This window comes from Rathayibacter sp. AY1D5, assembly GCF_002932515.1.
Lineage (GTDB): Bacteria > Actinomycetota > Actinomycetes > Actinomycetales > Microbacteriaceae > Rathayibacter.
This window is the reverse complement of the sequence record NZ_PSVU01000028.1, coordinates 1-50,555: the sequence shown is the minus strand read 5'-3', so window position 1 is coordinate 50,555 and position 50,555 is coordinate 1. Positions and strand designations below refer to the sequence as shown.

The following is a 50,555-nucleotide window of genomic DNA, read 5'->3' as shown; positions in this document are numbered from 1 at the left end:
CGCCGCCGTCATGTTCAACTTCGGCGTCGTCAACGTGTTCTTCAAGGGACTCCACGCCTACTCCGGCCTCGACACCGGCATGTGATCGGCGGGGCCTGGCGGGGTCCCTCGCGGCGTTGTCGGCGACGAACGTAGCGCCGCTACGCCCGACGCCTCCGCCTTGCGATCGACCCCACCAGGCCCCGCCGACCGCCCACCAGGACACGCTTTGAGGACGGCTCCGCTTCGCGGTCGCCGCGGGTGGGCTCCGCTTCGCGGTCGGGTCCGGGTGGGCTCCGCTTCGCGGTCGGGTCCGGGTGGGCTCCGCTTCGCAGTCGGGTCTGATGAGCTGGGCTTCGCGGGAGGGCCGGGGTAGACGGCGGTCGACGGAACATGCTGATCGGGTAGCGCGCGCAGCGCGCGTATCGAGATCGCTTGGCACGAACGCGGGGAGCGGGCCGATCGAGTTCCCGCAGATGGACGCGCAGGGGGCGGTGCCTGCTGGTCGAGTAGTGCGCGGAGCGGGCGTGTCGCGCACAGGGGGCATGGACGGGCTGCGGGCGGATCCGTGCCTGTCGAGTGGCGATGGTGGACGCCGGGGGCGACGGCGGAAGGGTCAGACGGCGGTGACGACGTCGATGAGGTGGGGGGCGAACGGAGCGTCGAGGGCGAGGACGACGCGGGTGCGGGCGTCGGAGGGATGGACGCCGCGGTAGATGCCGCGGAGGTCGGCGACGGTCTGGCCGCGGCCGGGGCCGTGGGTGGCGTCGACAGTGACGTGGACGCGCGGGGCGGAGGTGAGGGCGACGGCGTCGACGGCGATCGCGGCGGCCATGGGGTCGTGCATGGCAGCGGTGCGCTCGCCGAAGTGGCCGACGTAGAAGTCGAAGTAGAAGTCGAGCGCCTGCCCGATGGCCTGCGCGAGGGGATCGGGCGACGCGAGCAGGACGGCGCGGTCCTCCTCCGTCAGCAGGTGCCGCATGGTCACGTCCAGGGGCACGAGCGTCAGATCCCAGTCGGCCGCGACGACCTCGGCGGCGGCCGCCGGGTCGTGCCAGATGTTGGCCTCCGCCACGGCGGTCACGTTGCCGGGGACCAGCGCGGCTCCGCCCATCACCGTCACCGAGTGGACGAGGGACGCGATCTCCGGGTGCGCACGGAGGGCGAGCGCGAGATTCGTCAGCGGGCCGATCGCGACCAGCCGCAGCTCGCCCTCGTGCTCGCGGGCGAGACGGAGGAGGAGGTCGGCCGGATCCTCGTCGACCGGCTCGCCGCCCTCGGGCAGCGCGACCCCGCCGATGCCGTCGTCGCCGTGCACGTGCGGGGATCCGCCGGCGTAGTCCTCCTCGAGGAAGTGGTGCGCCCCCACGGCGACCGGCACGTCGTCGCGGCCGGCCAGCGCGAGCAGGCCGAGGCTGTTGACGGCGGCCCGGCGGGCGTCGGTGTTGCCGCTGACCGTGCTGATCCCGACGAGGCGGGCCCGGTGCGAGCGGAGGAGGTACGCCAGAGCGAGCGAGTCGTCGATGCCGGTGTCGCAGTCGAGGAAGACGGGGACGGTCGATGCGCTCACGGGGCTCCGATGCTCGAGGGTGGGGGACGCGTCGGGCACCGGCGGCCGACGCTCCCATTCTGCCGCCCCTCCGACACGGCGCCCGCCGCCGACGATCAGAGCAGCGCGTAGGAGTCGCGGAGCCGCGCCCGCCACCAGGCGAGCCGCTCCGGCGACACGGCGTGACGGGAGAGGAGCTCCTCCGAGACCTCCACGCGGCCGACGGGGATCCCGCCGTCCACCGGCCGCAGCGGCCACTCCGTGACGTCCGCGGCGAGGAGGGACGCGGTGCCGAGTCCGCAGTCGAAGGGCAGCTCGGGGAGCGCCGCGGCCAGGGCGGCGCCCATGGCGAGTCCGACCGAGCTGTCGATCGCGCTCGAGACCACCGCCGGCAGCCCCGCCTCGGCGACGAGGGCCAGCGCCCGGCGCGTCCCCCCGAGCGGCTGGGCCTTCACGACCAGCAGGTCCGCGGCTCCGGCCCGGGCGACGGCGAGTGGATCGGCGGCCTTGCGGACGCTCTCGTCGGCGGCGATCGGGATGCCCATGTACTTCACCCGGTAGCGCAGCTCCGCCAGCTCGTCGACGCTCGCGCACGGCTGCTCGACGTACTCGAGGTCGGACTCCGCGAGGGCGTGGACGGCGTGCTCGGCCTCGTCGAGGTTCCAGCCGCCGTTCGCGTCCACGCGGATCCGGCCCTCCGGACCGAGCAGGCGGCGGACCTCGACGACCCGGGCCACGTCGTCGGCCAGCGTCTGGCCGCGCTCGGCGACCTTCACCTTCGCCGTGCGGCAGCCGTGGTAGCTCGCGAGCACGGCGGCGACCTCGTGCGGTGCGACGGCCGGGATGGTCGCGTTCACCGGGATGCGGTCGCGCAGCGGTGCCGGCTGCTCGCTCCAGCCGTAGTCGATCGCCGCCCGGAGCCACGCCGCCGACTCCTCCGCGCCGTACTCGAGGAAGGGCGAGAACTCGGTCCAGCCCTCGGGGCCGCGCACGAGCGCGATCTCGCGGTTGTCGACGCCGCGGAAGCGGGTGCGGAGCGGCAGAGCGACGACGCGGAGTCCCGCGTCGATCTCGCCGAGGGAGGGGAGCGGGGAGGCGGGCACGACGTCGTCCATCCGGCCATTGTCCACCGGCCGGGGCCACGCGGCGGCCACCCGCGCGCGGGAGGTCGGCGACGCGCGCGCAAGCCCCTGGGGTCCCTCCTCCGAGCGCTCGCCGAGGTGCCAGACTGACGAGGCTGCCGTTGGAGTCCGGAGGAGTGCGATGAGCCAGATGCCGATGAGCCCGCCGCCCGCGCCCGCCCCGGGCCCGACGCAGGGCTCCGTCCCCTCCCACCGCCCGCTCGGCAGGGGCGCCTGGATCGCGCTGGGCACGAGCCTCCTCGTGGGCGTCGTCTATACCGGCGTGCTCGGCACGCTCGTCGCCGTCGGAGTGGGCGGCGCGCTCGACTCCGCCGCCGGCAGCGCGTCGACGAGCGCTCCGTCCGAGCCGTTCGGCGACCCGACGGACGACCCGTTCGGCAGCGGGGACCCGTCCGATCCGCTCTACGACTACCCCGGCTACCAGGACGGCGACGCCGTGACGATCCTCGGCCAGCCGTCCGCGGAGGACGTGCGCGCGAGTGCCGAGCAGGCCGTCGCGGCCGTCGAGGGCGCCGTCCCCGAGGAGTGGACCTCGGCCGACGACGAGTACTACGAGCAGTCGCAGAACGCCTACGGCGGGCCCTCCCTCCTCTACGACTACATCTCGGCGACCGAGTACGCCGCCGCCGACGTCTCGACCGACGCCGACAGGCAGGCGGCGGTCGACCGCTTCACTGCAGCGCTCGCGCCCCTCGGCTTCGACGACGTCGAGGTGGCCGACACCCCCGAGGAGTGGTCGGAGGCGGGCTACGAGCTCGACGGCGACCTCGCGGACGAGGAGGCCTCGGCCGCGCTCTGGATCGTCACCGCGCGCTCCTCCACCGACCTCGTGCCCGCGATCGAGCTGGGCCTCGTGGACCTCGACGCCGATCCGACCGGCCTGGTCGCCGACATGCTCGACGGAGTCGGCCTCTCGCCGGACCCGCAGGGCGCGTTCCTCGCCGGGTACGCGAACGGGGTCCTCCAGGATGAGGACCGCGGCGAGTTCACCGACCGCCTCGAGGAGTACGGCGGAGTCGCGACGACCTGACCGGGCGCTACAAGCAAGCCCGTCCGCCCGCAAGCCCGAATCGGCAAACCGCCCGCGCCCTACGGTGAGGGGATGGCTGCACCCCGCTCGACCAGGCCCCTGCGCGACTACGCCGCGATCGGAGACGGTCGCACGGTCGCCCTGATCGCGAAGGACGGCAGCGTCGACTGGATGCCCGTCCCGGACCTCGGCTCCACCCCCGCCTTCGCCGCCCTGATCGACGCCGAGTCCGGCGGCTGCGTCGAGCTCGCCCCCGAGGAGCCCGCCGAGGTCTCGCGCGCCTACATCCGCGACACGAACGTCCTCGAGACCACCTTCACCACCGAGTCGGGCACCGTCCGCGTGACGGACGCGCTCGTCACCGGGATCGCGGGCCGCCTCCCGTGGGCCGAGCTCGCGCGCCGCGTGGACGGTGTCGACGGCGAGGTGCGGATGCGGTGGGCCGTGCGTCCCGGAACGGGACTCGGCCGGTTCTCCCCGTGGATCCAGAACGCCGACGGCCGCTCGCTCATCCGCGCCGGCGACATCACCATCGGCGTCACCGGCCAGGAGCACGGGCCCGACGGCGACGACGCGCCCTCCGGCGCCGGCGACGAGCTGACGGGCTCCTTCGTCGTGACCGCGGGCAAGGACGCCGTGCGGCACGTCCTGGTCGTGTCGGCCACGCACGACGAGCCGCTGCACTTCCCGGTCGCGAAGAACGTCGACCGCGGCATCGACCGCACCATCCGCAGCTGGCAGGACTGGTCGGAGGAGTTCTCCTACGACGGCCCGTGGTCCGAGGCCGTCCAGCGCAGCGCCCTCGCGCTCAAGCTGCTGATCTACTCGCCCACAGGAGCCATCGCCGCGGCCGCGACCACGTCGCTCCCGGAGTCGCCCAACGGCGGCAAGAACTGGGACTACCGCTTCGCCTGGGTGCGCGACGCCGCGTACACGATGCACGCGCTGGTGCGCTTCGGCCTGCGCGAGGAGACGCACGCCGCGCTGTCCTGGCTCCTCCGCACGATCAAGGAGCACGGGCCGGATCTGCACATCTTCTACGGACTCGACGGCTCCATGCCGACCGTCCTGGAGGAGTTCGACGTCCCGGGCTACGCCGGCATCGGCCCGGTCGTCGCCGGCAACGCAGCGCAGAGCCAGCTGCAGCTGGGCGTCTTCGGCGACCTCTTCGACATCTGCCGCATCTACGTCGACGAGGGCAACGTCCTCGACATCCAGACCGGTCGGCTCCTCGCCCGCGTCGCCGACACCACCTGCGACCTGTGGCGGAACCGCGATGCGGGCATGTGGGAGCTGGAGGAGGAGCAGCACTACACCTCCTCGAAGATGGGCTGCTGGCAGGCGCTCGACTCGGCCGTGCACCTGGCGGAGCTCGGCCAGGTCGCGGGCAGCCCCGACCGCTGGCGCTTCGAGCGCGACCGCATCCGCGAGTGGATCGAGGAGCACTGCTGGTCCGAGGAGCTCGGCTCCTACGTGATGTACCCGGGCAGCGAGGAGCTGGACGCCTCGGTGCTCCTGCACGCGCCCAGCGGCTACGAGCGCGGCGAGCGGATGATCTCCACCATCGACGCCCTGGTGAAGGAGCTCGGCCGCGGCGCGCTGCTGTTCCGCTACTCCGGCATGGAGGGCGAGGAGCACCCGTTCGTGGCCTGCTCGTTCTGGCTCGCGTCCGCCCTGGCCTGCGTCGGTCGGCACGACGAGTCGGTCGCCCTGATGGACGAGCTCGTCGCCACGGTCCCGAACGACGTCGGGATCATGTCCGAGATGATCGCGGTCGACGACCTGGCCTTCTGGGGCAACCTGCCGCAGGGGCTCAGCCACCTCGCGCTGATCAACGCGGCCATCACCATCGAGGAGCTGGCGCCGGAGAAGGTCGGCCGCGCGTAACCCCGCCGACGGCGTCCGCGCAACCCGTTGAGGGCCGGCTCCGAGGGGCGTAGACCAGTACCACCCCCTCGCACCGCACCCACAAGGAGCACCTCAGCATGGATCTCGGCATCAGCGGCCGCATCGCCCTCGTCACCGGAGGCGACTCCGGCATCGGCCTGGCCACGGCGCAGCTCCTCCTCGCGTAGGGCGCGACCGTCGTGATCACCGACAAGGACCAGGCGGAGCTCGGCCGGGCGGCGGCCGGGCTCGACGCTCCGGAGGGCCGCCTGCACGCCTTCGCCGCCGACGTCACCAGCACGGAGCAGCTCGCCGAGCTGCACCGCCGCGTGGCCGGAGCGGTCGGCGCGATCGACATCCTCGTGCAGTGCGCCGGAGTCACGGGGGCGCAGGGCCTCTTCCACGAGATCGACGACGAGGGCTGGACCAGCACCCTCGAGGTCGACCTGCTCGGTCCCGTGCGGCTCGTGCGCGAGTTCCTCCCCGACCTCCGCACCGGAGGCTGGGGCCGGCTCGTGCTCACCGCCTCCGAGGACGCCGTGCAGCCCTACGACGACGAACTGCCCTACTGCGCCGCGAAGGCGGGGGTCCTCGCCTTCGCCAAGGGCCTCTCGCGCTCCTACGCGCAGGAGGGCCTCCTCGTGAACACGGTCTCGCCCGCGTTCATCCGCACTCCGATGACCGACGCGATGATGTCGAAGCGCGCCGAGCAGAGGGGCACCTCGGTCGACGAGGCGATCTCGTCCTTCCTCGACGAGGAGCGGCCGTACATGGAGCTGAAGCGCCGGGGCGAGGCCGAGGAGGTCGCAGCCGTGATCGCCTTCCTCTGCTCCGACCGCGCCTCGTTCGTGAACGGCTCGAACTACCGCGTCGACTCCGGATCCGTCGCCACGATCTGATCCCCGCAACCACGGGCCCCGCCCAGCGCGCGCACCCCGCGCGTGCGGGCGCCGTCCAGGCCGAAGAAGCCAGACTCGGGGCGGGACACCGCACCCGGCACTGCAAGAGAAAGGAACGGTCCATGACCACCACCCTCGATCGCCACGTCGAAGCCCCCGCGGGCTCCGGTGCCAAGACCAGCCGCCGTCAGAACGCCGAAAAGGGCTTCAAGGCCTCCAAGGAGCTGCTCGACAGCCTCCAGATCGTCCTCGTCGACCTGATCGAGCTCCACGTCCAGGGCAAGCAGGCCCACTGGAACGTCGTCGGCAAGAACTTCCGCGACCTCCACCTGCAGCTCGACGAGATCATCGAGGCCGCGCGCGAGTTCAGCGACGACATCGCCGAGCGCATGCGCGCCCTCCACGGGATCCCGGACGGCCGCAGCGACACCGTCGCCGCGACCACCACCCTCCCCGAGTACCCGCACGGCGAGATCGACACGGCCGAGACCGTCGACCTGGTCACGATCCGCCTCGAGAACACCGCCGCCACCATGCGCGAGGTCCACGACCAGGTGGACGAGGAGGACCCGACCAGCGCGGACCTCCTCCACGCGATCATCCAGAGCCTCGAGCAGTACGCCTGGATGGTGTCGGCCGAGAACCGCACCACCTCCGCCGCCAAGTAGGGGCGAGCACCGGCAGGGGGACTCCGCGTCAGCGGGGTCCCCTTCCGTCTGCCCGAGCGGTGTCGGGTCGCCGTTCAGTGCGAAGCAGTAGAGTCGTGACATGAGGACGCAGGTCTCCGAACTGTTCGACGCGCACCGCTGGGCGGCCGTCGACGGCTTCGACGCACTCGAGGACATCACCTACCACCACGACCGCTCCGGCCGCATCGCGCGGGTCGCGTTCGACCGGCCCGAGGTCCGCAACGCGTTCCGGCCGCGCACGGTCGACGAGCTGTTCCGCGCCCTCGAGGACGCCCGGACGAACCCGCGCATCGGCGTCGTCATCCTCACCGGCAACGGCCCGAGCCCGCGCGACGGAGGCTGGGCGTTCTGCTCCGGGGGAGACCAGCGGATCCGCGGCCGCGACGGCTACCGGTACTCCGACGGCGAGACCGCCGAGGGCATCGACTCCGCGCGGAACGGCCGCCTGCACATCCTCGAGGTGCAGCGCCTCATCCGCTTCATGCCGAAGGTCGTCATCGCGGCCGTCCCCGGCTGGGCCGCGGGAGGCGGGCACTCGCTGCACGTGGTCTGCGACCTCACCCTCGCCTCCGCCGAGCACGGGCGCTTCAAGCAGACGGACGCCGACGTCGGCTCCTTCGACGCGGGCTACGGCTCGGCGTACTTCGCCCGCCAGATCGGGCAGAAGGCCGCGCGCGAGGTGTTCTTCCTCGCGCGGGAGTACTCCGCGCAGCGCGCCTACGAGATGGGTGCCGTGAACGCGGTCGTCCCGCACGCCGAGCTCGAGACGACCGCGGTGGAGTGGGCCGAGACGATCCTCACCAAGTCGCCCACGGCCATCCGGATGCTGAAGTACGCGTTCAACGCCGTGGACGACGGCCTCGTGGGCCAGCAGCTCTTCGCGGGCGAGACCACGCGCCTCGCCTACGGCACCGACGAGGCCGTCGAGGGACGAGACTCCTTCCTCGAGAAGCGCGAGCCCGACTGGTCGCCGTTCCCGTGGCAGTTCTGAGCCGGAGGGCACGCAGGTGACCCGCCCGCTCGCGGGTGTCGACGCGACGGTCGAGTCCGTCCTCCTCGCTCTGCGCGCGGCCCTGGACGGCAGCGGCCCGGCGATCCGCGTCTCCGCCCCCGGCGCTGCGACCGCCTCCGAGGATGCCGTCGTGCCGCAGCGCGTCGCCGTCGTCGTCGAGACCTCGGGCTCGTCGGGGCCGCCCAAGCGGGTCGCGCTCTCGACAGCGGCACTGCTCACCAGCGCCTCCGCGACCCTCGCCGAGCTGGGCGGGCCGGGACGCTGGCTGCTCTGCCTGCCGACCCACTACGTCGCGGGACTGCAGGTGCTCGTCCGCTCGCTGACGGCGGAGGCCGACCCGGTCGTCCTCCTGGCCGGCGGCTTCGACGCGGCGGCCTTCCTCGCTCTCGCTCGGACGATGCCGGCGGGGGAGCGGAGGTACTCCTCGCTGGTCCCCGTGCAGCTCGCGAGGCTGCTGGATCTCGCCGAGCGCGATCCGGCCGCGGCCGAGGCGCTCCGCTCGTTCGACGCGCTCCTGATCGGCGGCCAGGCGACGCCGCAGCCGTTGCGGGACCGCGCCGCCGCCCTCGGTGCGCGCATCCGCCTGACCTACGGATCGAGCGAGACGTCCGGCGGCTGCGTCTACGACGGCGTCCCGCTCCACGACGTGCGGATGCGCGTCGAGGACGGGCAGGTGCTGCTCGGCGGGCCGACCCTCGCGGAGGGCTACCTCGACGCCGACGGCGCGATCGACCACGAGCGCAGCGCCTCCGCCTTCCTCGAGCTCGACGGGAAGCGCTGGTACCGCACGGGCGACGCGGGCTCGATCGTCGACGGGCGCCTCCGGGTGACCGGCCGGCTCGACCGCGTGATCGTGTCAGGCGGGGAGAAGGTCTCGCTCGACGCCGTCGAGGCCGTGCTCCGCGAGGGGCCCGTCCCCGACGCGGTCGTCGTGCGGCGGGCGGACGAGCAGTGGGGCGAGGTCCCGGTCGTCGTGACGGCGGAGGAGGCTCCCGCGCTCACCGACCTGCGCGCCCTGATCGCCGACCGCCTCGGGCGCGCCGCCGCTCCCGCGGCCGTGCTGCCGGTCGGCCGCATCCCCCTCCTCGCCGCCGGGAAGCCCGACCGCCGCGCCCTCGAGGTGCTCGCCGAGCAGGCCTGACCGGCTCTGAGCGTCGACGGGCCGGTGGGTAGGATTCCCTCCGTGTCGAGTACGAGTCGCAAGAAGAAGTCCTCCAGCGGCCGCCCCGGGGGCAGCCCGCGAACGGTCGTCGTGAAGCCCGCCGGTCCCCGCGAGTGGATCGCCGGCGCCCGCCTCCGCACCCTCCCGCTGGCCGTCGCCCCCGTGCTCATCGGCACCGGAGCGACCCAGGTCGTCGACGAGGGCTGGCACTGGGTGCGCGCCCTGCTCTGCCTGGCCGTCTCGCTCGCCCTGCAGATCGCCGTCAACTACGCCAACGACTACTCCGACGGCGTGCGCGGCACCGACGCCAACCGCGTCGGACCCTCGCGGCTGACCGGCTCCGGAGCCGCGAAGCCCCGCCAGGTGCTTACCGTCGCCCTGGTCTTCTTCGGGATCGCGGCCGTCGCCGGCCTCGTGCTCACCGCCCTCTCGGGGCAGTGGTGGTTCCTGATCGTCGGCGCGGCGGCGATCGCGGCCGGCTGGTTCTACACCGGCGGACGCCGCCCCTACGGCTACCTCGGGCTCGGCGAGCTCTTCGTCTTCGTGTTCTTCGGCCTGGTCGCCACCGTCGGCACCACGTTCGTGCAGATCGGCCGCACCAACCAGGAGTCGTGGCTCGGCGCCGTGGCGGCGGGCCTGTTCGCCTGCGCCGTGCTCATGGTCAACAACATCCGCGACATCCCGACCGACCGCCTCTCGGGCAAGCGGACCCTCGCGGTCCTCGCGGGACCGGCCGTGTCCCGCGCGATCTACACGGGCTTCGTGCTGATCCCGTTCGGCATCGCGGTGATCCTCGCGCTGTTCTACCCGCTGGCATGGCTGACGCTCTTCGTGCTGCTGATGATCCTGCCGGCCATCCTGATCACCCTGACGGCGAAGACGGCGAAGGAGCTCATCCTGGCGCTGCAGCTGACCAGCCTGGGCGGGCTCGCCTACGCGGTCATCCTCGGGGCGGCGCTGGCGTTCTAGAGCGGCGGCTCGCACGAGGCGGGCTCGGGTGGGCCGGATTCGGGTGATATCGGCTGTTGCGTGCCGGGCCTGGTGCGAGCGTGGTCAGCGCGTCCGAGGGGAGCCCTCGCCGGCGGGATCGCCCGGCTCAGCGGTCGTCGCGGGTCGCGTCGACCGCGGCGTCCTCGACGTCGTCGTCGGTCGGGGCGCGCGGGACGTCCTTGCGGCGCTCGTAGATCGCCTCCGCGATGCGCTCGCGGGGCTTCCTCAGCAGGATGTAGGAGAGGGACAGGCTCGCGATCGCGGCGACGAAGCCCGCTGTGACCGCTGCCGTCAGCTCCGAGTCGACGAAGGTGCGCGCCGGCAGGTACACCAGCACGAAGACGCCGGCGAACATCGCCAGGCGCAGGAGCGAGTAGACGACGACCGCGCGGCTCAGTTTCACCGGGACAGTGTACGTCGGCCCCTGCACGCGCTTCCGTGAGCACCGTGGGAGCCTCCTGTCCAGCGTCCGTGCGGACCCTCCCCGACGGGGGTGCCGGACGTAGACTCGTGTCCATGATCCGCCTCGTCATCGGCCTGCTCGTGGCCCTCGCCGTCTTCACGGTCTACACCGTGATCGACGTCGCGATGAGCAACCGTCACGCCGTGCGGGCGATCCCGAAGTGGTCCTGGCTCCTGGTGGTGCTGATCCTCCCGGTCATCGGTGCGGGACTGTGGTTCTGGATCGGCCGTCCCCGCAAGCAGCGCGCCGCCGGCCGCCGCTACACCGCTCCGGACGACGACCCCGACTTCCTCGGCACCCTCCGCACCGAGCGCGACCCCGAGGAGGAGCGCCTGCAGGCCGAGCGCATCGCCCAGCTCGAGCGCGACCTCGCCGACATGGACGAGCAGGGCGAGGCCGACGGCCCCGGCCGCCGGGATGCCTGAGCACCGGCCGGTCGCCCCCTCCACCCGATTCGCGGTCGACCTCCTCACCCGCTTCGTCGCGCTCGGCGTCCGCGACGTCGTCGTCGCTCCGGGCTCCCGCTCGCAGGCGCTCGCCCTGGTGGCGGCCGAGCTCGAGACCCGCGGCGACGTCCGGCTGCACGTGCGGATCGACGAGCGCTCCGCGGGGTTCCTGGCGCTGGGCCTGGCCCTCGAATCCGGGATGCCGGCGCTCGTGATCACGACCTCCGGCACGGCGACCGCGAACCTGCACCCGGCCGTGCTCGAGGCGGACGCCTCGGACGTGCCGATGATCGTCCTGACCGCCGACCGGCCCGACGAGCTGCGCGGCATCCGCTCGAACCAGACGGCCGAGCAGCGCGAGCTGTACGGGCGAGCCGTGCGGCTGTTCGAGGACGTCGCTGCTCCGGGCGACGCCTCCCTGCCCGAGGACGCGAGGGCGCTCGCCGACCGTGCCGTCACCGCGGCGCGCCGCGGGCCGGTCCACCTGAACCTCTCCTTCCGCGATCCGCTCTCCTCCGCTCTGCCGGACATCGAGCGGATCGAACCGGTCTCGTCGCCCGCCGTCGGATCCGGAATCCCGCGTGCCGTCGTGACCGCCGGCCCTGGTGAGCCGCTCACGGTCGTCATCGCCGGGGACAAGGCGGGCGCCGCGGCCGAGGAGATCGCTCGCGCCGGCGACTGGCCGCTGCTCGCCGAGGTCTCCTCCGGCGCCCGCTTCGGACCGCAGCTCGTCGTCGCCTGGCGTCGCCTGCTCGGCGAGCCCGACTTCGGCGGACGCATCCGCCGGGCGATCGTGCTCGGACACCCGACGCTCTCCCGCGAGGTCCCCGAGCTGCTGCGGCGCGAGGACGTCGAGGTGATCGTCGTGGACGCCGTGCGCGAGCAGTTCTACAACCCCGGCCGGCGCGCCCGCCGCGTCGGAGGCGTCGACGTGGTCCGCCCCGAGGGGTCGCCGCGTCCCGAGCGCGGCGAGCGCGCCTGGGCCGGATCCTGGGTGTCCGCGAGCCGCGCCCTGACGGTCGACCCCGACGAGCTGGACGAGGTCCCCGACGCGGGGTCGATGTCGGTCGAGGACCGCCGCGGCTACGCGCGCAACGCCCTCGCCGCGATCAGGGCACCGCTCACCCGCGACTTCGTCGTCGCCGCGGTCTGGAAGGTCACCTGGCCGCACGACCGGCTGCTGTTCGGAGCGTCACGGCTGATCCGCGTCGCCGACGGGACCCTGCCGGGCAAGCGGATATCCGTCCTGGCGAACCGCGGCCTCGCCGGCATCGACGGCACGATCTCGACGGCTCTCGGGATCGCGGTGGCTTCGCAGGCGACCGAGCAGGGAGCCGGCGGAGTCACCCGCGCGGTCCTCGGCGATCTCACTCTGCTCCACGAGGCCGGCGGCCTCCTCCTCCCGCCCGGAGAGCGACGCCCGCGCGTGCAGCTCGTCGTTGTGAACGACGGGGGCGGCACGATCTTCGACGGACTCGAGGTCGCATCGAGCTCGCATCCCGATGCGTTCGACCGCGTGCAGTTCACCCCGCAGAACGCCGATCTGGAGGCTCTCGCGCGCGCCTACGGGTGGGGCCACCGTCGTGCGGCGACCCGCGGAGCGCTGGAGCCGGCGCTGACCTCGCCGGGTCCCCGGGCGGGCATCCTGGAGATCCGGCTCGCGCGCTGAGTCCGCGCGGGTCCGGTCGGATGGTCCTCCACAGGTCGTCGTCGGACGCTGATCTCCCGGGGACGCCTCGTTCGAGCTCCGCAGCTCGTCAGCTGCTGCTTCGCTGGAGGAATGGCTGATGCGGAGACCGTGCGAGGAGAGGTTCTCGCCCTCGGCGACCGGGCGGCGGCGCTCGCGAGGAGCGCCTCCCCGGTGCTCCTGTCCGCGGCGGAGGCGCTGCACGCGGGACACTGCGCGGCGCTGACCTGTCCCGACGCGTTCGCCCGAGGCTCCTCGGCGGACAGCAAGGATGCGACGGACCTCGTCGAACGGTCGGTCCGAGCGGAGTTCGCCGTCGCCCTCGGGGTCTCCGAGCGCACCGCCGCCAGTGAGCTGCTGCACGCCTCGCTGCTGATGGAGGAGCTGCCGCGGACCCGCTCCGCGCTCGCCTACGCCAGAATGCGCTGGGAGGCCGGCCAGCTCATCTGCTCCGTCGCGGCGACCCTCCCCGCAGCGGCGCGCGCGGCCTACGACGACCGGGCCGTCGACCTCGCGGAGACGCTGACCCCGGGGCAGCTGCGCCACGCCCTCGCGCGGGTGCGGGAGGAGCTGCACGACGAGCCCCTCGCCGAGCGGCACGCTCGCGCCCGCGAGGACCGCCGGGTGTGGATGACAGCCGGGATCGACGGCATGGCGACGGTCTGCGCGCACGTCCCCGCGCCCGAGGCCGTCGGAGCGCTCGCCCGACTCGACCGCATCGCGAGGGACCTGCGGGACGGCGCCGAAGGGGACCGCGATCTGCGGACGCTGGCGCAGCTCCGCGCCGACGCGTGGGCCGACCTGCTCTGCCACGGGGACGTGGCGGGGACCACTCCGGAGGGCGCCGCGGCGCTCTCGACCGGGCTGCGGGCCGAGGTGAGAGTCACTGTGGCGGCGAACACCGCCGCAGGTGACGACGAGGCGGCCGCCGAGCTCGACGGCTACGGGCCGATCCCCGCCGAGGCGGTGCGAGCGCTCATCGACGACGACGCCGCCTTCACTCCCGTGCTGACCGACGAGGAGACCGGCGCGGTCGTCTCCGTCGGGCGCCGCCACCGCCTCCCGCCGCCGAGGATGAGGCTGCTGGTCCGCCTCCGCGACCAGACCTGCCGCTTCCCGGGCTGCACCCGGCCGGCGTCCTCGACGGAGACCGACCACAGCGTCGAATGGCGGAACGGGGGAGAGACGACTCCCGACAACCTCGCCTCCCTGTGCGTCGCCCACCACCATGTGCGCCACTGCGACCGGTGGACGTATCTGCTCCATCCGGACGGCACAGCGGACTGGACCACACCGACCGGCCGCCGCGTGACGACCCGGCCGCCGGCGCTGCCCGGGCGACCGCCGGTGGGTGCAGGACGACGGCCGGGGGTTCCCCGGCTCGAGAGCGACCCGGCGGGGTAGCCGACGGCTTCAGCGACTCCCGACGTGCGTCAGGCCAGCGCGTCGGTGATCGGGCGGAACTTCATGCGGGTCTCGGCGAGCTCGGACTCGGGAACGCTGTCGGCCACGATGCCGGCGCCCGCCCAGGCCGTGACCGCGCCCTCGGCCGTGACCTCGGCGCTGCGGAGTCCGACGGCCCACTCGCCGTCGCCGTTGCCGTCGATCCAGCCGACGGGTCCTGCGTACCGACCGCGGTCGGAGGGCTCCAGGTGCTCGATGCGCGCACGGGCGTCGGCTGTCCGAGTGACGGCCTCGGCCGTGGTCGGGTGAAGAGCATCGACGAGATCGAGCGCGCTGGAGGAGTCGTCCAGAATTCCTCGCACGTCCGTCGCGAGGTGCCAGAGGTTCGGCAGGCGGAGCGTGAACGGGGCGGCGCCGGCCGTCAGCTCCCGCGTGTGGGGCTCGAGCTCCCGGACCAGACTGGCGAGAGCGAAAGCGTGCTCCGAGCGGTCCTTCGGACTCTCGAGCAGAGCAGCCTCCACGTCCGCGTCGGCGAGGGGATCCTCGCCTCGTGCGGCCGTGCCGGCCAACACCCTCGCCGAGATCTCGCCCCGATCGACCGCGACCAGCGTCTCCGGACTGGCGCCGAGGAATCCGTCCACGGCGAAGCCCCAGCAGTCCGGGTACCGCTCGGTGAGCGCACCCAGCATCCGACGCAGGTCCGCCCCCGGCGGGAGCCGTCCCTTCAGATCGCGCGCGATCACGACCTTGGACAGCTCGCCCGCCCGGATCGTCTCCACCGCGGCAGCGACCGCCGCGCGGTACCCGTCGGGCGGCAGCGCACCCGGCGAGAGCGGCACGTGGTACTCCGCCCCCAGCGGCTCCTCGCTCGGCGTATACGGTCTCTCCGCCTCGCCGATCGTGATCCGCGTCAGCCATGACCGGCCGTCGCGCGTCCCGATCACGGTGCGCGGCACGATCAGCACGCTCGTCGCCTCGGATCGGCTCGAGAAAGCGAAGGTCCCGAACGCGACCAGCCCCGTCCCGGGCAGTCCGACCCGGTTCTCCACCGTCGCCGCGTCGCAGAGCCGACGCCAGGTTGCCGCCGCCTCCCGCAGCCGTTCCGGGCCCGAGAACTCGAGGCGCAGAGCCTCGCCGCGTCCGCTGAGCCCGGCGCCGTCGCGCTGCCAGAGGAGGGGCCGCCTCGGGTCGGAGTGGGAGAGGAGCGACGGCGGAGAGTCCAGTGGAGTCGTCTCCGCACGCAGCAGGGGGGTTCCAGCGCCGATGAGCGTCACCTCAGCAGGGTACGCCCGCGCCAGAGGATGGGACGTCCCATGCCGCGGGGCTCGGGGCGCAGGGCTCCGTTGCTACCGTGATCCGGTCCGGGGCCGCCGCGCGAGGCGGAGCGGGGCGGTCCCGGCGCTTCCCCAGGGGGGAGCGCGCCGACCGGGCGCGGGACGGCGGATGCACAGCCGCCGTCCCTCGTCTCGCCGTAGACTTGCGGATCGTGACGAAGGCAGACCTCACCAAACGGCCCGACGAGGTCGCCTCGATGTTCGACACCGTGGCTCCCGCCTACGACCTGGTGAACGGACTCCTCTCGGTGGGGAACGACCGGCTCTGGCGGATCGCGACGACTCGCGCCGTCAACCCTGCTCCCGGTGAGCGCATCCTCGACATCGCGGCCGGCACCGGAACGTCGAGCGCGTCGCTGGCGCGGTCGGGCGCCCAGGTCGTCGCAGCCGACTTCTCCCCGGGGATGATCGCCGTCGGCCGTCGCCGTCAGGCGGGCAACGACCGGATCGAGTTCGTCCAGGCCGACGCGATGGACCTCCCGTTCGAGGACGAGTCGTTCGACGCCGTGACCATCTCGTTCGGTCTGCGCAACGTGGCCGAGCCGAGGACGGCGCTCGCCGAGTTCCTGCGTGTGCTGAAGCCCGGCGGCCGGGTCGTGATCTGCGAGTTCTCGACTCCGCCGATCGCTCCGCTGGCCGCCGCGTACGACTTCTACCTGTCGACGGTCATGCCCGCCGTCGTGCGCCTCGCGTCGTCGAACAATCCCGCGTACGACTATCTCGGCGATTCCATCCGGGCCTGGCCGGAGCAGAGCGTCGTCGCCGCCTGGCTCCGCGCGGCGGGCTTCGAGCGCGTGGCCTACCGCGATCTGACCGCGGGCATCGTGGCGCTGCACCGCGGCGTCAAGCCGATCGCGGCGACCCGATGACGACCGGGGTCCGCACAGGCCGAGACGTTAGGGTTTCCCTGTGAACGCCACTGCGCCCGTCGCCCGTCGCAGCCCGTCTCTGACGGCGCAGCTCGGCCTCTCCGAGCGCATCTTCTCCTCCTCGTCGGACCGGGCTCTCGCCCGCACGATCGACGCGGGTCTGGAGCAGGTCGAGGAGGGTCTCGTCCGGCAGCTGTCCTTCGCGGACGCTGTGGCCGACGTCTCCACCCGGTACCTCCTCGAGGCGGGCGGCAAGCGTGTGCGCCCGATGCTCACCCTCCTGGCCGCGTCGCTGGGCCGTGGCAACACGCCGCAGGTCCTGCTCGGCGCGCAGGCGATCGAGATCACGCATCTCGCATCGCTCTACCACGACGACGTCATGGACGAGGCGGAGAAGCGCCGCGGCGTCCCGTCGGCGCAGACCGTGTGGGGCAACAACGTGGCCATCCTGACGGGCGATCTGCTCTTCGCCCGCGCGAACCAGCTGATGGTCGAGCTCGGCGACAAGGCGATCCGGCTGCAAGCCGACACGTTCGAGCGGCTCGTCCTCGGGCAGCTGCACGAGACGGTCGGCCCGACCGACGGCGAGGACCCGGTCGAGCACTACCTGTCCGTCCTGGCCGACAAGACCGGGTCCCTGATCGCCGCGGCGGGCCGCACGGGAGTCGCGTTCTCGGAGGCTCCGGAGGAGTACGAGGAGGCCATGCGCGTCTTCGGCGAGAAGATCGGCGTCGCCTTCCAGATCGTCGACGACGTCATCGACCTCTCTCCCCAGCCGGAGGAGACCGGCAAGAACCCCGGCACGGACATCCGCGCCGGCGTGTCGACGCTGCCGATCCTGCGCCTGCGCGAGCGCGCCTCCTCCGATAGGGAGGCCGCGGCTCTCCTCGCCCGCATCGAGAGCTATGTGAGCCGCTCGAACGACGCCATCGCGCACTCGGAGGAGCACACCGCCGACATCTCCGACGCCATCTCTCAGCTGCGCGATCACGACGTCACCGCGCAGACCCTCGCCGAGGCCCACCGGTGGGCCGACGAGGCCGTCGCCGCCCTCGCTCCGCTGCCCGACGGCTCCGTCCGCAAGGCGCTGACGCGCTTCGCCGACACCGTCGTCGAGCGCAACGGCTGACCCCGATCGTCGCGGCGCGCCCTGCGCCGCAGGAATGAGACCGGTTGTGCGCTGCGGCGCCCCGGCAGGAGGAACGCAATGACCAAGCTCAGGCTGGCCATCGTCGGCGCGGGTCCCGCGGGCATCTACGCCGCCGACCTCATGATCAAGGCCGAGAAGAAGTACGACGTCTCGATCGATCTGTTCGAGCACCTGCCCGCGCCCTACGGCCTGGTCCGCTACGGCGTGGCGCCCGATCACCCGCGCATCAAGGGGATCATCACCGCGCTGCGGGAGGTGCTCGACCGGGGCGACATCCGCATCTTCGGCAACGTGCACTTCGGGACCGACATCACGCTCGAGGATCTCAAGCGGCACTACCACGCCGTGATCTTCGCGACCGGCGCCGTCCGGGACGCTCCGCTCGACGTCCCGGGTGTCGAGCTCGAGGGCTCCTACGGTGCGGCCGACTTCGTCAGCTGGTTCGACGGCCACCCCGACGTGTCGCGCACCTGGCCGCTGGAGGCGTCCTCCGTCGCCGTCATCGGCAACGGCAACGTGGCGCTCGACGTCTCGCGGATGCTGGCGAAGCACGCCGAGGACCTCCTGCCCACCGAGGTCCCGCCGAACGTCTACGAGGGGCTGAAGGCTTCTCCCGTCACCGACGTGCACGTCTTCGGGCGCCGCGGTCCCGCTCAGGTGAAGTTCACGCCGCTGGAGCTGCGCGAGCTGGGCGAGCTGCGCGACGTCGACATGATCGTCGCCGACGAGGACTTCGACCTCGATCCCGCTTCGGAGGCCGCCATCGCGACCAACAAGCAGGTCATGGTCATCAACCGGGTGCTCAACCAGTGGCGCACCCGCGAGGTCGGGAGCGCCTCGCGTCGTCTCCACCTGCACTTCTGGGCGAAGCCGCTCGAGTTCGTGGACGACGGATCGGGTCGGGTCGGCGCGATCCGGTACGAGCGCACCGAGCCGGACGGCGAGGGCGGAGTGCGCGGCACGGGTGAGATCCGCGAGGTCCCCGTGCAGGCCGTGTACCGCGCGGTCGGCTACTTCGGCTCGCCGCTCGACGGCCTCCCGTTCGACGAGATGCGCGGCGTGATCCCGAACCGCGAGGGCCAGGTCCTGGACGACGAGGACCAGCAGGTCCACGGCGTCTACGCGACCGGCTGGATCAAGCGCGGACCGGTGGGCCTCATCGGGCACACCAAGTCCGACGCCATGGAGACCGTCGCGCACGTGCTCAACGACCAGGCGTCCTGGTGGACGCCCGAGCACCCCGAGGAGGCAGCCGTGGTCGCCCTGCTCGAGGAGCGGGAGATCGCCTACACGGATCTCGACGGCTGGCACCGGCTGGACGAGCACGAGATGGCGCTCGGCGAGCCCGAGGGCCGTGCGCGGGTGAAGGTCGTTCCCCGCGAGGACATGATCGCGATCTCGCGGGCGGAGCCGGTAGCGCTCTGACGCGTGGTCTCCGAACGGCCCTCCGGTGCAGTCCGGAGGGCCGTTCGTCGTTCCGGCGTGGACGCCTTGCGCCTCCTCTAGGATTCGGGCACCGCTCTGGACGGAGACAGCATGACCACGGCCGCGCCCCACGACGTCATCCGGGTGCGCGGTGCGCGCCAGAACAACCTCCGGGGGATCGACGTCGATATCCCGAAGCGGAGGATCACCGTGTTCACCGGGGTCTCGGGCTCCGGCAAGTCGTCGCTGGTCTTCGGCACCATCGCGGCCGAGTCCCAGCGCCTCATCAACGAGACCTACTCCGCCTTCGTGCAGCAGTTCATGGGGTCGCCGGCTCGCCCGGACGTGGAGTCGCTCGACGGACTGTCGGCCACGATCGTCGTCGATCAGGAGCGGATGGGGTCGAACGGCCGGTCCACGGTCGGCACGGCGACCGACGCGTACACGATGCTGCGGATCCTCTTCAGCCGGATCGGCGATCCGCACGCGGGCACGAGCGGTGCGTTCTCCTTCAACCTGCCGGAGGGGATGTGCCCGCGGTGCGAGGGGACGGGCCGGGTGTCGAGCATCGACCTCGACGCGCTGATCGACCGCTCGAAGTCGCTCGAGGGCGGCGCTCTCGACGCGATCCCGAACTTCGTCGTCGGCGGCTGGTACTGGAAGGGCCTCGCCGAGTCGGGCCTCTATCCGGCCGATGTGCCGATCGCCGATTTCACGCCCGAGCAGATGGACGCGTTCCTCCACCGTCCGGCCACGAAGATGGCCATCGCCGGGATGACGATGACCTACGAGGGCCTCCTGGTGAAGGTCACCCGCCTCTACCTGGCCAAGGAGGCGGCGCAGCCGCACATCCGCGCCTTCGCCGAGCGGGTGGCCACCTTCGCCGCCTGTCCCGAGTGCGGAGGCGGCCGGCTCACCCGGGCGGCGCTGGAGTCGCGCATCGGGGGCCGGAACATCGCCGAGTGCGCCGCGCTGCAGGCGACCGACCTCGCCGCGTGGCTCCGCGGACTGCAGGCGCCGTCCGTCGCTCCGATCGTCGAGACCCTCCTCGGGACGCTCGACGCCCTCGTCCAGGTCGGCCTCGGCTACCTGTCGCTCGATCGGGAGTCGGGCACGCTCTCGGGCGGTGAGGCGCAGCGGGTCAAGATGGTGCGGCATCTGGGGTCGAGCCTCACGGACGTCACCTACGTCTTCGACGAGCCGACGGCGGGTCTGCATCCGCACGACGTCTCGCGGATGATCGAGCTGCTGCGCCGCCTGCGGGACAAGGGCAACACCGTCCTGGTGGTCGAGCACAAGCCGGAGATCATCGAGATCGCCGATCACGTGGTCGACCTCGGTCCGAGGGCCGGCGCGCACGGCGGCGAGCTGCGGTTCGAGGGGACGGTGGCGCAGCTGCGCACGTCGGACACCCTGACGGGCCGTCATCTCGGTCACCGCGTCCCGCTGAAGGAGGCCGTGCGCCGTCCGACCGGGGCGGTGGAGATCCGCGGGGCCTCCACGCACAACCTCCGCGGCGTCGACGTGGACGTCCCGCTGGGCGTGCTGACCGTCGTCACCGGAGTCGCCGGCTCGGGCAAGTCGTCGCTTCTGCACGGCTCGCTCGCGGGTCGGCCGGGCGTGGTGGTGGCCGACCAGTCGCCGATCCGCGGCTCGCGGCGCAGCAATCCGGCGACCTACACCGGGGTCCTCGACGCGATCCGGGCGGCCTTCGCGAAGGCGAACGGTGTGAGACCGGCGCTCTTCAGCGCGAACTCGGCAGGCGCCTGCCCCGTCTGCAAGGGGGCCGGGATGATCTTCACCGAGCTGGGCCCCGCCGCGGCGGTCTCGTCGGTCTGCGAGGAGTGCGACGGCAAGCGGTTCACCGCTGAGGTGCTCGAGTACCGCCTGCGCGGGAGGAACATCCACGAGGTGCTCTCGATGCCGATCGTCGACGCCGCGGAGTTCTTCGCGAGCGGACCGGCGCACACGGTGCTCGCCCGTCTCGTCGACGTCGGTCTCGGCTACCTCACGCTCGGACAGCCGTTGAACACGCTGTCCGGGGGCGAGCGCCAGCGCCTCAAGCTCGCGATCAACATGGCCTCGTCCGGATCCGTCTACCTGCTCGACGAGCCGACCACGGGCCTGCACCTCGCGGACGTCGACACACTGCTCGGACTGCTCGACCGGCTGGTCGACTCCGGGAACTCGGTCGTGGTGATCGAGCACCACCGCGCCCTGATGGCGCACGCGGACTGGATCATCGACGTGGGGCCCGGAGCCGGGCACGACGGAGGGACGATCGTCTTCGAGGGGACTCCGGTCGGGCTCGCGGCGGCGGACACGCTGACCGGACGCGCCCTCGCCGAGTACGCGCGCTGAGGCGCACGGAGCCGCGACGTCCGCGGGTCAGCGCGAGAACGGGCCGGACAGGGCCGCCCACTGCAGGAGCATGATCGTCTTCGCGTCGACGATCTGCACGCCGATCTGGGTCAGCGCCTCGTCGAACGAGAGCTCGAGGACCTCGATGTCCTCGCCCTCGTCGGCGAGTCCCGCGAACGCTCCGCTGCGGGTCCCCGCGCGGTAGCGCCCGGCGTAGAAGTGCAGCTTCTCGGTGACCGAGCCGGGGCTCATGAACGCGTCGAACACGTGCTCGAGCCGGCCGACCTCGAGTCCGGTCTCCTCGGACGCCTCGCGGCGGGCGCCCTCCTCGGGCCCGTCCTCGTCCAGGAGACCGGCGGGCACTTCGAGGAGCATCCCGTCGAGGTCGCCGTTCACGTACGCGGGGTAGCGGAACTGCCGGATCAGGACGACGGTGCGCGCGTCGGCGTCGTAGAGCAGGACCGCCGCGCCGTTCCCCCGGTCGTAGGTCTCGCGCTGCTCGCTCGTCCAGCTGCCGTCGCGGTGCCGGTAGTCGAAGCGGGTGGTGCGGAGGACGTACCAGTCGCTCGAGAGGAGGGTGACCTCCTTCACGACCACGTCGGGGTTCCCGACGAGGTCGAGCCCGTCCCTGTCGAGTCCGGTGCGGCCCCGCCGGTCGGGGTCGTCGATTCCGGCGGTCACGCGCGTGCTCCCGTGTGCGTCATTCCTCAGCGGAAGTTGACGAACTGGAGGTCGAGCTCGAGGTCGGCTCCGCGCAGGAGCGCCATGGTCGCCTGGAGGTCGTCGCGGCTCTTCGAGGAGACGCGGAGCTCGTCGCCCTGGATCTGCGACTTGACCGACTTCGGCGCCTCGTCGCGGATGAGCTTGTTGATCTTCTTCGCGTGCTCCTGGTCGATGCCCTCCTTGAGGGTGGCCTCGATCCGGTACTCCTTGCCGGACGCGAAGGGCTCGCCCGCGTCGAGGCTCTTGAGGCTGATGCCGCGCTTGATCAGCTTCGACTGGAAGACGTCGAGGATGGCGTTCGCCCGCTCCTCGGTGTTGGCCTTGATCAGGATCTTCTCGCCGCTCCAGGCGATCGAGGCGCCGACGTTCTTGAAGTCGTAGCGCTGCTCGACCTCCTTGTGGGCCTGGTTCAGGGCGTTGTCCGCCTCCATCTTGTCGATCTTGCTGACGACGTCGAACGTTGAATCTGCCATGGCTCCGAGTTTAGCTTTCAGGCGTGGCGGAGCCCGGCCCCAGGCGCGGCTGGTACTTCTGAGGAGTGCGCCGCGTCCCCGTTCTCGTCCTCGTCCCGCTCGCCGGGCTCCTCCTGGCCGGCTGCGGCCAGCGGCCGCCCGCGCTGACGGTCGAGGAGGGCCTGTCCACCGTCCCTCCCGCGGCGACCGCTCCCGTCGCGGCCGACCTCGTCGTGCTGGAGGATCCCGAGCAGGCCGCGGCGACGCCGGTGCGACTGCTCGCCGACGAGGCGTGGCTGGGCACGGCGTCCGAGGGGAGCGGCATCCCGCTGCGTGCGCTCACCGCCTACGCGGGCACGGCCCTCCTCACGGCGTCGGTCGACCCCGACTGCCGGTTGGACTGGGCGACCCTGGCCGGCATCGGCTACGTCGAGAGCAGGCACGGCACGATCGACGGCGGCGAGCTGGGCGAGGACGGGCGGCCGACGGAGCCGATCTACGGTCCGCGCCTGGACGGAACGCGCTTCGACCGGGTCCCCGACAACGACGGCGGGGCTCTGGACGGCGACGCCGAGGTCGACCGGGCGATGGGTCCGCTGCAGATCATCCCGGCCACGTGTATGACGTGGGCGGCGAGCGGATGGGATCCGCAACACGTGGAACAGCAGGCGGTGACCGCCGCCCGGTACCTCTGCCACGCCGGCGGCGACCTCTCGACGGAGTCGGGATGGCGGGCGGCGATCGCGGCCTACAACCCGGCCGGGAGCTACGCGGGGAAGGTCGCGGAGGCGGCGTCCCGCTACGCGGCGGAGGCGGACTGAGGCCTCGCGGCACCGATTTCCGATCCGCCGGTCGCGTGGGTATCCTTGCTGAGCGCCTCCGGTTGTGAACACGCGGTCGGGTGCGTCACGGCGAGTTACCCTAGCGGCCAAAGGGATCTGACTGTAAATCAGACGGCGTAGCCTTCGGGGGTTCGAATCCCTCACTCGCCACCGAGCAGGAACACCCAGCAGACGCCCCGGCATCATGAGATGCGCGGGGCGTTCCGCATGTCGGGATATCGCCGTTCCGGCGGAGTGCCTTTCCGGGGGAGCACAGGTCCGGCGGATCGCCGGGCCCGGCGTCTTCGTCCCGTCGCACCCCGCACGCCGTCGGCCCGGCCTCCGCGGTCGCCCGGCCCGCGCTGTCGGCCCGGCCCGCGCCGTCGCCTCAGCCCCGCGCCTCCTGCTCCAGGAACCCCGCGAGGGAGAGCGGCGGCCGTCCGGTCAGCCGCTCGACGTCGCCCGAGACGTGCGCCAGCTGTCCGGCGGCGATCGCGGAGTAGGTGCTGACCCAGGGGTCCAGCTGCCAGTCCGGTGCGTTCCAGCGGCGGCGTGACGCGTACGCCTCCTCGAGGGTCTCGTCGACGTACACGGCGGGGCGGCCCGCCGCCGTCAGGGTCGCCGCGACCTCGTCGAGGGTGAGGGCCTCTGGCCCGGTCAGCTCGTAGGCGGCTCCGCGGTGCTCGGAGGGGGAGCGGAGGACCGCGGCGGCGGCGCGGGCCACGTCCTCGCGCGCGACGACGGCGGCACGGCCCGATCCCGCGGGTCCGCGGATCGCGCCGTCGTCGCCGAGCATCGCGGGCAGGAAGTCGAGGTAGAGGTTGTCGCGGAGGAACGTCCAGCCCATGCCGGAGCGGCGGATCGCGTCCTCGGTGGCCGCGTGGTCTCGGGCGAGGGTGAAGACCGCGTCGGGTGCGGCTCCGGCGAAGGAGGTGTAGACGACGTGCTCGACACCCGCGGCGGCGGCTGCGTCGACGAACGCGAGGTGCTCGGCGCGGCGCTCCTCGTTCTCGGAGGCGGAGACCATCAGGAGGAGGCGCACGCCCTCGAGCGAGTCGCCCGCGTCGGCGAAGGAGGAGCGCACCACCTCGGCCCCGGGGAGCTCGGGCGCGCGGGACGGGTCGCGGACCAGCAGGCGGAGGGCGTGACCGGCGTCGGCGAGCTCGCGCGCGACGCGACCGCCCACGGCTCCGGTGGCTCCCGTGAGGGCGATAGGGGTGCTCATCCCCCCATGATGGGCCCGATCCCTAGGCTGGGGCCATGAGCGACAACGCCCCCCTCCTCGCCATCGCCCGCTCGATCGCCGTCGAGGCGGCGCACCTCGCCCGCCAGCGGCGGCAGGACGGTGTCGAGATCGCCGCGTCGAAGTCGTCCCCGGAGGACGTGGTGACGGCCGCGGACCGGGAGGTCGAGGAGCTGATCCGCCGGCGCCTGGCCGAGGCGCGTCCGGACGACGGCTTCCTCGGCGAGGAGTCGGGGTCGGGGGGCGGCACGAGCGGGCTGACCTGGGTCGTCGATCCGATCGACGGGACCGTCAACTACCTCTACGGCATCCCCTCCTACGCGGTCAGCATCGCTGTGGTGGAGGGGGAGCCGGATCCCGCGACCTGGACCGCGCTCGCCGGCGCGGTCGTGAACGGAGCGACGGGCGAGGTGACCACGGCCAGCCGAGGCGGGGGAGCCGAGCGGGACGGAGTCGTGCTGCAGGTCTCGGCTCCCTCCTCCCTCTCGCTCGCGCTGGTGGGCACCGAGCACAGGTCGAGCGCCGCCGAGCCGATGCGGCGGATGTCGCGGACCGAGCCCAGGAGCTCCTGCACCACGGCGCCCTGACGCATCCGGCGGCCCGCGTCGTAGCCGAAGCCGGTGCCCACCAGCGCGAGCGAGAGGGAGGAGGGAGCCGAGACCTGCAGCACGACTCCGTCCCGCTCGGCTCCCCCGCCTCGGCTGGCCGTGGTCACCTCGCCCGTCGCTCCGTTCACGACCGCGCCGGCGAGCGCGGTCCAGGTCGCGGGATCCGGCTCCCCCTCCACCACAGCGATGCTGACCGCGTAGGAGGGGATGCCGTAGAGGTAGTTGACGGTCCCGTCGATCGGATCGACGACCCAGGTCAGCCCGCTCGTGCCGCCCCCCGACCCCGACTCCTCGCCGAGGAAGCCGTCGTCCGGACGCGCCTCGGCCAGGCGCCGGCGGATCAGCTCCTCGACCTCCCGGTCCGCGGCCGTCACCACGTCCTCCGGGGACGACTTCGACGCGGCGATCTCGACACCGTCCTGCCGCCGCTGGCGGGCGAGGTGCGCCGCCTCGACGGCGATCGAGCGGGCGATGGCGAGGAGGGGGGCGTTGTCGCTCATGGCCCCAGCCTAGGGATCGGGCCCATCATGGGGGGATGAGCACCCCTATCGCCCTCACGGGAGCCACCGGAGCCGTGGGCGGTCGCGTCGCGCGCGAGCTCGCCGACGCCGGTCACGCCCTCCGCCTGCTGGTCCGCGACCCGTCCCGCGCGCCCGAGCTCCCCGGGGCCGAGGTGGTGCGCTCCTCCTTCGCCGACGCGGGCGACTCGCTCGAGGGCGTGCGCCTCCTCCTGATGGTCTCCGCCTCCGAGAACGAGGAGCGCCGCGCCGAGCACCTCGCGTTCGTCGACGCAGCCGCCGCCGCGGGTGTCGAGCACGTCGTCTACACCTCCTTCGCCGGAGCCGCACCCGACGCGGTCTTCACCCTCGCCCGAGACCACGCGGCCACCGAGGACGCGATCCGCCGCTCCGGCATGGGCTGGACGTTCCTCCGCGACAACCTCTACCTCGACTTCCTGCCCGCGATGCTCGGCGACGACGGCGCGATCCGCGGACCCGCGGGATCGGCGCGGGCCGCCGTCGTCGCGCGCGAGGACGTGGCCCGCGCCGCCGCCGCGGTCCTCCGCTCCCCCTCCGAGCACCGCGGAGCCGCCTACGAGCTGACCGGGCCAGAGGCCCTCACCCTCGACGAGGTCGCGGCGACCCTGACGGCGGCGGGCCGCCCCGCCGTGTACGTCGACGAGACCCTCGAGGAGGCGTACGCGTCACGCCGCCGCTGGAACGCACCGGACTGGCAGCTGGACGCCTGGGTCAGCACCTACTCCGCGATCGCCGCCGGACAGCTGGCGCACGTCTCGGGCGACGTCGAGCGGCTGACCGGACGGCCGCCGCTCTCCCTCGCGGGGTTCCTGGAGCAGGAGGCGCGGGGCTGAGGCGACGGCGCGGGCCGGGCCGACAGCGCGGGCCGGGCGACCGCGGAGGCCGGGCCGACGGCGTGCGGGGTGCGACGGGACGAAGACGCCGGGCCCGGCGATCCGCCGGACCTGTGCTCCCCCGGAAAGGCACTCCGCCGGAACGGCGATATCCCGACATGCGGAACGCCCCGCGCATCTCATGATGCCGGGGCGTCTGCTGGGTGTTCCTGCTCGGTGGCGAGTGAGGGATTCGAACCCCCGAAGGCTACGCCGTCTGATTTACAGTCAGATCCCTTTGGCCGCTAGGGTAACTCGCCGTGACGCACCCGACCGCGTGTTCACAACCGGAGGCGCTCAGCAAGGATACCCACGCGACCGGCGGATCGGAAATCGGTGCCGCGAGGCCTCAGTCCGCCTCCGCCGCGTAGCGGGACGCCGCCTCCGCGACCTTCCCCGCGTAGCTCCCGGCCGGGTTGTAGGCCGCGATCGCCGCCCGCCATCCCGACTCCGTCGAGAGGTCGCCGCCGGCGTCGCAGAGGTACCGGGCGGCGGTCACCGCCTGCTGGTCCACGTTCTGCGGATCCCATCCGCTCGACGCCCACGCCATCCACGTCGCCGGGATGATCTGCAGCGGACCCATCGCCCGGTCGACCTCGGCGTCGCCGTCCAGAGCCCCGCCGTCGTTGTCGGGGACCCGGTCGAAGCGCGTTCCGTCCAGGCGCGGACCGTAGATCGGCTCCGTCGGTCGCCCGTCCTCGCCCAGCTCGCCGCCGTCGATCGTGCCGTGCCTGCTCTCGACGGAGCCGATGCCGGCCAGGGTCGCCCAGTCCAACCGGCAGTCGGGGTCGACCGACGCCGTGAGGAGGGCCGTGCCCGCGTAGGCGGTGAGCGCACGCAGCGGGATGCCGCTCCCCTCGGACGCCGTGCCCAGCCACGCCTCGTCGGCGAGCAGTCGCACCGGCGTCGCCGCGGCCTGCTCGGGATCCTCCAGCACGACGAGGTCGGCCGCGACGGGAGCGGTCGCCGCGGGAGGGACGGTGGACAGGCCCTCCTCGACCGTCAGCGCGGGCGGCCGCTGGCCGCAGCCGGCCAGGAGGAGCCCGGCGAGCGGGACGAGGACGAGAACGGGGACGCGGCGCACTCCTCAGAAGTACCAGCCGCGCCTGGGGCCGGGCTCCGCCACGCCTGAAAGCTAAACTCGGAGCCATGGCAGATTCAACGTTCGACGTCGTCAGCAAGATCGACAAGATGGAGGCGGACAACGCCCTGAACCAGGCCCACAAGGAGGTCGAGCAGCGCTACGACTTCAAGAACGTCGGCGCCTCGATCGCCTGGAGCGGCGAGAAGATCCTGATCAAGGCCAACACCGAGGAGCGGGCGAACGCCATCCTCGACGTCTTCCAGTCGAAGCTGATCAAGCGCGGCATCAGCCTCAAGAGCCTCGACGCGGGCGAGCCCTTCGCGTCCGGCAAGGAGTACCGGATCGAGGCCACCCTCAAGGAGGGCATCGACCAGGAGCACGCGAAGAAGATCAACAAGCTCATCCGCGACGAGGCGCCGAAGTCGGTCAAGTCGCAGATCCAGGGCGACGAGCTCCGCGTCTCCTCGAAGAGCCGCGACGACCTCCAGGCGACCATGGCGCTCCTGCGCGGAGCCGACCTCGAGCTCGACCTCCAGTTCGTCAACTTCCGCTGAGGAATGACGCACACGGGAGCACGCGCGTGACCGCCGGAATCGACGACCCCGACCGGCGGGGCCGCACCGGACTCGACAGGGACGGGCTCGACCTCGTCGGGAACCCCGACGTGGTCGTGAAGGAGGTCACCCTCCTCTCGAGCGACTGGTACGTCCTCCGCACCACCCGCTTCGACTACCGGCACCGCGACGGCAGCTGGACGAGCGAGCAGCGCGAGACCTACGACCGGGGGAACGGCGCGGCGGTCCTGCTCTACGACGCCGACGCGCGCACCGTCGTCCTGATCCGGCAGTTCCGCTACCCCGCGTACGTGAACGGCGACCTCGACGGGATGCTCCTCGAAGTGCCCGCCGGTCTCCTGGACGAGGACGGGCCCGAGGAGGGCGCCCGCCGCGAGGCGTCCGAGGAGACCGGACTCGAGGTCGGCCGGCTCGAGCACGTGTTCGACGCGTTCATGAGCCCCGGCTCGGTCACCGAGAAGCTGCACTTCTACGCCGGGCGCTACCGCGCGGGGACCCGCAGCGGAGCGTTCGCGGGACTCGCCGACGAGGGCGAGGACATCGAGGTCCTCGAGCTCTCGTTCGACGAGGCGCTGACCCAGATCGGCGTGCAGATCGTCGACGCGAAGACGATCATGCTCCTGCAGTGGGCGGCCCTGTCCGGCCCGTTCTCGCGCTGACCCGCGGACGTCGCGGCTCCGTGCGCCTCAGCGCGCGTACTCGGCGAGGGCGCGTCCGGTCAGCGTGTCCGCCGCCGCGAGCCCGACCGGAGTCCCCTCGAAGACGATCGTCCCTCCGTCGTGCCCGGCTCCGGGCCCCACGTCGATGATCCAGTCCGCGTGCGCCATCAGGGCGCGGTGGTGCTCGATCACCACGACCGAGTTCCCGGAGTCGACCAGCCGGTCGAGCAGTCCGAGCAGTGTGTCGACGTCCGCGAGGTGCAGGCCCGTGGTCGGCTCGTCGAGCAGGTAGACGGATCCGGACGAGGCCATGTTGATCGCGAGCTTGAGGCGCTGGCGCTCGCCCCCGGACAGCGTGTTCAACGGCTGTCCGAGCGTGAGGTAGCCGAGACCGACGTCGACGAGACGGGCGAGCACCGTGTGCGCCGGTCCGCTCGCGAAGAACTCCGCGGCGTCGACGATCGGCATCGAGAGCACCTCGTGGATGTTCCTCCCGCGCAGGCGGTACTCGAGCACCTCAGCGGTGAACCGCTTGCCGTCGCACTCCTCGCAGACCGACGAGACCGCCGCGGCGGGGCCCAGCTCGGTGAAGATCATCCCGGCCCCCTTGCAGACGGGGCAGGCGCCTGCCGAGTTCGCGCTGAAGAGCGCCGGTCTCACACCGTTCGCCTTCGCGAAGGCCGCCCGGATCGCGTCGAGGACCCCGGTGTAGGTCGCCGGATTGCTGCGCCGCGAGCCGCGGATCGGCGACTGGTCGGCCACCACCACGCCCGGCCGACCCGCGAGCGAGCCGTGCAGAAGCGACGACTTGCCCGAGCCGGCGACTCCGGTGACGACGGTCAGCACGCCCAGCGGGACGTCCACGTCGACGCCGCGGAGGTTGTGCGTGGAGGCCCCGCGGATCTCCACCGCCCCGGTCGGACGGCGCACGGCCTCCTTCAGCGGGACGCGGTGACCGAGATGACGGCCCGTCAGGGTGTCCGACGTGCGCAGCTGCGCCACCGTCCCCTCGAACCGCAGCTCGCCGCCGTGCGCGCCGGCCCTCGGACCGAGGTCGACCACGTGATCGGCGATCTCGATGATCTCCGGCTTGTGCTCGACCACCAGGACGGTGTTGCCCTTGTCCCGCAGGCGGCGCAGCAGCTCGATCATCCGCGAGACGTCGTGCGGATGCAGACCCGCCGTCGGCTCGTCGAAGACGTAGGTGACGTCCGTGAGGCTCGACCCCAGATGCCGCACCATCTTGACCCGCTGCGCCTCACCGCCCGAGAGCGTGCCCGACTCCCGATCGAGCGACAGGTAGCCGAGGCCGACCTGGACGAGGGCGTCGAGCGTCCCGAGGAGGGTCTCGACGATCGGAGCGACGGACGGCGCCTGCAGTCCGCGGAGCCACGCGGCGAGGTCGGTCGCCTGCAGCGCGGCGCACTCGGCGATGTTCCGGCCCCCGATGCGCGACTCCAGCGCCGCCCGGGTGAGCCGGCCGCCTCCGCACTCGGGACAGGCGGCGAAGGTGGCCACCCGCTCGGCGAAGGCGCGGATGTGCGGCTGCGCCGCCTCCTTGGCCAGGTAGAGGCGGGTGACCTTCACCAGGAGGCCCTCGTAGGTCATCGTCATCCCGGCGATGGCCATCTTCGTGGCCGGACGGTGGAGGAACGCGTCCATCTGCTCGGGCGTGAAATCGGCGATCGGCACATCGGCCGGATAGAGGCCCGACTCGGCGAGGCCCTTCCAGTACCAGCCGCCGACGACGAAGTTCGGGATCGCGTCGAGAGCGCCGCCCTCGAGCGACTTCGAGCGGTCGATCAGCGCGTCGAGGTCGATGCTCGACACCCGGCCCGTCCCCTCGCACCGCGGGCACATCCCCTCCGGCAGGTTGAAGGAGAACGCACCGCTCGTGCCCGCGTGCGGATCGCCGATCCGGCTGAAGAGGATCCGCAGCATCGTGTACGCGTCGGTCGCCGTGCCGACCGTGGACCGGCCGTTCGACCCCATCCGCTCCTGATCGACGACGATCGTGGCCGACAGTCCGTCGAGCGACTCCACGTCCGGGCGAGCCGGCGACCCCATGAACTGCTGCACGAAGGCGGAGTAGGTCTCGTTGATGAGGCGCTGGGACTCGGCCGCGATGGTGCCGAAGACCAGCGACGACTTGCCGGAGCCCGAGACCCCGGTGAACACGGTGATCCTCCGCTTCGGGATATCGACGTCGATCCCCCGGAGGTTGTTCTGGCGCGCACCGCGCACCCGGATGACGTCGTGGGGCGCGGCCGTGGTCATGCTGTCTCCGTCCAGAGCGGTGCCCGAATCCTAGAGGAGGCGCAAGGCGTCCACGCCGGAACGACGAACGGCCCTCCGGACTGCACCGGAGGGCCGTTCGGAGACCACGCGTCAGAGCGCTACCGGCTCCGCCCGCGAGATCGCGATCATGTCCTCGCGGGGAACGACCTTCACCCGCGCACGGCCCTCGGGCTCGCCGAGCGCCATCTCGTGCTCGTCCAGCCGGTGCCAGCCGTCGAGATCCGTGTAGGCGATCTCCCGCTCCTCGAGCAGGGCGACCACGGCTGCCTCCTCGGGGTGCTCGGGCGTCCACCAGGACGCCTGGTCGTTGAGCACGTGCGCGACGGTCTCCATGGCGTCGGACTTGGTGTGCCCGATGAGGCCCACCGGTCCGCGCTTGATCCAGCCGGTCGCGTAGACGCCGTGGACCTGCTGGTCCTCGTCGTCCAGGACCTGGCCCTCGCGGTTCGGGATCACGCCGCGCATCTCGTCGAACGGGAGGCCGTCGAGCGGCGAGCCGAAGTAGCCGACCGCGCGGTACACGGCCTGCACGGGGACCTCGCGGATCTCACCCGTGCCGCGCACTCCGCCCTCGCCGTCCGGCTCGGTGCGCTCGTACCGGATCGCGCCGACCCGACCCGATCCGTCGTCCACGAACTCGAGCGGCTTCGCCCAGAAGTGCAGGTGGAGACGACGCGAGGCGCTCCCGACCTCGCGGGTGCGCCACTGGTTGAGCACCCGGTTGATGACCATGACCTGCTTGTTGGTCGCGATGGCGGCCTCCGAAGCGGGATCGAGGTCGAAGTCCTCGTCGGCGACGATCATGTCGACGTCGCGCAGCTCGCCCAGCTCGCGCAGCTCCAGCGGCGTGAACTTCACCTGAGCGGGACCGCGGCGCCCGAAGACGTGCACGTCGGTGACGGGAGAAGCCTTCAGCCCCTCGTAGACGTTCGGCGGGACCTCGGTGGGCAGGAGGTCCTCGGCGTGCTTCGCCAGCATCCGCGAGACGTCGAGCGCCACGTTGCCGTTGCCGATGACGGCGACGGAGGACGCCTCCAGCGGCCAGGTGCGCGACACGTCGGGGTGGCCGTCGAACCAGCTGACGAAGTCGGCCGCACCGTAGGAGCCCTCGAGCTCGACACCCGGGACGTCGAGCGGAGCGTCCCGGACGGCGCCGGTCGCGAAGATCACGGCGTGGTAGTGCCGCTTGAGATCCTCGAGCGTGATGTCGGTCCCGAAGTGCACGTTGCCGAAGATGCGGATGTCGCCCCGGTCGAGCACCTCCCGCAGCGCGGTGATGATCCCCTTGATGCGCGGGTGATCGGGCGCCACGCCGTAGCGGACCAGGCCGTAGGGCGCGGGCAGGTGCTCGAACAGATCGATCGAGACGTCGTACTTCTTCTCGGCCTTGATCATGAGGTCGGCGGCGTAGATGCCCGCGGGACCCGCGCCGACGATGGCCAGCCTGAGCTTGGTCATTGCGTTCCTCCTGCCGGGGCGCCGCAGCGCACAACCGGTCTCATTCCTGCGGCGCAGGGCGCGCCGCGACGATCGGGGTCAGCCGTTGCGCTCGACGACGGTGTCGGCGAAGCGCGTCAGCGCCTTGCGGACGGAGCCGTCGGGCAGCGGAGCGAGGGCGGCGACGGCCTCGTCGGCCCACCGGTGGGCCTCGGCGAGGGTCTGCGCGGTGACGTCGTGATCGCGCAGCTGAGCGATGGCGTCCGAGATGTCGGCGCTCTGCTCCTCCGTGTGCGCGATGGCGTCGTTCGAGCGGCTCACATAGCTCTCGATGCGGGCGAGGAGAGCCGCGGCCTCCCTATCGGAGGAGGCGCGCTCGCGCAGGCGCAGGATCGGCAGCGTCGACACGCCGGCGCGGATGTCCGTGCCGGGGTTCTTGCCGGTCTCCTCCGGCTGGGGAGAGAGGTCGATGACGTCGTCGACGATCTGGAAGGCGACGCCGATCTTCTCGCCGAAGACGCGCATGGCCTCCTCGTACTCCTCCGGAGCCTCCGAGAACGCGACTCCCGTGCGGCCCGCCGCGGCGATCAGGGACCCGGTCTTGTCGGCCAGGACGGACAGGTAGTGCTCGACCGGGTCCTCGCCGTCGGTCGGGCCGACCGTCTCGTGCAGCTGCCCGAGGACGAGCCGCTCGAACGTGTCGGCTTGCAGCCGGATCGCCTTGTCGCCGAGCTCGACCATCAGCTGGTTCGCGCGGGCGAAGAGCAGATCGCCCGTCAGGATGGCCACGTTGTTGCCCCACACGGTCTGCGCCGACGGGACGCCGCGGCGCTTCTCCGCCTCGTCCATGACGTCGTCGTGGTAGAGCGATGCGAGATGCGTGATCTCGATCGCCTGCGCGCCGAGCAGGACCTGCGGCGTGTTGCCACGGCCCAGCGACGCGGCCAGGAGGGTGAGCATCGGGCGCACACGCTTGCCGCCCGCCTCGAGGAGGTACCGGGTGGAGACGTCGGCCACAGCGTCCGCGAAGGACAGCTGCCGGACGAGACCCTCCTCGACCTGCTCCAGACCCGCGTCGATCGTGCGGGCGAGAGCCCGGTCCGACGAGGAGGAGAAGATGCGCTCGGAGAGGCCGAGCTGCGCCGTCAGAGACGGGCTGCGACGGGCGACGGGCGCAGTGGCGTTCACAGGGAAACCCTAACGTCTCGGCCTGTGCGGACCCCGGTCGTCATCGGGTCGCCGCGATCGGCTTGACGCCGCGGTGCAGCGCCACGATGCCCGCGGTCAGATCGCGGTAGGCCACGCGCTCGAAGCCCGCCGCGCGGAGCCAGGCGGCGACGACGCTCTGCTCCGGCCAGGCCCGGATGGAATCGCCGAGATAGTCGTACGCGGGATTGTTCGACGACGCGAGGCGCACGACGGCGGGCATGACCGTCGACAGGTAGAAGTCGTACGCGGCGGCCAGCGGAGCGATCGGCGGAGTCGAGAACTCGCAGATCACGACCCGGCCGCCGGGCTTCAGCACACGCAGGAACTCGGCGAGCGCCGTCCTCGGCTCGGCCACGTTGCGCAGACCGAACGAGATGGTCACGGCGTCGAACGACTCGTCCTCGAACGGGAGGTCCATCGCGTCGGCCTGGACGAACTCGATCCGGTCGTTGCCCGCCTGACGGCGACGGCCGACGGCGATCATCCCCGGGGAGAAGTCGGCTGCGACGACCTGGGCGCCCGACCGCGCCAGCGACGCGCTCGACGTTCCGGTGCCGGCCGCGATGTCGAGGATGCGCTCACCGGGAGCAGGGTTGACGGCGCGAGTCGTCGCGATCCGCCAGAGCCGGTCGTTCCCCACCGAGAGGAGTCCGTTCAGCAGGTCGTAGGCGGGAGCCACGGTGTCGAACATCGAGGCGACCTCGTCGGGCCGTTTGGTGAGGTCTGCCTTCGTCACGATGCGCAAGTCTACGGCGAGACGAGGGACGGCGGCTGTGCATCCGCCGTCCCGCGCCCGGTCGGCGCGCTCCCCCCTGGGGAAGCGCCGGGACCGCCCCGCTCCGCCTCGCGCGGCGGCCCCGGACCGGATCACGGTAGCAACGGAGCCCTGCGCCCCGAGCCCCGCGGCATGGGACGTCCCATCCTCTGGCGCGGGCGTACCCTGCTGAGGTGACGCTCATCGGCGCTGGAACCCCCCTGCTGCGTGCGGAGACGACTCCACTGGACTCTCCGCCGTCGCTCCTCTCCCACTCCGACCCGAGGCGGCCCCTCCTCTGGCAGCGCGACGGCGCCGGGCTCAGCGGACGCGGCGAGGCTCTGCGCCTCGAGTTCTCGGGCCCGGAACGGCTGCGGGCGGCGGCGGCAACCTGGCGTCGGCTCTGCGACGCGGCGACGGTGGAGAACCGGGTCGGACTGCCCGGGACGGGGCTGGTCGCGTTCGGGACCTTCGCTTTCTCGAGCCGATCCGAGGCGACGAGCGTGCTGATCGTGCCGCGCACCGTGATCGGGACGCGCGACGGCCGGTCATGGCTGACGCGGATCACGATCGGCGAGGCGGAGAGACCGTATACGCCGAGCGAGGAGCCGCTGGGGGCGGAGTACCACGTGCCGCTCTCGCCGGGTGCGCTGCCGCCCGACGGGTACCGCGCGGCGGTCGCTGCCGCGGTGGAGACGATCCGGGCGGGCGAGCTGTCCAAGGTCGTGATCGCGCGCGATCTGAAGGGACGGCTCCCGCCGGGGGCGGACCTGCGTCGGATGCTGGGTGCGCTCACCGAGCGGTACCCGGACTGCTGGGGCTTCGCCGTGGACGGATTCCTCGGCGCCAGTCCGGAGACGCTGGTCGCGGTCGATCGGGGCGAGATCTCGGCGAGGGTGTTGGCCGGCACGGCCGCACGAGGCGAGGATCCCCTCGCCGACGCGGACGTGGAGGCTGCTCTGCTCGAGAGTCCGAAGGACCGCTCGGAGCACGCTTTCGCTCTCGCCAGTCTGGTCCGGGAGCTCGAGCCCCACACGCGGGAGCTGACGGCCGGCGCCGCCCCGTTCACGCTCCGCCTGCCGAACCTCTGGCACCTCGCGACGGACGTGCGAGGAATTCTGGACGACTCCTCCAGCGCGCTCGATCTCGTCGATGCTCTTCACCCGAGCGCGGCAGTGGCCGGCGCTCCGACCGCCGACGCCCTTGCGCTCATCGAGCACCTGGAGCCCTTCGACCGCGGTCGGTACGCAGGACCCGTCGGCTGGATCGACGGCAACGGCGACGGCGAGTGGGCCGTCGGACTCCGCAGCGCCGAGGTCACGGCCGAGGGCGCGGTCACGGCCTGGGCGGGCGCCGGCATCGTGGCCGACACCGTTCCCGAGTCCGAGCTCGCCGAGACCCGCATGAAGTTCCGCCCGATCACCGTCGCGGTGGCCGGACGAACGTCGGGAGTCGCTGGAGCCGTCGGCTTCCCCGCCGGGTCGCTCTCGAGCAGGGGAACCCCCGGCCGTCGTCCTGCACCCACCGGCGGTCGCCCGGGCAGCGCCGGCGGCCGGGTCGTCACGCGGCGGCCGGTCGGTGTGGTCCAGTCCGCTGTGCCGTCCGGATGGAGCAGATACGTCCACCGGTCGCCGTGGCGCACATGGTGGTGGGCGACGCACAGGGAGGCGAGGTTGTCGGGAGTCGTCTCTCCCCCGTTCCGCCATTTGACGCTGGGGTCGGTCTCCGTCGAGGACGCCGGCCGGGTGCAGCCCGGGAAGCGGCAGGTCTGGTCGCGGAGGCGGACCAGCAGCCTCATCCTCGGCGGCGGGAGGCGGTGGCGGCGCCCGACGGAGACGACCGCGCCGGTCTCCTCGTCGGTCAGCACGGGAGTGAAGGCGGCGTCGTCGTCGATGAGCGCTCGCACCGCCTCGGCGGGGATCGGCCCGTAGCCGTCGAGCTCGGCGGCCGCCTCGTCGTCACCTGCGGCGGTGTTCGCCGCCACAGTGACTCTCACCTCGGCCCGCAGCCCGGTCGAGGGCGCCGCGGCGCCCTCCGGAGTGGTCCCCGCCACGTCCCCGTGGCAGAGCAGGTCGGCCCACGCGTCGGCGCGGAGCTGCGCCAGCGTCCGCAGATCGCGGTCCCCTTCGGCGCCGTCCCGCAGGTCCCTCGCGATGCGGTCGAGTCGGGCGAGCGCTCCGACGGCCTCGGGCGCGGGGACGTGCGCGCAGACCGTCGCCATGCCGTCGATCCCGGCTGTCATCCACACCCGGCGGTCCTCGCGGGCGCGAGCGTGCCGCTCGGCGAGGGGCTCGTCGTGCAGCTCCTCCCGCACCCGCGCGAGGGCGTGGCGCAGCTGCCCCGGGGTCAGCGTCTCCGCGAGGTCGACGGCCCGGTCGTCGTAGGCCGCGCGCGCCGCTGCGGGGAGGGTCGCCGCGACGGAGCAGATGAGCTGGCCGGCCTCCCAGCGCATTCTGGCGTCGGCGAGCGCGGAGCGGGTCCGCGGCAGCTCCTCCATCAGGAGCGAGGCGTGCAGCAGCTCCCTGGCGGCGGTGCGCTCGGAGACCCCGAGGGCGACGGCGAACTCCGCTCGGATCGACCGTTCGACGAGGTCCGTCGCATCCTTGCTGTCCGCCGAGGAGCCTCGGGCGAACGCGTCGGGACAGGTCAGCGCCGCGCAGTGTCCCGCGTGCAGCGCCTCCGCCGCGGACAGGAGCACGCGGGAGGCGCTCCTGGCGAGCGCCGCCGCCCGGTCGCCGAGGGCGAGAACCTCTCCTCGCACGGTCTCCGCATCAGCCATTCCTCCAGCGAAGCAGCAGCTGACGAGCTGCGGAGCTCGAACGAGGCGTCCCCGGGAGATCAGCGTCCGACGACGACCTGTGGAGGACCGTCCGACCGGACCCGCGCGGACTCAGCGCTCGAGCCGGATCTCCACGATGCCCGGCCCGTCACCCGGCGAGGTCAGCGCCTGCTCCAGCTCGCCGCGCGTCGCCGCACGACGGTGGCCCCACCCGTAGGCGCGCGCGAGAGCCTCCAGATCGGCGTTCTGCGGGGTGAACTGCACGCGGTCGAACGCATCGGGATGCGAGCTCGATGCGACCTCGAGTCCGTCGAAGATCGTGCCGCCCCCGTCGTTCACAACGACGAGCTGCACGCGCGGGCGTCGCTCTCCGGGCGGGAGGAGGAGGCCGCCGGCCTCGTGGAGCAGAGTGAGATCGCCGAGGACCGCGCGGGTGACTCCGCCGGCTCCCTGCTCGGTCGCCTGCGAAGCCACCGCGATCCCGAGAGCCGTCGAGATCGTGCCGTCGATGCCGGCGAGGCCGCGGTTCGCCAGGACGGATATCCGCTTGCCCGGCAGGGTCCCGTCGGCGACGCGGATCAGCCGTGACGCTCCGAACAGCAGCCGGTCGTGCGGCCAGGTGACCTTCCAGACCGCGGCGACGACGAAGTCGCGGGTGAGCGGTGCCCTGATCGCGGCGAGGGCGTTGCGCGCGTAGCCGCGGCGGTCCTCGACCGACATCGACCCCGCGTCGGGGACCTCGTCCAGCTCGTCGGGGTCGACCGTCAGGGCGCGGCTCGCGGACACCCAGGATCCGGCCCAGGCGCGCTCGCCGCGCTCGGGACGCGGCGACCCCTCGGGGCGGACCACGTCGACGCCTCCGACGCGGCGGGCGCGCCGGCCGGGGTTGTAGAACTGCTCGCGCACGGCGTCCACGACGATCACCTCGACGTCCTCGCGCCGCAGCAGCTCGGGGACCTCGCGGGAGAGCGTCGGGTGTCCGAGCACGATCGCCCGGCGGATGCGTCCGCCGAAGTCGGGCTCGCCGAGCAGGCGACGCCAGGCGACGACGAGCTGCGGTCCGAAGCGGGCGCCGGAGGAGACCTCGGCGAGCAGCGGCCAGTCGCCGGCGCGAGCGATCTCCTCGGCCGCGGCGCCCGCCTTGTCCCCGGCGATGACGACCGTGAGCGGCTCACCAGGGCCGGCGGTCACGACGGCACGCGGGATTCCGGATCCGACGGCGGGCGACGAGACCGGTTCGATCCGCTCGATGTCCGGCAGAGCGGAGGAGAGCGGATCGCGGAAGCAGAGGTTCAGGTGGACCGGCCCGCGGCGCGCCGCGGTGACGGCACGGTCGGCGAGCGCCCTCGCGTCCTCGGGCAGGGAGGCGTCGCCCGGAGCAGCGACGTCCTCGAACAGCCGCACGGCTCGCCCGTACAGCTCGCGCTGCTCGGCCGTCTGGTTCGAGCGGATGCCGCGCAGCTCGTCGGGCCGGTCGGCGGTCAGGACGATCATCGGCACGTCCGAGGCGTCCGCCTCGAGCACGGCCGGGTGCAGGTTCGCGGTCGCCGTGCCGGAGGTCGTGATCACGAGCGCCGGCATCCCGGATTCGAGGGCCAGGCCCAGCGCCAGGAACCCCGCGGAGCGCTCGTCGATCCGCACGTGCAGCCGGACGTCGCCGCGGGTCTCGAGCTCGGCCGCCACCAGGGCGAGCGCCTGCGAGCGGGAGCCCGGAGCGACGACGACGTAGCGGAGGCCGAGCGCGACGAAGCGGGTGAGGAGGTCGACCGCGAATCGGGTGGAGGGGGCGACCGGCCGGTGCTCAGGCATCCCGGCGGCCGGGGCCGTCGGCCTCGCCCTGCTCGTCCATGTCGGCGAGGTCGCGCTCGAGCTCGATGCGCTCGGCCTGCAGGCGCTCCTCCTCGGGGTCGCGCTCGGTGCGGAGGGTGCCGAGGAAGTCGGGGTCGTCGTCCGGAGCGGTGTAGCGGCGGCCGGCGGCGCGCTGCTTGCGGGGACGGCCGATCCAGAACCACAGTCCCGCACCGATGACCGGGAGGATCAGCACCACCAGGAGCCAGGACCACTTCGGGATCGCCCGCACGGCGTGACGGTTGCTCATCGCGACGTCGATCACGGTGTAGACCGTGAAGACGGCGAGGGCCACGAGCAGGCCGATGACGAGGCGGATCATGGACACGAGTCTACGTCCGGCACCCCCGTCGGGGAGGGTCCGCACGGACGCTGGACAGGAGGCTCCCACGGTGCTCACGGAAGCGCGTGCAGGGGCCGACGTACACTGTCCCGGTGAAACTGAGCCGCGCGGTCGTCGTCTACTCGCTCCTGCGCCTGGCGATGTTCGCCGGCGTCTTCGTGCTGGTGTACCTGCCGGCGCGCACCTTCGTCGACTCGGAGCTGACGGCAGCGGTCACAGCGGGCTTCGTCGCCGCGATCGCGAGCCTGTCCCTCTCCTACATCCTGCTGAGGAAGCCCCGCGAGCGCATCGCGGAGGCGATCTACGAGCGCCGCAAGGACGTCCCGCGCGCCCCGACCGACGACGACGTCGAGGACGCCGCGGTCGACGCGACCCGCGACGACCGCTGAGCCGGGCGATCCCGCCGGCGAGGGCTCCCCTCGGACGCGCTGACCACGCTCGCACCAGGCCCGGCACGCAACAGCCGATATCACCCGAATCCGGCCCACCCGAGCCCGCCTCGTGCGAGCCGCCGCTCTAGAACGCCAGCGCCGCCCCGAGGATGACCGCGTAGGCGAGCCCGCCCAGGCTGGTCAGCTGCAGCGCCAGGATGAGCTCCTTCGCCGTCTTCGCCGTCAGGGTGATCAGGATGGCCGGCAGGATCATCAGCAGCACGAAGAGCGTCAGCCATGCCAGCGGGTAGAACAGCGCGAGGATCACCGCGATGCCGAACGGGATCAGCACGAAGCCCGTGTAGATCGCGCGGGACACGGCCGGTCCCGCGAGGACCGCGAGGGTCCGCTTGCCCGAGAGGCGGTCGGTCGGGATGTCGCGGATGTTGTTGACCATGAGCACGGCGCAGGCGAACAGGCCCGCCGCCACGGCGCCGAGCCACGACTCCTGGTTGGTGCGGCCGATCTGCACGAACGTGGTGCCGACGGTGGCGACCAGGCCTAAGAACCCCAAGACGAAGAGCTCGCCGAGCCCGAGGTAGCCGTAGGGGCGGCGTCCGCCGGTGTAGAACCAGCCGGCCGCGATCGCCGCCGCGCCGACGATCAGGAACCACCACTGCCCCGAGAGGGCGGTGAGCACGAGGCCGGCGACGGCCGCGATCCCGAAGAAGACCAGGGCGACGGTAAGCACCTGGCGGGGCTTCGCGGCTCCGGAGCCGGTCAGCCGCGAGGGTCCGACGCGGTTGGCGTCGGTGCCGCGCACGCCGTCGGAGTAGTCGTTGGCGTAGTTGACGGCGATCTGCAGGGCGAGCGAGACGGCCAGGCAGAGCAGGGCGCGCACCCAGTGCCAGCCCTCGTCGACGACCTGGGTCGCTCCGGTGCCGATGAGCACGGGGGCGACGGCCAGCGGGAGGGTGCGGAGGCGGGCGCCGGCGATCCACTCGCGGGGACCGGCGGGCTTCACGACGACCGTTCGCGGGCTGCCCCCGGGGCGGCCGCTGGAGGACTTCTTCTTGCGACTCGTACTCGACACGGAGGGAATCCTACCCACCGGCCCGTCGACGCTCAGAGCCGGTCAGGCCTGCTCGGCGAGCACCTCGAGGGCGCGGCGGTCGGGCTTCCCGGCGGCGAGGAGGGGGATGCGGCCGACCGGCAGCACGGCCGCGGGAGCGGCGGCGCGCCCGAGGCGGTCGGCGATCAGGGCGCGCAGGTCGGTGAGCGCGGGAGCCTCCTCCGCCGTCACGACGACCGGGACCTCGCCCCACTGCTCGTCCGCCCGCCGCACGACGACCGCGTCGGGGACGGGCCCCTCGCGGAGCACGGCCTCGACGGCGTCGAGCGAGACCTTCTCCCCGCCTGACACGATCACGCGGTCGAGCCGGCCGGTCACCCGGAGGCGCCCGTCGACGATCGAGCCCGCGTCGCCCGTGCGGTACCAGCGCTTCCCGTCGAGCTCGAGGAAGGCGGAGGCGCTGCGCTCGTGGTCGATCGCGCCGTCGGCGTCGAGGTAGCCCTCCGCGAGGGTCGGCCCGCCGAGCAGCACCTGCCCGTCCTCGACGCGCATCCGCACGTCGTGGAGCGGGACGCCGTCGTAGACGCAGCCGCCGGACGTCTCGCTCGATCCGTAGGTCAGGCGGATGCGCGCACCGAGGGCGGCGGCGCGGTCCCGCAACGGCTGCGGCGTCGCCTGGCCGCCGATCAGGAGCGCGTCGAACGAGCGGAGCGCCTCGGCCGCGGCCGGATCGCGCTCGGCGAGATCCAGCAGCCTCGCGAGCTGCACGGGGACCAGCGAGGAGTACCTCCGCTCCCCCGCCGGCATCGTCCGAGCGAGAGCGAGGAAGGCCGCCGCGTCGAAGCCGCCGGCCAGGAGGACGACCGGGTCGGCCTCCGCCGTCAGCGAGCGGACGAGCACCTGCAGTCCCGCGACGTAGTGGGTCGGCAGGCAGAGCAGCCAGCGTCCCGGCCCGCCCAGCTCGGCGAGGGTCGCGGAGGCGCTGGTGAGCAGTGCCGCTGTCGAGAGCGCGACCCGCTTGGGCGGCCCCGACGAGCCCGAGGTCTCGACGACGACGGCGACGCGCTGCGGCACGACGGCATCCTCGGAGGCGGTCGCAGCGCCGGGGGCGGAGACGCGGATCGCCGGGCCGCTGCCGTCCAGGGCCGCGCGCAGAGCGAGGAGGACGGACTCGACCGTCGCGTCGACACCCGCGAGCGGGCGGGTCACCTGCGTGCCCTCCGGCTCAGAACTGCCACGGGAACGGCGACCAGTCGGGCTCGCGCTTCTCGAGGAAGGAGTCTCGTCCCTCGACGGCCTCGTCGGTGCCGTAGGCGAGGCGCGTGGTCTCGCCCGCGAAGAGCTGCTGGCCCACGAGGCCGTCGTCCACGGCGTTGAACGCGTACTTCAGCATCCGGATGGCCGTGGGCGACTTGGTGAGGATCGTCTCGGCCCACTCCACCGCGGTCGTCTCGAGCTCGGCGTGCGGGACGACCGCGTTCACGGCACCCATCTCGTAGGCGCGCTGCGCGGAGTACTCCCGCGCGAGGAAGAACACCTCGCGCGCGGCCTTCTGCCCGATCTGGCGGGCGAAGTACGCCGAGCCGTAGCCCGCGTCGAAGGAGCCGACGTCGGCGTCCGTCTGCTTGAAGCGCCCGTGCTCGGCGGAGGCGAGGGTGAGGTCGCAGACCACGTGCAGCGAGTGCCCGCCTCCCGCGGCCCAGCCGGGGACGGCCGCGATGACGACCTTCGGCATGAAGCGGATGAGGCGCTGCACCTCGAGGATGTGCAGGCGGCCGTTCCGCGCGGAGTCGATGCCCTCGGCGGTCTCGCCGTCGGAGTACCGGTAGCCGTCGCGGCCGCGGATCCGCTGGTCTCCCCCGGAGCAGAACGCCCAGCCTCCGTCGCGCGGGCTCGGGCCGTTGCCGGTGAGGATGACGACGCCGATGCGCGGGTTCGTCCGGGCGTCCTCGAGGGCGCGGAACAGCTCGTCGACCGTGCGCGGCCGGAACGCGTTGCGGACCTCGGGCCGGTCGAACGCGACCCGCGCGATGCGGCCGGAGCGGTCGTGGTGGTAGGTGATGTCCTCGAGTGCGTCGAAGCCGTCGACGGCCGCCCAGCGGTGCGCGTCGAACAGTTCGGAGACCTGCGTGCTCATGTCACGACCCTACTGATCCGGACTGCACGGCGACTCGACACCGCTCGGGCAGACGGAAGGGGACCCCGCTGACGCGGAGTCCCCCTGCCGGTGCTCGCCCCTACTTGGCGGCGGAGGTGGTGCGGTTCTCGGCCGACACCATCCAGGCGTACTGCTCGAGGCTCTGGATGGTCGCGTTGAGGATGTCCGCGCTGGTCGGGTCTTCCTCGTCCACCTGGTCGGGGACCTCGCGCATGGTGGCGGCGGGGTCTTCGAGGCGGATCGTGACCAGGTCGACGGTCTCGGCCGTGTCGATCTCGCCGTGCGGGTACTCGGGGAGGGTGGTGGTCGCGGCGACGGTGTCGCTGCGGCCGTCCGGGATCCCGTGGAGGGCGCGCATGCGCTCGGCGATGTCGTCGCTGAACTCGCGCGCGGCCTCGATGATCTCGTCGAGCTGCAGGTGGAGGTCGCGGAAGTTCTTGCCGACGACGTTCCAGTGGGCCTGCTTGCCCTGGACGTGGAGCTCGATCAGGTCGACGAGGACGATCTGGAGGCTGTCGAGCAGCTCCTTGGAGGCCTTGAAGCCCTTTTCGGCGTTCTGACGGCGGCTGGTCTTGGCACCGGAGCCCGCGGGGGCTTCGACGTGGCGATCGAGGGTGGTGGTCATGGACCGTTCCTTTCTCTTGCAGTGCCGGGTGCGGTGTCCCGCCCCGAGTCTGGCTTCTTCGGCTGGACGGCGACCGCACGCGGGGGGTGCGCGTGCTGGGCGGGGCCCGTGGTTGCGGGGATCAGATCGTGGCGACGGATCCGGAGTCGACGCGGTAGTTCGAGCCGTTCACGAACGAGGCGCGGTCGGAGCAGAGGAAGGCGATCACGGCTGCGACCTCCTCGGCCTCGCCCCGGCGCTTCAGCTCCATGTACGGCCGCTCCTCGTCGAGGAAGGACGAGATCGCCTCGTCGACCGAGGTGCCCCTCTGCTCGGCGCGCTTCGACATCATCGCGTCGGTCATCGGAGTGCGGATGAACGCGGGCGAGACCGTGTTCACGAGGAGGCCCTCCTGCGCGTAGGAGCGCGAGAGGCCCTTGGCGAAGGCGAGGACCCCCGCCTTCGCGGCGCAGTAGGGCAGTTCGTCGTCGTAGGGCTGCACGGCGTCCTCGGAGGCGGTGAGCACGAGCCGGCCCCAGCCTCCGGTGCGGAGGTCGGGGAGGAACTCGCGCACGAGCCGCACGGGACCGAGCAGGTCGACCTCGAGGGTGCTGGTCCAGCCCTCGTCGTCGATCTCGTGGAAGAGGCCCTGCGCCCCCGTGACTCCGGCGCACTGCACGAGGATGTCGATCGCGCCGACCGCTCCGGCCACGCGGCGGTGCAGCTCGGCGAGCTGCTCCGTGCTGGTGACGTCGGCGGCGAAGGCGTGCAGGCGGCCCTCCGGAGCGTCGAGCCCGGCCGCCGCCCGGTCGAGCTCCGCCTGGTCCTTGTCGGTGATCACGACGGTCGCGCCCTCGGCGAGGAGGAGCTGCGCCGTGGCCAGGCCGATGCCGGAGTCGCCTCCGGTGACGAGGGCGATGCGGCCGCTGATGCCGAGATCCATGCTGAGGTGCTCCTTGTGGGTGCGGTGCGAGGGGGTGGTACTGGTCTACGCCCCTCGGAGCCGGCCCTCAACGGGTTGCGCGGACGCCGTCGGCGGGGTTACGCGCGGCCGACCTTCTCCGGCGCCAGCTCCTCGATGGTGATGGCCGCGTTGATCAGCGCGAGGTGGCTGAGCCCCTGCGGCAGGTTGCCCCAGAAGGCCAGGTCGTCGACCGCGATCATCTCGGACATGATCCCGACGTCGTTCGGGACCGTGGCGACGAGCTCGTCCATCAGGGCGACCGACTCGTCGTGCCGACCGACGCAGGCCAGGGCGGACGCGAGCCAGAACGAGCAGGCCACGAACGGGTGCTCCTCGCCCTCCATGCCGGAGTAGCGGAACAGCAGCGCGCCGCGGCCGAGCTCCTTCACCAGGGCGTCGATGGTGGAGATCATCCGCTCGCCGCGCTCGTAGCCGCTGGGCGCGTGCAGGAGCACCGAGGCGTCCAGCTCCTCGCTGCCCGGGTACATCACGTAGGAGCCGAGCTCCTCGGACCAGCAGTGCTCCTCGATCCACTCGCGGATGCGGTCGCGCTCGAAGCGCCAGCGGTCGGGGCTGCCCGCGACCTGGCCGAGCTCCGCCAGGTGCACGGCCGAGTCGAGCGCCTGCCAGCAGCCCATCTTCGAGGAGGTGTAGTGCTGCTCCTCCTCCAGCTCCCACATGCCCGCATCGCGGTTCCGCCACAGGTCGCAGGTGGTGTCGGCGACGCGGGCGAGGAGCCGACCGGTCTGGATGTCGAGGACGTTGCCCTCGTCGACGTAGATGCGGCAGATGTCGAAGAGGTCGCCGAAGACGCCCAGCTGCAGCTGGCTCTGCGCTGCGTTGCCGGCGACGACCGGGCCGATGCCGGCGTAGCCCGGGACGTCGAACTCCTCCAGGACGGTCGGCATGGAGCCGTCGAGTCCGTAGAAGATGTGCAGATCCGGCCCGTGCTCCTTGATCGTGCGGAGGAGCCAGGACAGCGCGGCGTGCGTCTCCTCGCGCAGGCCGAAGCGCACCAGCGCGTGCATCGTGTACGCGGCGTCGCGCACCCAGGCGAAGCGGTAGTCCCAGTTCTTGCCGCCGTTGGGCGACTCCGGGAGCGACGTGGTCGCGGCCGCGGCGATGGCTCCTGTGGGCGAGTAGATCAGCAGCTTGAGCGCGAGGGCGCTGCGCTGGACGGCCTCGGACCACGGGCCGTCGTAGGAGAACTCCTCCGACCAGTCCTGCCAGCTGCGGATGGTGCGGTCGATGCCGCGGTCGACGTTCTTCGCGACCGGGAAGTGCAGCGGCTCGTCGTGCGTGGCCGACACGACCAGGACGTGCCGCACGGCGTCCTTGCCCGCGGTCACGACGAAGGAGCCCGTCAGCTCGTCGCCGGCGCCGGAGGGCGCGTCGTCGCCGTCGGGCCCGTGCTCCTGGCCGGTGACGCCGATGGTGATGTCGCCGGCGCGGATGAGCGAGCGGCCGTCGGCGTTCTGGATCCACGGGGAGAACCGGCCGAGTCCCGTTCCGGGACGCACGGCCCACCGCATCCGCACCTCGCCGTCGACACCGTCCACGCGGCGCGCGAGCTCGGCCCACGGGAGGCGGCCCGCGATCCCGGTGACGAGCGCGTCCGTCACGCGGACGGTGCCCGACTCGGTGGTGAAGGTGGTCTCGAGGACGTTCGTGTCGCGGATGTAGGCGCGCGAGACCTCGGCGGGCTCCTCGGGGGCGAGCTCGACGCAGCCGCCGGACTCGGCGTCGATCAGGGCGGCGAAGGCGGGGGTGGAGCCGAGGTCCGGGACGGGCATCCAGTCGACGCTGCCGTCCTTCGCGATCAGGGCGACCGTGCGACCGTCTCCGATCGCGGCGTAGTCGCGCAGGGGCCTGGTCGAGCGGGGTGCAGCCATCCCCTCACCGTAGGGCGCGGGCGGTTTGCCGATTCGGGCTTGCGGGCGGACGGGCTTGCTTGTAGCGCCCGGTCAGGTCGTCGCGACTCCGCCGTACTCCTCGAGGCGGTCGGTGAACTCGCCGCGGTCCTCATCCTGGAGGACCCCGTTCGCGTACCCGGCGAGGAACGCGCCCTGCGGGTCCGGCGAGAGGCCGACTCCGTCGAGCATGTCGGCGATCAGGCCGGTCGGATCGGAGTCGAGGTCCACGAGGCCCAGCTCGATCGCGGGCACGAGGTCGGTGGAGGAGCGCGCGGTGACGATCCAGAGCGCGGCCGAGGCCTCCTCGTCCGCGAGGTCGCCGTCGAGCTCGTAGCCCGCCTCCGACCACTCCTCGGGGGTGTCGGCCACCTCGACGTCGTCGAAGCCGAGGGGCGCGAGCGCTGCAGTGAAGCGGTCGACCGCCGCCTGCCTGTCGGCGTCGGTCGAGACGTCGGCGGCGGCGTACTCGGTCGCCGAGATGTAGTCGTAGAGGAGGGAGGGCCCGCCGTAGGCGTTCTGCGACTGCTCGTAGTACTCGTCGTCGGCCGAGGTCCACTCCTCGGGGACGGCGCCCTCGACGGCCGCGACGGCCTGCTCGGCACTCGCGCGCACGTCCTCCGCGGACGGCTGGCCGAGGATCGTCACGGCGTCGCCGTCCTGGTAGCCGGGGTAGTCGTAGAGCGGATCGGACGGGTCCCCGCTGCCGAACGGGTCGTCCGTCGGGTCGCCGAACGGCTCGGACGGAGCGCTCGTCGACGCGCTGCCGGCGGCGGAGTCGAGCGCGCCGCCCACTCCGACGGCGACGAGCGTGCCGAGCACGCCGGTATAGACGACGCCCACGAGGAGGCTCGTGCCCAGCGCGATCCAGGCGCCCCTGCCGAGCGGGCGGTGGGAGGGGACGGAGCCCTGCGTCGGGCCCGGGGCGGGCGCGGGCGGCGGGCTCATCGGCATCTGGCTCATCGCACTCCTCCGGACTCCAACGGCAGCCTCGTCAGTCTGGCACCTCGGCGAGCGCTCGGAGGAGGGACCCCAGGGGCTTGCGCGCGCGTCGCCGACCTCCCGCGCGCGGGTGGCCGCCGCGTGGCCCCGGCCGGTGGACAATGGCCGGATGGACGACGTCGTGCCCGCCTCCCCGCTCCCCTCCCTCGGCGAGATCGACGCGGGACTCCGCGTCGTCGCTCTGCCGCTCCGCACCCGCTTCCGCGGCGTCGACAACCGCGAGATCGCGCTCGTGCGCGGCCCCGAGGGCTGGACCGAGTTCTCGCCCTTCCTCGAGTACGGCGCGGAGGAGTCGGCGGCGTGGCTCCGGGCGGCGATCGACTACGGCTGGAGCGAGCAGCCGGCACCGCTGCGCGACCGCATCCCGGTGAACGCGACCATCCCGGCCGTCGCACCGCACGAGGTCGCCGCCGTGCTCGCGAGCTACCACGGCTGCCGCACGGCGAAGGTGAAGGTCGCCGAGCGCGGCCAGACGCTGGCCGACGACGTGGCCCGGGTCGTCGAGGTCCGCCGCCTGCTCGGTCCGGAGGGCCGGATCCGCGTGGACGCGAACGGCGGCTGGAACCTCGACGAGGCCGAGCACGCCGTCCACGCCCTCGCGGAGTCCGACCTCGAGTACGTCGAGCAGCCGTGCGCGAGCGTCGACGAGCTGGCGGAGCTGCGCTACCGGGTGAAGTACATGGGCATCCCGATCGCCGCCGACGAGAGCGTCCGCAAGGCCGCCGATCCACTCGCCGTCGCCCGGGCCGGAGCCGCGGACCTGCTGGTCGTGAAGGCCCAGCCGCTCGGGGGGACGCGCCGGGCGCTGGCCCTCGTCGCCGAGGCGGGGCTGCCGGCGGTGGTCTCGAGCGCGATCGACAGCTCGGTCGGACTCGCCATGGGCGCCGCCCTGGCCGCGGCGCTCCCCGAGCTGCCCTTCGACTGCGGACTCGGCACCGCGTCCCTCCTCGCCGCGGACGTCACGGAGTGGCCGCTGCGGCCGGTGGACGGCGGGATCCCCGTCGGCCGCGTGGAGGTCTCGGAGGAGCTCCTCTCCCGTCACGCCGTGTCGCCGGAGCGGCTCGCCTGGTGGCGGGCGCGGCTCCGCGACTCCTACGCGCTGCTCTGATCGTCGGCGGCGGGCGCCGTGTCGGAGGGGCGGCAGAATGGGAGCGTCGGCCGCCGGTGCCCGACGCGTCCCCCACCCTCGAGCATCGGAGCCCCGTGAGCGCATCGACCGTCCCCGTCTTCCTCGACTGCGACACCGGCATCGACGACTCGCTCGCTCTGGCGTACCTCCTCCGCTCGCACCGGGCCCGCCTCGTCGGGATCAGCACGGTCAGCGGCAACACCGACGCGCGCCGGGCCGCCGTCAACAGCCTCGGCCTGCTCGCGCTGGCCGGCCGCGACGACGTGCCGGTCGCCGTGGGGGCGCACCACTTCCTCGAGGAGGACTACGCCGGCGGATCCCCGCACGTGCACGGCGACGACGGCATCGGCGGGGTCGCGCTGCCCGAGGGCGGCGAGCCGGTCGACGAGGATCCGGCCGACCTCCTCCTCCGTCTCGCCCGCGAGCACGAGGGCGAGCTGCGGCTGGTCGCGATCGGCCCGCTGACGAATCTCGCGCTCGCCCTCCGTGCGCACCCGGAGATCGCGTCCCTCGTCCACTCGGTGACGGTGATGGGCGGAGCCGCGCTGGTCCCCGGCAACGTGACCGCCGTGGCGGAGGCCAACATCTGGCACGACCCGGCGGCCGCCGCCGAGGTCGTCGCGGCCGACTGGGATCTGACGCTCGTGCCCCTGGACGTGACCATGCGGCACCTGCTGACGGAGGAGGACCGCGCCGTCCTGCTCGCGTCGCCCGATCCCCTCGCGCAGGCCATCGGGCAGGCGCTCGACTTCTACTTCGACTTCTACGTCGGCCACTTCGGCGAGCGCACCGCTGCCATGCACGACCCCATGGCCGCCGCGATCGCCGTCGACGCCGTCGCCCTCACCTCCGCCCCGCGCGTCCACGTCACTGTCGACGCCACCCACGGCCCCGGCCGCGGCCAGACCGTCGCCGACCTCCGCGGCATCTACCGCGGCGTCCATCCCTCCGACGCCCGCACCCGCGTCGTCCTCGCCCTCGACGCTCCGTTCGCCCCCCACCTCATCGACGTCGTCACCGCCGTCTGACCCTTCCGCCGTCGCCCCCGGCGTCCACCATCGCCACTCGACAGGCACGGATCCGCCCGCAGCCCGTCCATGCCCCCTCTGCGCGACACGCCCGCTCCGCGCACTACTCGACCAGCAGGCACCGCCCCCTGCGCGTCCATCTGCGGGAACTCGATCGGCCCGCTCCCCGCGTTCGTGCCAAGCGATCTCGATACGCGCGCTGCGCGCGCTACCCGATCAGCATGTTCCGTCGACCGCCGTCTACCCCGGCCCTCCCGCGAAGCCCAGCTCATCAGACCCGACTGCGAAGCGGAGCCCACCCGGACCCGACCGAGAAGCGGAGCCCACCCGGACCAGACCGCGAAGCGGAGCCCACCCGCGGCGACCGCGAAGCGGAGCCGTCCTCAAAGCGTGTCCTGGTGGGCGGTCGGCGGGGCCTGGTGGGGTCGATCGCAAGGCGGAGGCGTCGGGCGTAGCGGCGCTACGTTCGTCGCCGACAACGCCGCGAGGGACCCCGCCAGGCCCCGCCGATCACATGCCGGTGTCGAGGCCGGAGTAGGCGTGGAGTCCCTTGAAGAACACGTTGACGACGCCGAAGTTGAACATGACGGCGGCG

Annotated in this window: 43 protein-coding genes, 2 tRNA genes and 3 pseudogenes; 24 read left to right on the top strand and 24 right to left on the bottom strand. The window is 72.6% G+C overall.

The genetic code is table 11. From position 1 onward, the window contains the following. Positions 1 to 595: 595 nt before the first annotated feature. A complete protein-coding gene (locus tag C5C82_RS10145) occupies positions 596 to 1,549 on the bottom strand; it encodes a nucleoside hydrolase (protein ID WP_104354997.1) in 954 nt (317 codons plus the stop codon). Positions 1,550 to 1,644: 95 nt separating this feature from the next. After that, positions 1,645 to 2,643, bottom strand: a complete 999-nt coding sequence (locus C5C82_RS10140; RefSeq protein WP_104354998.1) for an o-succinylbenzoate synthase — start codon at positions 2,641 to 2,643, stop codon at positions 1,645 to 1,647. Positions 2,644 to 2,791: 148 nt separating this feature from the next. Between C5C82_RS10140 and C5C82_RS17560 the strand changes: the two genes are divergently transcribed. The 7 genes from C5C82_RS17560 to C5C82_RS10105 all read left to right on the top strand — a co-directional run bounded on the left by C5C82_RS17560 (position 2,792) and on the right by C5C82_RS10105 (position 10,318). Continuing rightward, positions 2,792 to 3,700 carry a hypothetical protein gene (locus C5C82_RS17560; RefSeq protein WP_181134432.1) on the top strand — a complete coding sequence of 303 codons (909 nt, stop codon included), beginning with the start codon at positions 2,792 to 2,794 and terminating at the stop codon, positions 3,698 to 3,700. A gap of 72 nt (positions 3,701 to 3,772) precedes the next feature. Beyond that, complete coding sequence (locus C5C82_RS10130) at positions 3,773 to 5,587, top strand: glycoside hydrolase family 15 protein (protein ID WP_104354999.1); 1,815 nt, start codon at positions 3,773 to 3,775, stop codon at positions 5,585 to 5,587. A gap of 200 nt (positions 5,588 to 5,787) precedes the next feature. Next, on the top strand, positions 5,788 to 6,486 hold the full coding sequence (locus C5C82_RS10125) for an SDR family NAD(P)-dependent oxidoreductase (RefSeq protein ID WP_258066064.1): 699 nt from the start codon (positions 5,788 to 5,790) through the stop codon (positions 6,484 to 6,486). A 122-nt stretch (positions 6,487 to 6,608) separates the two neighbouring features. Then, positions 6,609 to 7,154: a Dps family protein gene (locus C5C82_RS10120; protein ID WP_104355015.1), complete on the top strand. Its 546-nt coding sequence runs from the start codon at positions 6,609 to 6,611 to the stop codon at positions 7,152 to 7,154. A gap of 100 nt (positions 7,155 to 7,254) precedes the next feature. Further along, on the top strand, positions 7,255 to 8,166 hold the full coding sequence (locus C5C82_RS10115; RefSeq protein WP_104355014.1) for a 1,4-dihydroxy-2-naphthoyl-CoA synthase: 912 nt from the start codon (positions 7,255 to 7,257) through the stop codon (positions 8,164 to 8,166). 16 nt (positions 8,167 to 8,182) lie between these two features. Beyond that, entirely contained in the window at positions 8,183 to 9,328 is a 1,146-nt protein-coding gene (locus C5C82_RS10110; RefSeq protein ID WP_104355001.1) for an AMP-binding protein, read from the top strand. 42 nt (positions 9,329 to 9,370) lie between these two features. After that, the gene (locus C5C82_RS10105; protein WP_374953789.1) at positions 9,371 to 10,318 is read left to right on the top strand and encodes a 1,4-dihydroxy-2-naphthoate polyprenyltransferase; all 948 of its coding nucleotides are present in this window, start codon (positions 9,371 to 9,373) and stop codon (positions 10,316 to 10,318) included. Positions 10,319 to 10,445: 127 nt separating this feature from the next. Here the strand turns inward: C5C82_RS10105 and C5C82_RS10100 are convergent, their stop codons facing one another. Continuing rightward, entirely contained in the window at positions 10,446 to 10,742 is a 297-nt protein-coding gene (locus tag C5C82_RS10100) for a DUF4229 domain-containing protein (protein WP_104239140.1), read from the bottom strand. Between the two features lie 113 nt (positions 10,743 to 10,855). Between C5C82_RS10100 and C5C82_RS10095 the strand changes: the two genes are divergently transcribed. From C5C82_RS10095 to C5C82_RS10085, 3 genes are all read left to right on the top strand, one after another. Continuing rightward, on the top strand, positions 10,856 to 11,227 hold the full coding sequence (locus C5C82_RS10095; protein WP_104225908.1) for a PLD nuclease N-terminal domain-containing protein: 372 nt from the start codon (positions 10,856 to 10,858) through the stop codon (positions 11,225 to 11,227). Continuing rightward, on the top strand, positions 11,220 to 12,917 hold the full coding sequence (gene menD / locus C5C82_RS10090; RefSeq protein WP_104355013.1) for a 2-succinyl-5-enolpyruvyl-6-hydroxy-3-cyclohexene-1-carboxylic-acid synthase: 1,698 nt from the start codon (positions 11,220 to 11,222) through the stop codon (positions 12,915 to 12,917). The genes C5C82_RS10095 and menD (C5C82_RS10090) overlap by 8 nt, the downstream gene beginning before the upstream one ends. 111 nt (positions 12,918 to 13,028) lie before the next feature. Next, complete coding sequence (locus tag C5C82_RS10085; RefSeq protein WP_104355012.1) at positions 13,029 to 14,339, top strand: HNH endonuclease signature motif containing protein; 1,311 nt, start codon at positions 13,029 to 13,031, stop codon at positions 14,337 to 14,339. 29 nt (positions 14,340 to 14,368) lie between these two features. Here C5C82_RS10085 and C5C82_RS10080 read toward each other — a convergent pair whose 3' ends face one another. Next, positions 14,369 to 15,613: an isochorismate synthase gene (locus C5C82_RS10080; RefSeq protein ID WP_308471856.1), complete on the bottom strand. Its 1,245-nt coding sequence runs from the start codon at positions 15,611 to 15,613 to the stop codon at positions 14,369 to 14,371. Positions 15,614 to 15,825: 212 nt separating this feature from the next. On the opposite strand from C5C82_RS10080, the gene ubiE (C5C82_RS10075) reads away from it, so the two are divergent. From ubiE (C5C82_RS10075) to C5C82_RS10060, 4 genes are all read left to right on the top strand, one after another. Further along, entirely contained in the window at positions 15,826 to 16,542 is a 717-nt protein-coding gene (gene ubiE, locus C5C82_RS10075) for a bifunctional demethylmenaquinone methyltransferase/2-methoxy-6-polyprenyl-1,4-benzoquinol methylase UbiE (RefSeq protein WP_104226060.1), read from the top strand. A gap of 40 nt (positions 16,543 to 16,582) precedes the next feature. After that, positions 16,583 to 17,671, top strand: coding sequence for a polyprenyl synthetase family protein (locus C5C82_RS10070; protein ID WP_104355011.1), 1,089 nt, complete (start codon positions 16,583 to 16,585; stop codon positions 17,669 to 17,671). Positions 17,672 to 17,749: 78 nt separating this feature from the next. Beyond that, positions 17,750 to 19,117, top strand: coding sequence for an FAD-dependent oxidoreductase (locus tag C5C82_RS10065; protein WP_104223603.1), 1,368 nt, complete (start codon positions 17,750 to 17,752; stop codon positions 19,115 to 19,117). Between the two features lie 111 nt (positions 19,118 to 19,228). After that, positions 19,229 to 21,478 (top strand): excinuclease ABC subunit UvrA, encoded by a 2,250-nt coding sequence (locus C5C82_RS10060; RefSeq protein ID WP_104355005.1) that lies wholly within the window; start codon positions 19,229 to 19,231, stop codon positions 21,476 to 21,478. A 27-nt stretch (positions 21,479 to 21,505) separates the two neighbouring features. Here the strand turns inward: C5C82_RS10060 and C5C82_RS10055 are convergent, their stop codons facing one another. Both C5C82_RS10055 and C5C82_RS10050 read right to left on the bottom strand, forming a co-directional pair. Further along, positions 21,506 to 22,159 (bottom strand): NUDIX domain-containing protein, encoded by a 654-nt coding sequence (locus C5C82_RS10055; RefSeq protein ID WP_104233413.1) that lies wholly within the window; start codon positions 22,157 to 22,159, stop codon positions 21,506 to 21,508. 26 nt (positions 22,160 to 22,185) lie between these two features. Then, the gene (locus C5C82_RS10050) at positions 22,186 to 22,674 is read right to left on the bottom strand and encodes a YajQ family cyclic di-GMP-binding protein (protein WP_104223606.1); all 489 of its coding nucleotides are present in this window, start codon (positions 22,672 to 22,674) and stop codon (positions 22,186 to 22,188) included. Positions 22,675 to 22,739: 65 nt separating this feature from the next. Between C5C82_RS10050 and C5C82_RS10045 the strand changes: the two genes are divergently transcribed. Continuing rightward, positions 22,740 to 23,474 (top strand): hypothetical protein, encoded by a 735-nt coding sequence (locus tag C5C82_RS10045; protein WP_104355010.1) that lies wholly within the window; start codon positions 22,740 to 22,742, stop codon positions 23,472 to 23,474. Positions 23,475 to 23,563: 89 nt separating this feature from the next. Next, positions 23,564 to 23,645, top strand: a tRNA-Tyr gene (locus tag C5C82_RS10040). Between the two features lie 217 nt (positions 23,646 to 23,862). Here C5C82_RS10040 and C5C82_RS10035 read toward each other — a convergent pair. Continuing rightward, positions 23,863 to 24,699, bottom strand: a complete 837-nt coding sequence (locus C5C82_RS10035) for an SDR family oxidoreductase (RefSeq protein WP_104355009.1) — start codon at positions 24,697 to 24,699, stop codon at positions 23,863 to 23,865. A gap of 35 nt (positions 24,700 to 24,734) precedes the next feature. Here C5C82_RS10035 and C5C82_RS10030 point away from each other — a divergent pair, with 35 nt between their 5' ends. Continuing rightward, the gene (locus C5C82_RS10030) at positions 24,735 to 25,304 is read left to right on the top strand and encodes an inositol monophosphatase family protein (protein WP_104355008.1); all 570 of its coding nucleotides are present in this window, start codon (positions 24,735 to 24,737) and stop codon (positions 25,302 to 25,304) included. Here the strand turns inward: C5C82_RS10030 and C5C82_RS10025 are convergent. After that, a pseudogene (locus C5C82_RS10025) lies at positions 25,220 to 25,825 on the bottom strand (inositol monophosphatase family protein); the annotation flags it as partial. The gene C5C82_RS10030 and the pseudogene C5C82_RS10025 overlap by 85 nt on opposite strands. A 35-nt stretch (positions 25,826 to 25,860) precedes the next feature. On the opposite strand from C5C82_RS10025, the gene C5C82_RS10020 reads away from it, so the two are divergent. After that, complete coding sequence (locus tag C5C82_RS10020; protein ID WP_104355007.1) at positions 25,861 to 26,697, top strand: SDR family oxidoreductase; 837 nt, start codon at positions 25,861 to 25,863, stop codon at positions 26,695 to 26,697. A gap of 217 nt (positions 26,698 to 26,914) precedes the next feature. Here C5C82_RS10020 and C5C82_RS10015 read toward each other — a convergent pair. Together C5C82_RS10015 and C5C82_RS10010 are read right to left on the bottom strand one after the other, a co-directional pair. Further along, a tRNA-Tyr gene (locus C5C82_RS10015) sits at positions 26,915 to 26,996 on the bottom strand. An 89-nt stretch (positions 26,997 to 27,085) separates the two neighbouring features. Next, the gene (locus tag C5C82_RS10010) at positions 27,086 to 27,820 is read right to left on the bottom strand and encodes a hypothetical protein (RefSeq protein WP_104355006.1); all 735 of its coding nucleotides are present in this window, start codon (positions 27,818 to 27,820) and stop codon (positions 27,086 to 27,088) included. Positions 27,821 to 27,885: 65 nt separating this feature from the next. Here C5C82_RS10010 and C5C82_RS10005 point away from each other — a divergent pair, with 65 nt between their 5' ends. Continuing rightward, a complete protein-coding gene (locus tag C5C82_RS10005; protein ID WP_104223606.1) occupies positions 27,886 to 28,374 on the top strand; it encodes a YajQ family cyclic di-GMP-binding protein in 489 nt (162 codons plus the stop codon). A 26-nt stretch (positions 28,375 to 28,400) separates the two neighbouring features. Then, positions 28,401 to 29,054 carry an NUDIX domain-containing protein gene (locus tag C5C82_RS10000; RefSeq protein WP_104233413.1) on the top strand — a complete coding sequence of 218 codons (654 nt, stop codon included), beginning with the start codon at positions 28,401 to 28,403 and terminating at the stop codon, positions 29,052 to 29,054. Positions 29,055 to 29,081: 27 nt separating this feature from the next. Here C5C82_RS10000 and C5C82_RS09995 read toward each other — a convergent pair whose 3' ends face one another. The 4 genes from C5C82_RS09995 to ubiE (C5C82_RS09980) form a co-directional block, all read right to left on the bottom strand. Next, positions 29,082 to 31,331, bottom strand: coding sequence for an excinuclease ABC subunit UvrA (locus C5C82_RS09995; RefSeq protein WP_104355005.1), 2,250 nt, complete (start codon positions 31,329 to 31,331; stop codon positions 29,082 to 29,084). 111 nt (positions 31,332 to 31,442) lie between these two features. Next, positions 31,443 to 32,810, bottom strand: a complete 1,368-nt coding sequence (locus tag C5C82_RS09990) for an FAD-dependent oxidoreductase (protein WP_104223603.1) — start codon at positions 32,808 to 32,810, stop codon at positions 31,443 to 31,445. Positions 32,811 to 32,888: 78 nt separating this feature from the next. Continuing rightward, a complete protein-coding gene (locus C5C82_RS09985) occupies positions 32,889 to 33,977 on the bottom strand; it encodes a polyprenyl synthetase family protein (protein WP_104249782.1) in 1,089 nt (362 codons plus the stop codon). Between the two features lie 40 nt (positions 33,978 to 34,017). Then, positions 34,018 to 34,734 carry a bifunctional demethylmenaquinone methyltransferase/2-methoxy-6-polyprenyl-1,4-benzoquinol methylase UbiE gene (gene ubiE, locus C5C82_RS09980; protein WP_104355017.1) on the bottom strand — a complete coding sequence of 239 codons (717 nt, stop codon included), beginning with the start codon at positions 34,732 to 34,734 and terminating at the stop codon, positions 34,018 to 34,020. Between the two features lie 212 nt (positions 34,735 to 34,946). On the opposite strand from ubiE (C5C82_RS09980), the pseudogene C5C82_RS09975 reads away from it, so the two are divergent. Further along, a pseudogene (locus C5C82_RS09975) lies at positions 34,947 to 36,116 on the top strand (isochorismate synthase MenF); the annotation flags it as partial. A 419-nt stretch (positions 36,117 to 36,535) separates the two neighbouring features. Here the strand turns inward: C5C82_RS09975 and C5C82_RS18045 are convergent. The 3 genes and pseudogenes from C5C82_RS18045 to C5C82_RS09960 form a co-directional block, all read right to left on the bottom strand. Further along, positions 36,536 to 37,531 (bottom strand): annotated as a pseudogene (locus C5C82_RS18045) (DUF222 domain-containing protein); the annotation flags it as partial. A 111-nt stretch (positions 37,532 to 37,642) separates the two neighbouring features. After that, a complete protein-coding gene (menD, locus tag C5C82_RS09965; protein ID WP_104355003.1) occupies positions 37,643 to 39,340 on the bottom strand; it encodes a 2-succinyl-5-enolpyruvyl-6-hydroxy-3-cyclohexene-1-carboxylic-acid synthase in 1,698 nt (565 codons plus the stop codon). After that, positions 39,333 to 39,701: a PLD nuclease N-terminal domain-containing protein gene (locus C5C82_RS09960; RefSeq protein WP_104355016.1), complete on the bottom strand. Its 369-nt coding sequence runs from the start codon at positions 39,699 to 39,701 to the stop codon at positions 39,333 to 39,335. Before C5C82_RS09960 ends, menD (C5C82_RS09965) begins: the two co-directional genes overlap by 8 nt. 113 nt (positions 39,702 to 39,814) lie before the next feature. Here C5C82_RS09960 and C5C82_RS09955 point away from each other — a divergent pair, with 113 nt between their 5' ends. Next, a complete protein-coding gene (locus tag C5C82_RS09955) occupies positions 39,815 to 40,111 on the top strand; it encodes a DUF4229 domain-containing protein (protein WP_104239140.1) in 297 nt (98 codons plus the stop codon). Positions 40,112 to 40,238: 127 nt separating this feature from the next. Here the strand turns inward: C5C82_RS09955 and C5C82_RS09950 are convergent, their stop codons facing one another. From C5C82_RS09950 to C5C82_RS17555, 7 genes are all read right to left on the bottom strand, one after another. Next, entirely contained in the window at positions 40,239 to 41,186 is a 948-nt protein-coding gene (locus C5C82_RS09950) for a 1,4-dihydroxy-2-naphthoate polyprenyltransferase (protein WP_374953870.1), read from the bottom strand. Between the two features lie 42 nt (positions 41,187 to 41,228). Beyond that, complete coding sequence (locus C5C82_RS09945; RefSeq protein ID WP_104355001.1) at positions 41,229 to 42,374, bottom strand: AMP-binding protein; 1,146 nt, start codon at positions 42,372 to 42,374, stop codon at positions 41,229 to 41,231. A gap of 16 nt (positions 42,375 to 42,390) precedes the next feature. Then, a complete protein-coding gene (locus tag C5C82_RS09940) occupies positions 42,391 to 43,302 on the bottom strand; it encodes a 1,4-dihydroxy-2-naphthoyl-CoA synthase (RefSeq protein WP_068255374.1) in 912 nt (303 codons plus the stop codon). A 100-nt stretch (positions 43,303 to 43,402) separates the two neighbouring features. Then, positions 43,403 to 43,948: a Dps family protein gene (locus C5C82_RS09935; RefSeq protein ID WP_104355000.1), complete on the bottom strand. Its 546-nt coding sequence runs from the start codon at positions 43,946 to 43,948 to the stop codon at positions 43,403 to 43,405. Between the two features lie 121 nt (positions 43,949 to 44,069). Next, the gene (locus C5C82_RS09930) at positions 44,070 to 44,870 is read right to left on the bottom strand and encodes an SDR family NAD(P)-dependent oxidoreductase (protein ID WP_104225910.1); all 801 of its coding nucleotides are present in this window, start codon (positions 44,868 to 44,870) and stop codon (positions 44,070 to 44,072) included. 98 nt (positions 44,871 to 44,968) lie between these two features. Further along, positions 44,969 to 46,783, bottom strand: coding sequence for a glycoside hydrolase family 15 protein (locus C5C82_RS09925; RefSeq protein WP_104354999.1), 1,815 nt, complete (start codon positions 46,781 to 46,783; stop codon positions 44,969 to 44,971). Between the two features lie 72 nt (positions 46,784 to 46,855). Beyond that, on the bottom strand, positions 46,856 to 47,764 hold the full coding sequence (locus C5C82_RS17555; protein ID WP_181134431.1) for a hypothetical protein: 909 nt from the start codon (positions 47,762 to 47,764) through the stop codon (positions 46,856 to 46,858). A gap of 148 nt (positions 47,765 to 47,912) precedes the next feature. Here C5C82_RS17555 and C5C82_RS09915 point away from each other — a divergent pair, with 148 nt between their 5' ends. Further along, the gene (locus C5C82_RS09915) at positions 47,913 to 48,911 is read left to right on the top strand and encodes an o-succinylbenzoate synthase (RefSeq protein ID WP_104354998.1); all 999 of its coding nucleotides are present in this window, start codon (positions 47,913 to 47,915) and stop codon (positions 48,909 to 48,911) included. Positions 48,912 to 49,006: 95 nt separating this feature from the next. Beyond that, a complete protein-coding gene (locus tag C5C82_RS09910) occupies positions 49,007 to 49,960 on the top strand; it encodes a nucleoside hydrolase (protein WP_104354997.1) in 954 nt (317 codons plus the stop codon). The last annotated feature ends 595 nt before the right edge of the window (positions 49,961 to 50,555 follow it).

What these genes read in the sequence shown, in the direction of transcription:
- C5C82_RS10060 (WP_104355005.1), top strand. Translation starts at nt 19,229, where the DNA reads ATGACCACGGCCGCGCCCCACGACGTCATCCGGGTGCGCGGTGCGCGC.
- C5C82_RS10130 (WP_104354999.1), top strand. Translation starts at nt 3,773, where the DNA reads ATGGCTGCACCCCGCTCGACCAGGCCCCTGCGCGACTACGCCGCGATC.
- C5C82_RS10035 (WP_104355009.1), bottom strand. Translation starts at nt 24,699, where the DNA reads ATGAGCACCCCTATCGCCCTCACGGGAGCCACCGGAGCCGTGGGCGGT.
- C5C82_RS09925 (WP_104354999.1), bottom strand. Translation starts at nt 46,783, where the DNA reads ATGGCTGCACCCCGCTCGACCAGGCCCCTGCGCGACTACGCCGCGATC.
- C5C82_RS09915 (WP_104354998.1), top strand. Translation starts at nt 47,913, where the DNA reads ATGGACGACGTCGTGCCCGCCTCCCCGCTCCCCTCCCTCGGCGAGATC.
- C5C82_RS10050 (WP_104223606.1), bottom strand. Translation starts at nt 22,674, where the DNA reads ATGGCAGATTCAACGTTCGACGTCGTCAGCAAGATCGACAAGATGGAG.
- C5C82_RS09960 (WP_104355016.1), bottom strand. Translation starts at nt 39,701, where the DNA reads ATGATCCGCCTCGTCATCGGCCTGCTCGTGGCCCTCGCCGTCTTCACG.
- menD (WP_104355013.1), top strand. Translation starts at nt 11,220, where the DNA reads ATGCCTGAGCACCGGCCGGTCGCCCCCTCCACCCGATTCGCGGTCGAC.
- C5C82_RS10085 (WP_104355012.1), top strand. Translation starts at nt 13,029, where the DNA reads ATGGCTGATGCGGAGACCGTGCGAGGAGAGGTTCTCGCCCTCGGCGAC.
- C5C82_RS09930 (WP_104225910.1), bottom strand. Translation starts at nt 44,870, where the DNA reads ATGGATCTCGGCATCAGCGGCCGCATCGCCCTCGTCACCGGAGGCGAC.
- menD (WP_104355003.1), bottom strand. Translation starts at nt 39,340, where the DNA reads ATGCCTGAGCACCGGCCGGTCGCCCCCTCCACCCGATTCGCGGTCGAC.
- C5C82_RS10140 (WP_104354998.1), bottom strand. Translation starts at nt 2,643, where the DNA reads ATGGACGACGTCGTGCCCGCCTCCCCGCTCCCCTCCCTCGGCGAGATC.
- C5C82_RS09990 (WP_104223603.1), bottom strand. Translation starts at nt 32,810, where the DNA reads ATGACCAAGCTCAGGCTGGCCATCGTCGGCGCGGGTCCCGCGGGCATC.
- C5C82_RS09995 (WP_104355005.1), bottom strand. Translation starts at nt 31,331, where the DNA reads ATGACCACGGCCGCGCCCCACGACGTCATCCGGGTGCGCGGTGCGCGC.
- C5C82_RS10005 (WP_104223606.1), top strand. Translation starts at nt 27,886, where the DNA reads ATGGCAGATTCAACGTTCGACGTCGTCAGCAAGATCGACAAGATGGAG.
- C5C82_RS10065 (WP_104223603.1), top strand. Translation starts at nt 17,750, where the DNA reads ATGACCAAGCTCAGGCTGGCCATCGTCGGCGCGGGTCCCGCGGGCATC.
- C5C82_RS10030 (WP_104355008.1), top strand. Translation starts at nt 24,735, where the DNA reads ATGAGCGACAACGCCCCCCTCCTCGCCATCGCCCGCTCGATCGCCGTC.
- C5C82_RS10120 (WP_104355015.1), top strand. Translation starts at nt 6,609, where the DNA reads ATGACCACCACCCTCGATCGCCACGTCGAAGCCCCCGCGGGCTCCGGT.
- C5C82_RS17560 (WP_181134432.1), top strand. Translation starts at nt 2,792, where the DNA reads ATGAGCCAGATGCCGATGAGCCCGCCGCCCGCGCCCGCCCCGGGCCCG.
- C5C82_RS09935 (WP_104355000.1), bottom strand. Translation starts at nt 43,948, where the DNA reads ATGACCACCACCCTCGATCGCCACGTCGAAGCCCCCGCGGGCTCCGGT.
- C5C82_RS17555 (WP_181134431.1), bottom strand. Translation starts at nt 47,764, where the DNA reads ATGAGCCAGATGCCGATGAGCCCGCCGCCCGCGCCCGCCCCGGGCCCG.
- C5C82_RS10020 (WP_104355007.1), top strand. Translation starts at nt 25,861, where the DNA reads ATGAGCACCCCTATCGCCCTCACGGGAGCCACCGGAGCCGTGGGCGGT.
- C5C82_RS10115 (WP_104355014.1), top strand. Translation starts at nt 7,255, where the DNA reads ATGAGGACGCAGGTCTCCGAACTGTTCGACGCGCACCGCTGGGCGGCC.
- C5C82_RS10095 (WP_104225908.1), top strand. Translation starts at nt 10,856, where the DNA reads ATGATCCGCCTCGTCATCGGCCTGCTCGTGGCCCTCGCCGTCTTCACG.
- C5C82_RS09940 (WP_068255374.1), bottom strand. Translation starts at nt 43,302, where the DNA reads ATGAGCACGCAGGTCTCCGAACTGTTCGACGCGCACCGCTGGGCGGCC.